This window comes from Desulfofundulus salinus (assembly GCF_003627965.1).
In the GTDB taxonomy this organism is placed as follows: domain Bacteria; phylum Bacillota; class Desulfotomaculia; order Desulfotomaculales; family Desulfovirgulaceae; genus Desulfofundulus; species Desulfofundulus salinus.
Window position 1 is genome coordinate 995952 of the sequence record NZ_RBWE01000001.1, and the last position, 44536, is coordinate 1040487.

Annotated in this window: 59 protein-coding genes and 1 pseudogene; 58 read left to right on the top strand and 2 right to left on the bottom strand. The window is 56.0% G+C overall.

All coding sequences use genetic code 11. The features are described from left to right. Positions 1 to 32 precede the first annotated feature (32 nt). Positions 33 to 1612: pseudogene (locus D7024_RS15640) on the bottom strand (IS1634 family transposase). Positions 1613 to 1711: 99 nt separating this feature from the next. Further along, entirely contained in the window at positions 1712 to 2188 is a 477-nt protein-coding gene (locus D7024_RS05125; protein ID WP_121450820.1) for a site-2 protease family protein, read from the bottom strand. Between the two features lie 472 nt (positions 2189 to 2660). Between D7024_RS05125 and D7024_RS14730 the strand changes: the two genes are divergently transcribed. The 58 genes from D7024_RS14730 (at position 2661) to D7024_RS05405 (ending at position 44199) form a co-directional block, all read left to right on the top strand. Next, entirely contained in the window at positions 2661 to 2804 is a 144-nt protein-coding gene (locus D7024_RS14730; protein ID WP_165859276.1) for a hypothetical protein, read from the top strand. A gap of 111 nt (positions 2805 to 2915) precedes the next feature. Next, entirely contained in the window at positions 2916 to 3218 is a 303-nt protein-coding gene (locus D7024_RS05135; protein ID WP_121450822.1) for a type II toxin-antitoxin system Phd/YefM family antitoxin, read from the top strand. Beyond that, positions 3215 to 3676 (top strand): type II toxin-antitoxin system VapC family toxin, encoded by a 462-nt coding sequence (locus D7024_RS05140; RefSeq protein WP_121450823.1) that lies wholly within the window; start codon positions 3215 to 3217, stop codon positions 3674 to 3676. The genes D7024_RS05135 and D7024_RS05140 overlap by 4 nt, the downstream gene beginning before the upstream one ends. Before the next feature lie 91 nt (positions 3677 to 3767). Beyond that, positions 3768 to 4718, top strand: a complete 951-nt coding sequence (locus tag D7024_RS05145; protein ID WP_121450824.1) for a copper amine oxidase N-terminal domain-containing protein — start codon at positions 3768 to 3770, stop codon at positions 4716 to 4718. Positions 4719 to 4886: 168 nt separating this feature from the next. Then, entirely contained in the window at positions 4887 to 10316 is a 5430-nt protein-coding gene (locus tag D7024_RS05150; RefSeq protein WP_243113826.1) for a PKD domain-containing protein, read from the top strand. Positions 10317 to 10372: 56 nt separating this feature from the next. Then, on the top strand, positions 10373 to 10819 hold the full coding sequence (locus tag D7024_RS05155; RefSeq protein ID WP_121450826.1) for a TadE/TadG family type IV pilus assembly protein: 447 nt from the start codon (positions 10373 to 10375) through the stop codon (positions 10817 to 10819). A gap of 37 nt (positions 10820 to 10856) precedes the next feature. Beyond that, positions 10857 to 11240, top strand: coding sequence for a TadE/TadG family type IV pilus assembly protein (locus D7024_RS05160; protein ID WP_165859278.1), 384 nt, complete (start codon positions 10857 to 10859; stop codon positions 11238 to 11240). Next, positions 11237 to 11929, top strand: coding sequence for a pilus assembly protein TadG-related protein (locus D7024_RS05165; RefSeq protein ID WP_121450828.1), 693 nt, complete (start codon positions 11237 to 11239; stop codon positions 11927 to 11929). Before D7024_RS05160 ends, D7024_RS05165 begins: the two co-directional genes overlap by 4 nt. A gap of 24 nt (positions 11930 to 11953) precedes the next feature. Next, positions 11954 to 12667, top strand: a complete 714-nt coding sequence (locus tag D7024_RS05170; protein ID WP_121450829.1) for a hypothetical protein — start codon at positions 11954 to 11956, stop codon at positions 12665 to 12667. Next, positions 12664 to 13428: a GGDEF domain-containing protein gene (locus D7024_RS05175; RefSeq protein ID WP_121450830.1), complete on the top strand. Its 765-nt coding sequence runs from the start codon at positions 12664 to 12666 to the stop codon at positions 13426 to 13428. The genes D7024_RS05170 and D7024_RS05175 overlap by 4 nt, the downstream gene beginning before the upstream one ends. A gap of 18 nt (positions 13429 to 13446) precedes the next feature. Continuing rightward, positions 13447 to 14166, top strand: coding sequence for an SAF domain-containing protein (locus tag D7024_RS05180; RefSeq protein WP_121450831.1), 720 nt, complete (start codon positions 13447 to 13449; stop codon positions 14164 to 14166). Positions 14167 to 14178: 12 nt separating this feature from the next. Beyond that, positions 14179 to 15420: a TadA family conjugal transfer-associated ATPase gene (locus D7024_RS05185; protein WP_121450832.1), complete on the top strand. Its 1242-nt coding sequence runs from the start codon at positions 14179 to 14181 to the stop codon at positions 15418 to 15420. Continuing rightward, positions 15396 to 16289 (top strand): type II secretion system F family protein, encoded by an 894-nt coding sequence (locus tag D7024_RS05190; RefSeq protein WP_121450833.1) that lies wholly within the window; start codon positions 15396 to 15398, stop codon positions 16287 to 16289. The genes D7024_RS05185 and D7024_RS05190 overlap by 25 nt, the downstream gene beginning before the upstream one ends. Next, on the top strand, positions 16286 to 17074 hold the full coding sequence (locus tag D7024_RS05195; protein ID WP_121450834.1) for a type II secretion system F family protein: 789 nt from the start codon (positions 16286 to 16288) through the stop codon (positions 17072 to 17074). Before D7024_RS05190 ends, D7024_RS05195 begins: the two co-directional genes overlap by 4 nt. Positions 17075 to 17210: 136 nt before the next feature. After that, positions 17211 to 17408, top strand: a complete 198-nt coding sequence (locus D7024_RS05200; protein WP_121450835.1) for a Flp family type IVb pilin — start codon at positions 17211 to 17213, stop codon at positions 17406 to 17408. A 55-nt stretch (positions 17409 to 17463) separates the two neighbouring features. After that, complete coding sequence (locus D7024_RS14735; protein WP_165859279.1) at positions 17464 to 17634, top strand: hypothetical protein; 171 nt, start codon at positions 17464 to 17466, stop codon at positions 17632 to 17634. After that, positions 17631 to 18113: a TadE/TadG family type IV pilus assembly protein gene (locus D7024_RS05210; RefSeq protein ID WP_121450837.1), complete on the top strand. Its 483-nt coding sequence runs from the start codon at positions 17631 to 17633 to the stop codon at positions 18111 to 18113. The genes D7024_RS14735 and D7024_RS05210 overlap by 4 nt, the downstream gene beginning before the upstream one ends. After that, positions 18110 to 18655, top strand: a complete 546-nt coding sequence (locus D7024_RS05215; RefSeq protein ID WP_121450838.1) for a hypothetical protein — start codon at positions 18110 to 18112, stop codon at positions 18653 to 18655. Before D7024_RS05210 ends, D7024_RS05215 begins: the two co-directional genes overlap by 4 nt. Positions 18656 to 18716: 61 nt before the next feature. After that, positions 18717 to 19403: a hypothetical protein gene (locus D7024_RS05220; RefSeq protein WP_121450839.1), complete on the top strand. Its 687-nt coding sequence runs from the start codon at positions 18717 to 18719 to the stop codon at positions 19401 to 19403. A gap of 51 nt (positions 19404 to 19454) precedes the next feature. Further along, complete coding sequence (locus D7024_RS05225; protein ID WP_121450840.1) at positions 19455 to 19934, top strand: P-loop NTPase family protein; 480 nt, start codon at positions 19455 to 19457, stop codon at positions 19932 to 19934. A gap of 186 nt (positions 19935 to 20120) precedes the next feature. Continuing rightward, complete coding sequence (locus D7024_RS05230; RefSeq protein WP_243113701.1) at positions 20121 to 20696, top strand: HD-GYP domain-containing protein; 576 nt, start codon at positions 20121 to 20123, stop codon at positions 20694 to 20696. 111 nt (positions 20697 to 20807) lie between these two features. Beyond that, the gene (locus D7024_RS05235) at positions 20808 to 21785 is read left to right on the top strand and encodes a ParM/StbA family protein (protein ID WP_121450842.1); all 978 of its coding nucleotides are present in this window, start codon (positions 20808 to 20810) and stop codon (positions 21783 to 21785) included. Positions 21786 to 21947: 162 nt separating this feature from the next. Continuing rightward, positions 21948 to 22211, top strand: coding sequence for a hypothetical protein (locus D7024_RS05240; protein WP_121450843.1), 264 nt, complete (start codon positions 21948 to 21950; stop codon positions 22209 to 22211). A gap of 14 nt (positions 22212 to 22225) precedes the next feature. Continuing rightward, positions 22226 to 22579, top strand: a complete 354-nt coding sequence (locus tag D7024_RS05245; protein WP_121450844.1) for a hypothetical protein — start codon at positions 22226 to 22228, stop codon at positions 22577 to 22579. Further along, positions 22464 to 23039 (top strand): LNS2 domain-containing protein, encoded by a 576-nt coding sequence (locus D7024_RS05250; protein WP_125185625.1) that lies wholly within the window; start codon positions 22464 to 22466, stop codon positions 23037 to 23039. The genes D7024_RS05245 and D7024_RS05250 overlap by 116 nt, the downstream gene beginning before the upstream one ends. A gap of 4 nt (positions 23040 to 23043) precedes the next feature. Further along, complete coding sequence (locus D7024_RS05255; protein ID WP_121450846.1) at positions 23044 to 25434, top strand: DNA topoisomerase 3; 2391 nt, start codon at positions 23044 to 23046, stop codon at positions 25432 to 25434. Between the two features lie 3 nt (positions 25435 to 25437). Beyond that, positions 25438 to 26295 carry a S1 RNA-binding domain-containing protein gene (locus D7024_RS05260; RefSeq protein ID WP_121450847.1) on the top strand — a complete coding sequence of 286 codons (858 nt, stop codon included), beginning with the start codon at positions 25438 to 25440 and terminating at the stop codon, positions 26293 to 26295. Next, positions 26252 to 26914, top strand: a complete 663-nt coding sequence (locus D7024_RS14740; protein ID WP_165859280.1) for a hypothetical protein — start codon at positions 26252 to 26254, stop codon at positions 26912 to 26914. The genes D7024_RS05260 and D7024_RS14740 overlap by 44 nt, the downstream gene beginning before the upstream one ends. 927 nt (positions 26915 to 27841) lie before the next feature. After that, positions 27842 to 28186, top strand: coding sequence for a DUF4258 domain-containing protein (locus D7024_RS05275; RefSeq protein ID WP_121450849.1), 345 nt, complete (start codon positions 27842 to 27844; stop codon positions 28184 to 28186). A gap of 16 nt (positions 28187 to 28202) precedes the next feature. Further along, entirely contained in the window at positions 28203 to 28481 is a 279-nt protein-coding gene (locus tag D7024_RS05280) for a YgiT-type zinc finger protein (RefSeq protein ID WP_165859281.1), read from the top strand. A gap of 104 nt (positions 28482 to 28585) precedes the next feature. Beyond that, entirely contained in the window at positions 28586 to 29167 is a 582-nt protein-coding gene (locus D7024_RS05285; protein ID WP_121450851.1) for a hypothetical protein, read from the top strand. Beyond that, a complete protein-coding gene (locus tag D7024_RS05290; RefSeq protein WP_243113702.1) occupies positions 29157 to 29471 on the top strand; it encodes a hypothetical protein in 315 nt (104 codons plus the stop codon). The genes D7024_RS05285 and D7024_RS05290 overlap by 11 nt, the downstream gene beginning before the upstream one ends. A 47-nt stretch (positions 29472 to 29518) precedes the next feature. Beyond that, positions 29519 to 29767, top strand: coding sequence for a hypothetical protein (locus tag D7024_RS05295; RefSeq protein WP_121452475.1), 249 nt, complete (start codon positions 29519 to 29521; stop codon positions 29765 to 29767). Positions 29768 to 29829: 62 nt separating this feature from the next. Further along, the gene (locus D7024_RS15555) at positions 29830 to 29988 is read left to right on the top strand and encodes a type II toxin-antitoxin system RelE family toxin (protein ID WP_353928498.1); all 159 of its coding nucleotides are present in this window, start codon (positions 29830 to 29832) and stop codon (positions 29986 to 29988) included. A gap of 204 nt (positions 29989 to 30192) precedes the next feature. Next, the gene (locus tag D7024_RS14745; protein ID WP_165859282.1) at positions 30193 to 30333 is read left to right on the top strand and encodes a hypothetical protein; all 141 of its coding nucleotides are present in this window, start codon (positions 30193 to 30195) and stop codon (positions 30331 to 30333) included. Positions 30334 to 30427: 94 nt separating this feature from the next. After that, complete coding sequence (locus tag D7024_RS05300; protein ID WP_121450852.1) at positions 30428 to 30607, top strand: hypothetical protein; 180 nt, start codon at positions 30428 to 30430, stop codon at positions 30605 to 30607. Between the two features lie 78 nt (positions 30608 to 30685). Next, positions 30686 to 30919, top strand: coding sequence for a hypothetical protein (locus D7024_RS05305; protein WP_121450853.1), 234 nt, complete (start codon positions 30686 to 30688; stop codon positions 30917 to 30919). Further along, entirely contained in the window at positions 30912 to 31106 is a 195-nt protein-coding gene (locus D7024_RS05310; RefSeq protein WP_121450854.1) for a hypothetical protein, read from the top strand. Before D7024_RS05305 ends, D7024_RS05310 begins: the two co-directional genes overlap by 8 nt. 44 nt (positions 31107 to 31150) lie before the next feature. Then, a complete protein-coding gene (locus tag D7024_RS05315) occupies positions 31151 to 32200 on the top strand; it encodes an ArdC-like ssDNA-binding domain-containing protein (protein WP_341466948.1) in 1050 nt (349 codons plus the stop codon). A 76-nt stretch (positions 32201 to 32276) separates the two neighbouring features. Next, on the top strand, positions 32277 to 32717 hold the full coding sequence (locus D7024_RS05320) for a JAB domain-containing protein (protein WP_121450855.1): 441 nt from the start codon (positions 32277 to 32279) through the stop codon (positions 32715 to 32717). A gap of 18 nt (positions 32718 to 32735) precedes the next feature. Continuing rightward, positions 32736 to 33740, top strand: a complete 1005-nt coding sequence (locus D7024_RS05325; protein ID WP_121450856.1) for a toprim domain-containing protein — start codon at positions 32736 to 32738, stop codon at positions 33738 to 33740. A 17-nt stretch (positions 33741 to 33757) separates the two neighbouring features. Further along, a complete protein-coding gene (locus D7024_RS05330) occupies positions 33758 to 34108 on the top strand; it encodes a hypothetical protein (protein WP_121450857.1) in 351 nt (116 codons plus the stop codon). Positions 34109 to 34124: 16 nt separating this feature from the next. After that, complete coding sequence (locus D7024_RS05335; RefSeq protein ID WP_072868161.1) at positions 34125 to 34481, top strand: hypothetical protein; 357 nt, start codon at positions 34125 to 34127, stop codon at positions 34479 to 34481. Next, positions 34478 to 34792 carry a hypothetical protein gene (locus tag D7024_RS05340; RefSeq protein ID WP_121450858.1) on the top strand — a complete coding sequence of 105 codons (315 nt, stop codon included), beginning with the start codon at positions 34478 to 34480 and terminating at the stop codon, positions 34790 to 34792. The genes D7024_RS05335 and D7024_RS05340 overlap by 4 nt, the downstream gene beginning before the upstream one ends. Positions 34793 to 35653: 861 nt before the next feature. Beyond that, positions 35654 to 36100 (top strand): phage integrase N-terminal domain-containing protein, encoded by a 447-nt coding sequence (locus D7024_RS05350; RefSeq protein ID WP_121450860.1) that lies wholly within the window; start codon positions 35654 to 35656, stop codon positions 36098 to 36100. Beyond that, complete coding sequence (locus tag D7024_RS05355) at positions 36012 to 36962, top strand: tyrosine-type recombinase/integrase (protein WP_121450861.1); 951 nt, start codon at positions 36012 to 36014, stop codon at positions 36960 to 36962. Before D7024_RS05350 ends, D7024_RS05355 begins: the two co-directional genes overlap by 89 nt. Positions 36963 to 36985: 23 nt before the next feature. Continuing rightward, complete coding sequence (locus tag D7024_RS14580; RefSeq protein ID WP_125185627.1) at positions 36986 to 37189, top strand: hypothetical protein; 204 nt, start codon at positions 36986 to 36988, stop codon at positions 37187 to 37189. 106 nt (positions 37190 to 37295) lie between these two features. Beyond that, on the top strand, positions 37296 to 37469 hold the full coding sequence (locus tag D7024_RS14750) for a hypothetical protein (RefSeq protein WP_165859283.1): 174 nt from the start codon (positions 37296 to 37298) through the stop codon (positions 37467 to 37469). 302 nt (positions 37470 to 37771) lie between these two features. Continuing rightward, positions 37772 to 37942: a site-specific integrase gene (locus tag D7024_RS15560; RefSeq protein WP_353961298.1), complete on the top strand. Its 171-nt coding sequence runs from the start codon at positions 37772 to 37774 to the stop codon at positions 37940 to 37942. 81 nt (positions 37943 to 38023) lie between these two features. Continuing rightward, positions 38024 to 38251: a tyrosine-type recombinase/integrase gene (locus tag D7024_RS15565; RefSeq protein WP_353961299.1), complete on the top strand. Its 228-nt coding sequence runs from the start codon at positions 38024 to 38026 to the stop codon at positions 38249 to 38251. Beyond that, positions 38229 to 38534 (top strand): tyrosine-type recombinase/integrase, encoded by a 306-nt coding sequence (locus tag D7024_RS15570; RefSeq protein WP_121450864.1) that lies wholly within the window; start codon positions 38229 to 38231, stop codon positions 38532 to 38534. Before D7024_RS15565 ends, D7024_RS15570 begins: the two co-directional genes overlap by 23 nt. A gap of 52 nt (positions 38535 to 38586) precedes the next feature. Next, a protein-coding gene (locus D7024_RS05375; protein ID WP_494337206.1) for an IS3 family transposase occupies positions 38587 to 39712 on the top strand; the annotation gives its coding sequence in 2 pieces (ribosomal slippage) (positions 38587 to 38867 and positions 38866 to 39712; 1128 coding nt in all). Between the two features lie 223 nt (positions 39713 to 39935). After that, complete coding sequence (locus tag D7024_RS05380; RefSeq protein ID WP_121450866.1) at positions 39936 to 40127, top strand: AbrB/MazE/SpoVT family DNA-binding domain-containing protein; 192 nt, start codon at positions 39936 to 39938, stop codon at positions 40125 to 40127. A 15-nt stretch (positions 40128 to 40142) separates the two neighbouring features. Further along, positions 40143 to 41357: a DNA cytosine methyltransferase gene (locus D7024_RS05385; protein WP_121450867.1), complete on the top strand. Its 1215-nt coding sequence runs from the start codon at positions 40143 to 40145 to the stop codon at positions 41355 to 41357. After that, on the top strand, positions 41354 to 42343 hold the full coding sequence (locus D7024_RS05390; RefSeq protein ID WP_165859284.1) for a DUF4928 family protein: 990 nt from the start codon (positions 41354 to 41356) through the stop codon (positions 42341 to 42343). The genes D7024_RS05385 and D7024_RS05390 overlap by 4 nt, the downstream gene beginning before the upstream one ends. Continuing rightward, positions 42336 to 42752, top strand: a complete 417-nt coding sequence (locus tag D7024_RS05395) for a very short patch repair endonuclease (protein WP_121450869.1) — start codon at positions 42336 to 42338, stop codon at positions 42750 to 42752. The genes D7024_RS05390 and D7024_RS05395 overlap by 8 nt, the downstream gene beginning before the upstream one ends. A 14-nt stretch (positions 42753 to 42766) precedes the next feature. Further along, positions 42767 to 43801, top strand: coding sequence for an S-layer homology domain-containing protein (locus tag D7024_RS05400; RefSeq protein WP_165859285.1), 1035 nt, complete (start codon positions 42767 to 42769; stop codon positions 43799 to 43801). Between the two features lie 29 nt (positions 43802 to 43830). Continuing rightward, positions 43831 to 44199 carry a nucleotidyltransferase domain-containing protein gene (locus tag D7024_RS05405; RefSeq protein ID WP_243113704.1) on the top strand — a complete coding sequence of 123 codons (369 nt, stop codon included), beginning with the start codon at positions 43831 to 43833 and terminating at the stop codon, positions 44197 to 44199. Positions 44200 to 44536: the final 337 nt, after the last annotated feature.

Genomic DNA, 44536 nt, shown 5'->3' on the forward strand with positions numbered 1-44536 from the left:
CCACAACATTTTACCTTATTGTGGTAGATATGCTAATTAATGATTGTTACATGATTTGGAACTCCTATTCCCAATGCTTTAAAAGCTTGAAAAGCATTTCCTGGTAATTCAGTTCGGCACAAGTATCTTATGCCTTCCAGGGTTAACTCGACAGCTTTTAGATTTTTTAAATCCCTCATGAGATACAAGTATTCAACCTGGCTGCCGGCCAGCTTGAGATACCGGTAAAAAGCCGATTCCAACACCAGCGCCAGAAAACAAACCATGACATGTGCCCTTACCCGGCGGTCTTTCCAGTGGTAGATTGGCCTTAAATCAAGGGTGGATTTTAATTCCCGAAAGGCCCTTTCCACCCGCCAGAGTTCTTTGTATGCCAGGGCTGCCTCTGCAGTGTCCAGTTGGGAGTTGGTCCTGAGAACATACTTACCGTCATAACGGGCATCTTCTTCCAGAGCCTTCTGATCCACGGCAACATTGGCGCCTGATATTTTCAGAAACCTGCTGTAGCCACTGTTTGACAGCATTGATTTAAGACCTTTTTCGTTAAGCTGTTTTTCCAATTTCTTGACAATCTCTTCCCGGGCTTTTCGGTCGTGTTCAGCCTCCATTGGGTTATAGCAGATAATGTAACGATTGGCATCATGCCAGACTTCTTTTACTTTCAAGTTCTCGGCCACTTCTTTGTAACGGCCGCCCGTTTTCAACACTTCCGCAACCGCCTGCATCCGGCGCATTTTTACGCCGACGATATATTCGATATGTTCTCTATCCAACTCATCCAGAAGTGTTGGGCTAACCATTCCCCGGTCGGCTACGAAGATTACCCGCCGGAGCAGAAACCGTGTTCGGGTATCATGGATGACCTTCTTGAGGTCTCGATGTCGGCAGTATTACCGGAAAAAACCTGGTGAGCCACCGGTATTCCTTCCCGGGTCATAAGCACTCCTACAATAATCTGCACCCGGTCGGAGCGGTGGTCTTTGGAATACCCGTATTCCGCCAGACCTTCGGGACCATTTCCAGTGAAGTAGGTGGAGGTGGTGTCCCAGAAAACCAGATCCAGTTCCAGGTTAAATAGATTTTTCGTTTGCTCAAATAACTCCAGTTCAATGGTTTCCTTATGTAAGATGAGAAAGTCCAGTGCCCGGTAAAAATGGTGTAACTCCAGTTCCTTAAAGGCGGGCCGGTAGATCTCGTTGACCCATTCGTTGACCGCCCGCTTGGACAATGGATCACTGATACGGTTTAGGACCATGGCGTATATGGCTTCATCAAGAGGACTGGTTATTTCTGTTTTATCAAGAAGGTTTTTGATAATGGCAGCCAGCCCCAGCTTTTCCCACAGGTGCCGGAAGATCAGCTCAGTACCCCATTCTTTTGCCTCTAAAACCATAAGCCTGGCGGCTTCAGCTTGGACCCACCTCTTTTTGGAGAATTTAGCCAGGCTTTCAATAAAACGGTCGAGGCTACCCGACTGGGCATCTTCAATGCGGCCCAGGTTAGCAACAACTTTCTGGCGTACTTTACCGTTTTCGCGAACACCTTCAACTATTTGCAAGTACGTCCTTTTAGTGCCATCTTTATTGGCGAAGGTTTTAGTCCTGACAAACATAGCATAATCATTATAACATGGCAATATTGGATATTCAAAGACAGTAAATGGTATACGTGGCACAACATTTTTTGATATTCCCAATATACATCCTTGATTTTACTGGGTTTTCAAGAGTTGATGAAGCCTAAAACCCGCTTTTACTGTCAAAGTTGAGGTAAAAGCGGAAATCGGGATCATATTAGTCACGAACGAATTGAGGTTGGCGAAAGAAAAACCCAACAGAACTATTTTGCAAACACCGGCAGCGTGGCCGGCAAAAAAATAGAATATCCCGAAAAAGACAGCATTTGCCACTGGTCCTCCAATAAAGGGAAGGAACAGCCGTGGACCGAATGGAGAAGGCATTTCTGGCTCTGTGAATCTTGTACAGTTTCCACCATCGGGGAACAAACGAAACCTGAATACTGCATCTCTTACTTTGATGGAAAAAAGAATCCGGCCACTTCCCACATTAACCCTGGTGACAGGAATTCCCAGGGAGAAGTACACACAAGCATGGCCAATTTCGTGCAAAAAGATCGCAAGGTAATGGCCCATCAACATGGAAACGATAAATGCCAGTATTTCCACCACTTAATTAATCAACTCCCTGTGGAAAAACTGCGCTTCGGAACAAAGCTGTTAATTATTATCAGTTCTCCCGTTTGGCTCATCCACCTGCTCTTTGACAAAAGGGACTTAAGGATAATCGACACTGTGAAATACAGAGGTTGTTAGGATTGAATTTGTCAATCTTAACATTGTGGAGATTGCGGAAAGAGATAAAGAAAAGTCCCTGGAGTTATTGCGAAAAATAGCAGCTCATAAAAAGGTGTTGAACTGGATGTCCCCTGGTTACGGGGACGAAGTGTATGAAGGGAAAATCCGGGCAATTAAGAACAACCCGGGTAAGTTAGAGCGGGAAGGTTTGTAGTCCTCCCGCTTAACTTTTTTCTGGACGAAAATCTCGGGGGGTGGGTGTATGACAGTCGTTATGATCTTCCTAACCGCTCTGTGTGGGGTGTATTTAAGCTGGGTAGCTGTACTGTGGTTAAAAGGGTTTCTTATGCCAGGCGCACATCCGGGAATCATAGTCCTGATACTGGTTTACGGCTATGTTTTGTGGAACGCCAAAGAAGAATTGTGGGAAGGGAAGGAACCCTTCTGGTTCAACCTGCTCGTTCCCCGGAACAGCATTTTGCTGCTTTGAATATCGGGAAGTTTTTCATGCGGGCACCCGGAAATGGAAAGAAATTCTTGCGGGCAGGTGATGTTGCATGGTATAATATTAACAGCAATGCAGTTGAAGGGAATGATAGCAATGCATATAGTCAATATAACAGATATCCGGCAAAACGCCAGCAAAATAATTACCCGGGTGGTTGAATCCGGTGAACCAGCAGTGGTTCTGCAAAGGTCAAAGCCAGTCGTTTATATTGTTGGGGCTTCCGCTTATGAAGAAATGCTGAGAAAACTTGAGGCGGCAGAAAATTTGTTCCGGGTGGCCGAAACGAAAAACACCCTGCAGGAAATCACCAGGCTGAGGGAAAAAATGGCCCGGAGGGGCAAGCAGCAGGACTCTGTACCCCTTATCCGGGAGTTGCGGGAGGGCAGGGTACGTTGAGCCGCTACGTATGCCTGGACAGCAGCGTACTGATCAAGCTCCTCACCTGGGAAGAAGGGAGTGATGCCGCAGCGTTCCTGATGGAACGCATTATTGAATCCGGACGGACAATAGTATTGCCCGCTTTTGCCTGGGCCGAGGTGGGCAGTGTATTGCGCCAGAAAGCCAGGAGAAAAGAAATAACCCCGGAGGAAGCGGAAGAAGCCTGGCGCATGTTCGGCCGGTTGAAGATAATAACCTACCTGGAAAATGAGAGGGTGTCGGCTGCGGCCTGGGACATCGCCGTAAAAGAAAACCTCCCCACGCTTTACGACGCCGCATACCTGGCGGTGGCAGAGATAGCCGCACAACAATCCGAGGGGGGTGTTTGTGAGTTCTGGACCGCCGATGAAAGGCTGGTGAACACGCTGGGCGGAAGGAAGAAATATGTGAGGTTGCTCCGGGGCGTCCAGCCGTAATGGGAAGGAAAGAGAGGAGCATGATTACCGGCTTCAGTTGACCAGTTAGTCGATCATCGTTAACCTGTCAAATACATAAAGGAGGTTACCTATGAAAATCAAGCGGATGTGGAAAAAGGGCCTGTTAATACTTACCGTAGCTGCTCTGGCACTCACGCTGTTTGCCACCGTGGGGTGGACGGGGGATGAAGACGTGGAGTATATGCGGTGGAACGGTCCGCCCGTTGATAGTCTCACCCCTGTCAAGTACCGTATGGGCAGCAAGATAGTCATAATGGAATTTCCCGACATTGAAAAATATGCATGGAATCTTGGGGCAGGAATGGGTGAAAGATACCCGTCGCTAGAAGTTGTTGAGATCGACGGGGTGCCCTGGCAGGACTCGCCCTATGCGGAAGTAATCAAGGAGAACCTGACGTATTACGGTGAAACCGGCAGTTATTTCGCCCGCCATCCCGAGCTGATGGAGATTGTCCTTGACAAGCGATTCAACGGCAAGGGAGCGGAGGTCTGGAAGCTTTTCAGCCAGGGCAAATCCGTAGCCGAGATCAAGCAGATACTGCTGGGCGGCAGTGAAAAGAAACAGCCCGGAACCGGGCCTTCGAATGAGAAGCCTTCCCCGGAAGAACTGCCCCCGCCGGAACCCGGGGAAATCTCCGTGGTGCTTTATCTCAACCAGAAGGACTATTCCGTTGCCCGCGAAGGTACCTGGCACAGGGCCAGCCTGGACGCGGCACCGGTTTTCAGCAACGGGAGGACCCTGGTGCCCCTGCGCGGGGTGATGGAGCAGTTCGGTGCGGATGTGAAATGGCTGCCCGAAAGCAAGCAAATCAAGGTGCAGCTCGGGGACAGGGAAGTGGTGCTGACCCTCGGCTCCACCGAAGCCCTGATCAACGGACAGGCGGCAAAACTTGACGTACCGGCGAAGGTGGTTAACGGCAGGACCCTCATCCCCCTGCGCTTCGTCTCGGAACAGATCGGCATGGATGTGGTCTGGGAAGCAAAAACGCAGAGCATCACCATAAAGCAAAAACAAAAGTAAAAGAGCAGCTACAACCGGCAACCCTGCCCGGATCGGGCAGGGTTCATATATTTTTTGGAGGCGGCTGCCGGTAAAGAGAAGGGAGGGATGGGACAAAAACAGCCGGCTGAATTTATCCGGGATCCCTGGCGAAAAAATCAAGCATGGAAAAGAGGTGATCTTTTGTATATGAGGAAAGGGAGGCAGCGCGTAACGGCGCTGGTAATCCTGGTGGCGTTCCTGTTAACCCTGTACCCGGCGGGGCCGCCCGCCTACGGCTGGTCCGACTCCGGTCTACCATGTAAGAAGGGAACAGTAGTGAACATTACTAATTTTACTGTGCCCATGTCCAACTACATCGGTGTCTGGGACGTCCAGATCAGCGGGGCCGTGAGCGGGTCCGGTAAAACAGCATACTTCAACTCTTTTGACAACGGGGGCGGCTTGGGCTACAACTTCGTATCCAGCAGCAGCTACACCACCGCCGCGCAGGAGCTGAACGGCAACCCGTCGTTCGTCACCAGCAGGATCGGCTCCTACGAGTCGACGATCAGCTGGGGTTCCGGCTCCCAAAAGCGGACCTACATCCGCCGCTTTGCCGAGTTGTGCGGTGCTGTGGTTACGGGCTTCAGCCAGGGCGTCGTGTACGTAATGACCACCCCGTACCCCAGCGCCCGGATCAGTCCCCCCTCCACCGCCAAAGCCGGGGAGCAGGTGAAAATCGCCATCAGCGGCACGTCATTCGTCCACTCCAGCAACCAGTACCAGTCAATCACCTACAAATTCTACGTTGACTCCGGCCTGGTGGACAGCGGTTCGGGAACCAAGAGCTTTTCCAAGCAGGTATCGCACACCTTCCCGACCGCCAAAACCTACACGCTGAAGCTTGAAGTGACGGACGGGGTTGGGCGCACCACCACGACAACCGAAACAATCAGCGTCCAGGCCGGGGCAAAGCCGCCTGCGCCTCCGCCGGGGGGGAACATGCCGCCGGTGGCCGATTTCGAGCTGCCACCCAGCGCGGAAGTCAATGAGCCGGTAAACGTGCGGGACCGTTCGGTGGACTACGACGGTACCATCACCAGGTGGGAATGGAGCGTCAGCCCCTCCTCTTATACCGGCACGCTCGGCAACACGGGCGGCACACTGAAGTTTACCCAGAAGGGCACGTACACCGTGAAGCTGACCGTAACGGACAACAAAGGGGCGAAGGGCGAGTGCACCAAATATATCGCCATCGGTGAATCCCTGCCGCCTCCACCTCCGCCGGAACCGCCGGAACCGGAGAACAAACCCCCGGTAGCGCGCTTCTCCATGCCGTCCGAGTGCGGCCCGGGACAGACCGTTAACGTCACCAACCGGTCCTACGACCCCGACGGGTACATTGTGGAAGTGAAATGGCGTATAAGTCCCTCCACGGACGTGGAAGAAAACCTGGGCGATGACGGTGGGACCCTGGTGTTCCACAAACTCGGGACGTACACGGTCAAACTGACCGTTACCGATGACAGGGGCGACAGTGACTCCACGGAGGAAGAAATAGAAGTCGTCAACCAGCCGCCCAGGGCCAGGATCGTCGTCCCGGATAAAATCGTTCAGGGCGATGACGTAACCATCCGCAGCGCCTCCCGCGACCCGGACGGGGAGATCGTCAAGCTCACCTGGTCCGTGACCCCGGCTGAAAACGTGGTCGGGGAACTGGAAGGGGAGGAAAGCACGGTATACTTCGATAAGGAAGGGCAGTACAAAATTGCCCTGACCGTCGAGGACAACTGGGGGGCCACGGACACCGATGAAGTTACGGTGACCGTGGAACCGGCGATCCCGCAGGCTTTCTTTACGGATGACGGCGCCTACAAGCAGAACCGCAGGATTGTCCTCACCGAAGCGGGGCAGTCTTCGGCCAGGTACCCCATCATCAAAGAACAGGACGAGTGGGAGATCCTCCCGGCGGGCAACGGCGCGACATCCGAGGCCATCAGGGTAAAAGACGTATCGCCGGACAAAAAAGAGGTGCTGTTCAAGACACCCGGTACCTACAAGGTCAGGTTGCGGGTGACCAACACCGCCGGTCACACCTCCGAATGGTATGAGCGGACGCTGGACATCCGGCCGGATGAGCCGCCCGTGGCGGACTTCGTGGTACAGCAGGCTTACCTGCGCGACCCCGCCATCGGGAAGAAGGCCACCGTCGAGGTCAGGGACACGTCCTACTCCCCGGACGGAGATATAATTGCCCACCGGACCTGGAAGTACCGTTACGACAGCAACAACGACGGGAACTTCGAGGACGAGCAGTGGGTGGTGTTCAGCGACGGCAACGAGATGTCCCCCAGCTTCCAAACCGACCAGGTCGGCAAGTACCAGATCGAGTTGGAAGTGACGGAGGGATTTGGTGAGGACACCCTTACGGAGTTTGTATCGGCGGAAGACTATCTAAAGGCCGATACGTCCTCCAAACCCCTGGATGAGAAAAAGACCGAAGTCATCAATATCCGCCCGTCCGTAGGGTTTGACGTGCTGCGGAAGAAGAAGGCGGATATCATTTTTACGGTAGGCAACACCGCAGGGACCGGGTTTGACGCAGCCATCGTACAGTACCTGGACGGTCTGATCAACCAGTATTTGAAACCGGAGCTTGAGGCAAATTCAGTAGATTACAATATTAGCTCTGTTCAAACCAGTACTATTACTACGCAAACAAACTTTCCGTGGGTTGTGTACAATCTTTACGGAACCGGTTTTGGAAGCGGAGACGGTCAGTTCCTTGTTGACGGCACCAGTTACAGGTACAGGGGGTATGGAGCGGAGGCACCAATTGACCACCTGTACTATGACGACGGTCAGGTGAACGCGCAAAGGGAGTTTACGTTCAATATTGACATGACAGGGTACAATGCCTGCGCAACAATCATCCCGGGGTTTATATTTGGAGCCAACGACAAAAACGGTTTCAGCGGCTACATCGCCCTGATGTGGCACGATAAAGTAGGCGTATACCGTTTTTCTGGAAGTGATCACACCGTCCTGACCACTAACGGTGCAGGACAAATTGCAGCAACCAGAAGCCCTTCTTCGTTTGGAGGAACGCAGGTTGCATATATCAGCACCCGCGACACTTCATTACAGAAAAGTTTCAAGATGGTTTATAAAGCCCCAACCCTGGAAATCTACGATGGCGGAGTACTTCTGGCAAAAGTTGATTGCCCTCAAGCAACGGGCAATGGTTATGGTGTTGCGGCGGCAAACAGCGCACACGGTTGTGGCGCAAGAAGTTACATTCGTTTCGAGAATTTTAAATTAGAAACCAGCAGCGTAAAAACCCTTGATGAAGTTTTGAAAAACTCGTCCCTCTGGCGGGACGACGCCGCTCATTTCCTGGTCAACATCAGTGCCGCAACATACCCGGAATTCAACGACCCGGTAAAAGCAGCCTACATTTATTCCCGGCTGCTGAACGACCGGGTTGACTTTTCCGTGCTGGGCAGTACCGCCAACCAGGCGCAGGCCATGAACATAATCGCCCGTAACGACGGGCAGGGGACGTTCATCCTGAACAGCAACCGGAATACGGCCATGCAGCAGTTGACGAGCTATATCATCAACAAACTGAACAGCCTTTACCCGCCGGTGGAAAACTACGTTCTGCTGAACGAAGAAGTCTACTACAAAACCTACTACAACGACCCCGAAGAAGACCCCAAGATGGCCGAGCGGTGGAAGTACAGCCACGACCCGAACTATTTCGAGAACAGCCTTGGCCTGGCCCCGTTCCACGAGCAGTGGCTGCCCGCACCGGTATACCGGTTTGATAAGGTAGGCGAGTTCGTCACGACGTTCCAGGCGCGGGACAACCCCAAGGATGACGACCGCTTCGACGAATACCGCCTGTGGTCGTACATGCCGGCGGAGAGCCTGCACCTGTACGTGCACAGGAGACCGGTGGCCATGTTCGGGGTCAGTTTGACGCCCGTGGGGAGTGGAACGCAGCAGTATACCATAACGGAGGATTTTGAGGATACCAGTTACAACTTCAGCTTCAGCGGCGACTGGGTAAGAAGCACAAATCAGCGACATGGCGGTTCCTACTCGTTTAAAAGCAATAGCATAGGCCACAGTCAAACGACAAGCACCCAGTTCAATGTCACAATACCATCCGGCGCAACGGACGGGCGCATATCGTTCTGGCACCTGGTGAAGTCGGAGGCCAATTATGATTTCCTCAGAATTTACATTGACGGTAACAGAGTCGTCAACCGCTCAGGGGATGGTAGCTGGCAGTACTACGAACAGGCTTTGTCCCCGGGTGAGCATACAGTAAAATTCGAGTACACCAAGGACGGCAGTGTAAGCAGCTACGATGACAGCGCCTATGTCGATGATATAGTGGTTTCGTACAAGCAGAACACCGTATCCTACTACACAACCAGCTTTACCAGCGACGCCTACGACCTGGACCACATATCACTGCCCAACAAGGGGATTGTCGAACACAGGTGGTTCTGGCGGCCCGCCACCAGCCCGACCTGGAACAGCGGCAGGCCCACAACGCTGGCTAAAGACAACGATTACCTGATCAAATACGAGGTCAAGGACATGGAGGGCGTGTGGTCATTCCCCGTAATCAAGCTCGTCAGCACGCGGAACGTGAACATGGCCCCGGTGGCCCAGTTCACGGTCAAGCCGAACCCGGCAGTGGTCAACAAAACGGTGACCATCACCGATATGTCCTACGACCCCAATGGTGATCCAATCACCCAGCGGCAGTGGCGCGTCAGGCCGCCCGGAGGTGCCTGGAGCAGCCCAACGAGCACGCCTCCGACGAGGTTCGGTACCGTGGGCGAGTGGACAATCGAGCTGAAAGTCAGCGACGGCTCGTTATGGTCCGAACCGTTCTACCAGACGGTGCAGGTCATCCCGGACAACACGCCGCCCGTGGCCCGGTTCACGGTGCAGCCGAACCCGGTCTATGACTGCGACCCGGTAACCTACACCGACACGTCGTACGACCCGGACGGCGACCCCATCGTAGCCCGCGAGTGGCGCATCAGGAAGGACGGCGGGGCGTGGCAATACTTCACCAACCCGCCCACCGTGTTTGAAAATGTGGGTGGGGCCGGAGTCTACGACATCGAGCTGAGGGTGCAGGACCAGCCCAGACTGCCCCAGCTGGAGCCCAAATGGTCCGACTGGTACCGGCAGACACTGACCGTGCTGGACAGCTTCAGGGTTATAGGGAGCATAGAACCCAACCCCGGGGAAAGGGGCAGAAATGTCACCATAAGGGCGTCGGCGGTAAGGATCTCGAACGGACAGCCGGTGGAAATCGACAGCATGAAGGTGATCATCCCCCTGCCGCAGAATCCCGACGGCAGTGCCGCCCTGCCGCCCGGTGGCTCATCCCACGAAGCCTGGATGACCTACAACCCCGCGGACAAAACCTGGTCCTACACCTACACGATACCTGAGCGCACGGTGCACGGCCGCTGGCCGGACGACGGCACCTACCTGGTCAAGGTGGTCGGGTACCGCAACGGTACGGCCAGGGAAGACGTGATGCTGTTAGAGATAAAAGGACACATCCAGAGAAGGTTGATCATCAGGACGCTGTCCTGGTAGCAGTGCCTGGCAAAACCCCCTCTCCTCCGAGAGGGGGCTCTTTTTTTCAGGGGGTGATGCTTATACGGGAAGAAAATATTCTCTCGCCTGGCCGCGACCGGCAGGGTTCGGTGGTGGTTGAGTTCGGCCTTGTCGCGACGGTATTCATTGCCCTGATCATCTTCCTGCTCGTTCTGGGCCTCTGGCTGTACAACAGCTCGGTGGCCGCCCAGGCCGCGCGCCTGGCCGCCCACCACCTGGCCGTGACCGGGGATGCCCGGGAGTCCCGCGACCAGGCCTTACGGCACCTCAGAACGGCCTCCATAGCAGCGGAGGGCACGGACGTGATGGTCTGGAGGGACGGGGATGAGGCCCGGGCGCAGGCGAACCTGTCCATGAAAAACTTTTACCCGGGCCTGCCCAAACTGCTCGGCGGGGACAAGTGGAACGGCCCCATAAAGATTCAGCGGAAAGAGGGGTGTGTCATTGAGTACAGGTTCAGGAATCCCTCCGAATTCAACTGACTGTGGCCGCAAACGGTTTCACGGGGATACAAAAGGGGTGATCCTGGTAGAATTTGCCGTCGCGTCCCTGGTGCTGATCATTCTGTTCCTGGGGGTGATGACTCTCTGGGGCGTGCTGAACGACTACGCCAATATAAACAAGGTATGCCGCGAGGCTGCCCGGGAAGCGGTTCTCACCGGGAGTGAGTACGCCGGTTACCGGAAAGCCCTGGAAGCGGCCTGGGTGTGGGGCTTCAAGCCCGAGCGGCTGACGGTGGAATTCTACCCGGACAGCGGGGGTAACAGGCGGCTGGTGACCTGCGTGGCAACCTACCGGGCGCCCCTTTTCTCCCGGAACTTTCCAGCCCTGGCCGGTAAAGGCGGTCTTGACGAGGTGACCTTGAGAAGCGAGGCCACATTCGGGTGGTGGGACTTCTCATGATCCGCAACCTGTTGAGTGACGAACGGGGGAGCATACTGCCCGTAGTGGCCATGGTGGTGGCCGTAGCTTTCACCCTGGCGGCCATCGCCCTTGACTTCGCCCGGTACAAGGCGGCCTCGGAGAAACTCCAGACGGCGGACGACGCGGCCGCCCTGGCCGCGGCCATGACCGCCGACCGCTACGTTACCCTGGAGATAGACATGGGCGAGTACACCACCTGCTGCGGGGATGAAGAATGCGACCCCTGCTGCAGGTCCTGCGGCACGACCGTGGTCTCGGGCCTGGAAAGGGATCTCATCGACAACGGCGGCTGGGAGAAATACTGCTGCGACTGCGGCGGGTGCTCCTACACCATACTGGACCGCTGGGTGGAGTTCAGGGGATCCAAAGCCTTTACCGCCGCCGAGACCATGTTCGAGCTCAACCGCCCGGCGGAGATGGACGCCGCACAAGGGGGTGACGCGAGGATAACCGGGATAACCGTCTACGACGACAGGCACAGCCCGTACTACCCGTCCGTGGTCGTCAGGACTTTCGGCCGGGTGAAGACCCTGGCGCTGAACTTCCTGGACAGGTTTGCGCCGGGCAACTTCGATTACCTGTCCGCAAACCGGTGCGGCCAGGGGGGGACGTTTTACTACGACCTCAACGGAAGGTGGCACCGGGCGGCTGAAGATGCATGCAATTAATCACCGAAAGAAAGGGTGGTGCCCTTGCAGGGGTTGATCAGCGGGAGCTTTTTCGTGGCGGCCTCAATTTTTCTCGCCGTCAGGGGCTCCCCGGACGTGGTGACCGCCGGGGCCGTCCTGGGGAGCGCCCTGTGCGCCGGGTTCGTCTCGTCGAAACAGCACCTGAAGGCCGTGCTCCTCGGAACTGTCCTGGTGGCGGTTTCCCTGGTCCTGCAGTCAATTGCCGGCCGCTGTACCACATGCATTCAGGCGGACATGCTCCTGGCCGCCGGGGTGGTGACCTCATCCGTAGCGGCGGGAGGGCACAGGTTCCGGGTGGTGAGCGGGGTGCTGGCGGCGGTTCTGGTTGCCGCCCTGATGTTCTGGGGCCCGGCACCCGGGCAGGGCGGCTTCAGTCAGGAAACGTTCGGCAGGTACATCGCGGTCGAACAGGGCGGGAAAACCGTCAAACTCGATACGGCCCTTAAACCCGTCCTGCTATTTTCCCCGGAGTGTCCCGCCTGCCGGGATGCTTTGAAGCAGTTGATCGGCAGGGACCCGGCGGGGAAGGGATGGCAGCCCGTAATCGCGCAGGGCGACCCGGCTGAAGCGGAACGCACACTCAAAGGCATGGGCTACACCGGGGAAATTTCCCTCTTCCGGTGGAGGGGTCCCGGTACCCGTCATGGTCTGGACGGAGGACGGCAGGACCTGGAGCACCCACAGCGTGCGGGAAATGCTGGAGGTGGTGCCCGTTGAGCCTTGAGGTGTGCAGCCTGATCAACTTCTCGTCGGCCCTGGCCGCATCCGCACTGGCCGCCGCCGGCCGGCCGTCGCTGGCGGTGCTGTTCCTGGTCGTCCTGGCCCTGGCCAACGGCGGTTTCTACCTCTTCCTGAAGAAGGACCCGGTGCGAATCAGGGAAATCGCCTCCCTGGCGGAAGAAGCGGAGACCATGAAACGGCGGCTGGTGGAAATGGAATCGGCGCAGTGGACCAGGGCGGCGCGGGTTGCAGGGCAGACCGCGCCCCTGGTTTTCTCGTCGGCCAGCGACAAACTTACCGGGGCCGCTACCCGCAGGAGATTTGAGGTATGCTTGAACTCCATGATGGCCTCCACGAGGCCTTTTTCGGTGTTGTTCCTGGACATCGATTATTCTAAGAAGGTCAACGACACCTACGGGCATCGGGCCGGGGACGACGTGCTGCGGGGATTCGCCCGCACGGTGTCCCGTTGCCTGCGGCCGGAAGACCTGCTGGCCCGTTACGGCGGCGAAGAGTTTGTAGTCCTTTGCCGGTCGGACCCGGCCGGTGCGGGTAAAGTGGCGGAACGGATACGCGAAGCAGTGGCCGCCCGGCCCTTTGAGACCTGTGCCGGGCCGGTGGCGGTGACCTGCAGCGTCGGGGTCGCCGGGCGCACGCAGCAGGACAGCATGGAAACCCTGCTGGAACGCGCCGACAGGGCGCTGTACGCCGCCAAAAACAGTGGCCGCAACAAAGTGGTAATAGCTGGAGAAAACTGAACAGGGAGGGAATGTTGGATGCCTGAACTGCCGAAGCTCAGTCTCAAAAAGAAGAACACTTCCTTCTGGGTGGCCGTGCTGCTGAGCCTGGCCGCCGCCTTCTCGCTCTACGCTACCTTTCACCTGGTCTACCGTCCCGTCGGAGTGGTAATGGTGGCCAGAGAAGTTCGACCGGGGGAACAGATCCGGAAAGACGCACTCAGGGAGGGCACGGTATTCGCCGGCGACCTCGCCCCCGGAGCCGTCAGGTCGCTTGATGCGGCTGTAGGGAAATATGCCGCCTCGTCGTTGTATCCCGGGGAACAGCTCATCGCGGACCGGCTGGTGCAGGACCCGGATAAGGCGACGGGGGCTTTCAGCTACCTCCAGCCCGACGAGACATACGTCGGCTTCAATTCGGAAGAAGCCCGCTGGCCCAGGGGCATTAAAGAAGGGGACACCGTCACGGCGGTAGCCGTGATGGACACCGGGGCGCGGATCGTCGGCACGAGGCTCAAGGTCATCGGTACCGACAAACCCGTTCCCGTGCTGGGGCAGGTGCAGGTGATGAAGCAGGCCGTACCGGACAACGCTTCCACCATCACCATCGCCGTGCCGCGCAACCTGGTTGCCGAGCTGTTGTACGCGAAAGCCCGGGCGAAGGCTTTCTATCTCCTGCCGGAACATCCCAAACTGGTATTCCGGGAAGAGGGGGAAACCGTTTCGGCTGAAAGCAAACCCGGGCCGCAGAAACAGTAGGGGGGATGCCGGTTGGAATTTCACGACCTTCTCAAGCGGGTCAGGTACCGCGTGGTGAAAAAATGCGGGGATTTGTTCCTGCAGGACCGTGAAGACCGTACCAGGCAGGAGGAAGTGATCAGGAAAGAGGTCAGGGAGCTGGTGGGGCGGGAGGATACCGGCCTGGAGAAGGAGGTCATCTCCTACCTCATCGGCCTCGGGCCGGTGGAACGGTTCCTGGAGGAACCGGACGTGAACGAGATAATGATCAACAAAAGGAACGAAATCTGGATCGAACGCGCCGGGAGCAAAATGGAGCGGGTGGACGTGGAGTTCGAGAGCGATGAGGAGCTGCTGACGTTCGTCCACCGCATAGTGCACCGGTGCGGCCGCCGGGTGAACTTCAACAAGCCCCTGGTGGACGCCCGGCTGCCCGACGGGTCGCGGGTGAACGCGGTGGTGCCGCCTTCGGCGCCCAACCCGGTGGTCACCATCAGGAGGTTCGTGGTCAAGTATTTCTCCGAGGAAGACCTGATCGCCCAGGGGTACATGAACCGGGAGATGGCCGATTTCTTCCGGTACGCCGTCCGGGGCAGGCTGAACATCATCGTGTGCGGGGCCACCGGTTCCGGCAAGACGACTTTCCTGCGCCTCCTGGCCAGCCACATTCCGGAGAATGAAAGGCTCATTGTCATTGAAGACACCCGGGAACTGGCCCTGGACCACCCTCATGTGGTGTCCCTCGAGGCTTGCGAGAAGGCCAGCATATACGAACTGATGGTCAACGCCCTGCGCATGAGGCCCAGCCGGATCATCCTGGGTGAGGTGCGTGGTGCCGAGGCCTTCGAGCTCCTCCAGGCCATGGGCACGGGTCACGAGGGGAGCCTCACGTCGCTGCACACCAATTTCGGCAAAATGGAAGCCATACACCGGCTGGTCAGGGCCATGATCCGGGTGGGCGGCATGACCGCCGAAGACCTGATCGCCCAGATTTCGGAGACGGTGGACATGACCGTGTTCATCAAGAAGTTTCCCGACGGCAGGCGGAGGATCACCCACGTCACCGAGGTGCGGAGCGAAAACGGCCGGCCCGTGTTCAACGACATCTACCGGTACGACTACGCGGGCGCGAAACACGTGGCCGTGGGGAGGCTGAGCGACGAACTGCTGGAGCGCATGCGGGAAAATCTCCTGGGCGAGCCCCTTCCCGCCATCGCCCCCTTCGGGAAAAAGCAGGAAGGGGGGAAAACATGCCTGTCATTGCATGCGCTTTGATGGCAATAGCGTTTCTGGCCTGGTATGTGGCGCTTAAAAAAGAAAACCCGGTTGCTTCCGGGGTGAGGGGCCTGCTGGCCCGGGCGGAAGCCGAAAGTGAGGCCATATTCCTTATTCCCGGGGGAAAGAAGGACACCGGCTGGAAGCTGCACCGGCTGGGGGTGAAGATTGGCTACCGCACTTTTCTCCTCCTGGCCGGCACGGCGGGAGCCTTCCTGGCGGTGGTGTCCCTTGTCGCCCTCAAAAACCCGTTCCTGGCGGTTGTGTCCTTCGTCCTGACCCTGGCCTTCGCCCACGGCCAGGTTGACGTGCTGTACCGGAAACGCAAAGCGGTGATCGACGAACAGGCCGAGGTCGCCCTGCAGATGCTGGCCGGGCTTTACCAGGTTACCGGGGATCTGGTGGACTCTCTCAAAAAGGTGAGCCAGGGCACCGCCTCCCCCCTGAAGGAAGAGCTCCAGCAGGTGGTGGCGGAGTACAACGCCGGTAAAGACCTGGGAACCGCCCTGAAAGACTTTGCGGAGCGGGCCGACAACCGGGACATAGAGCTGTTCGTCCAGGGGGTGTCCCTGTCGGAACACTACGGTACCGACACGTCGCAGGTGATCAAGCACATTGCCGAGACCATCCGCAACCGCCTGCTCCTGCGGGACGAACTGAAGGCGGAGACGAGAGGCCAGAGCATGACCATCAACCTGTTTTTACTCCTGGTACCCCTGGCGGCGGCAGGTATCTGGATATTCTCCCCCACCTCCAGGGAAGTGCTCATGAACAGCCTGGCCGGGAAGGTGGTTTTGACAGCGGTGGCTGTTGTCGAGTACGTGGCGTGGTACCTCACCCGCAGGAAAGGGGTGGTGGAAGAACTATGATGGTTCTTTCCTGTGTGCTGGTTTTCATGGCGCTGCTGGCCTGGCTGGTGAGGCGGTTTGCAGGTTTCCCCGGGACGCTGGAAGTCTTCAAAGGGCTCGGCTCCCTGGCGGCATCCCCGCAAAAACTCAAAGAACTCGGAGTCAGGCTGGAAGCGCTGAACATAAAAGTGTCGCCGGAACTGTTCACGGCCTCCAGGTTTGCGGGGGCCCTGGTCCTGGCCGCCGCCGGGGGAGTGGTCATCTGGAAGTCCCCCTTCGCCGGTGCGGGGCTCCTGCTCCTGGCCTTCCCGGCCTATAAATTCCCCGAATGGCAGCTCGCCAAACTGGAGAAGGCCCGGAAGGAAGAAATCAGCCGGGAATTCCCGCTCATGGTGGACATGGTCAGGATATACGCCCGGGCTGCGGACCTCTACCAGGCGCTCAAGATCGTGCCCTATGCTTTAAAGGGAGAGTTGGCCAAACAGATGCATGTTTTGAGCGCGGAGCTTGAAATCGCCCCCATGGCCGAGGCGCTGGAAAACTTCGCCCACCGCTGCGGGCTCCGCCAGGTGCAGGACTTCGTGGGCGTGGTCCTCCAGGGGATACGCTCCGGCATGGACGTGGACGAGATACTGCAGCGTTACTCCAGCATGGCCTACGAGCGCAGGGTGACCGAAATAAAGAGAAAGATAAAGACACAGCCGCTGATCCTCTCTGTCCTGCCCGGGCTGTTGATGTTCAGCCTGATCGTCCTCTGGGTGCTTCCCATGTACACAAACATCATCAACAAGCTCAAAGCTTTCTGAGCAAACCCGCCTTGCGGCGGGTTCTTTTTTTCGGGGGGCATTTCGCGGGGGAAGGAGGGTTGAGGGTGTGTTCGACGCAGCTCCCCCGGCGATTTTTTCAAAACCAGACCAATCACATTGAGGAGGTTAATGGATTATGAAAAACTTCATCAAGCGCTTTTTATCCGACGAGAGGGGTAACGCTTTCATCGAGAACGGCCTGTGGATCATCGTGGTGGTCCTGCTGGTGGCCGGCGCCGGGTACGCCCTGGCCAACCAGGGTATCAAGTCCAAGTTCGACCAGATTCAGAATCAGGTTACCAGCACTCCGGTGCCCAACATCAGCGGCCAATAACAGCAAAAGGGGGGAGGGACGGGGGTGCTTCCCCTGTCCCGGCAGTATGTTCGGTTTGCTCAAGCGCATATGGCATGACGAGAGGGGGAGTCACTTTCTCGAGGTCGCCCTGTATATAATCCTGTTCACCCTGGCCGTGGCACCTTTTGTTTCGGGCCTGGCGGGTGAAATCGGGGCGAAAATGCAGGAAATGAGGGATAAGATCGGGCAGGTGGGCGGCCCGTGAGTTTCCGGAAAGATTCCCGGGGTTCCGTCAGCATCGAAGCCCTGTTCATCGTTGCCGTCCTGCTGATGCTGTTCTTTTTCATCGTCGAAATGGGCTTCTTGATGTACGACTGGGCGGTGGTAAACCATGCCGCCAGCGCGGCGGCGGTGGAGGCGGCCATGAACGGCCGCTTCTCCGCCGACATCCGCCAGGCCACGGCGGAACATATAAGGAAAATGACCACGGAAGGCAGTACGATGGGTATAGACGCTTTAGAGACGTCGCTGCCGGGGAGTGTCAACCCGGGGACCATATACGTCTACGGCACGGATCCAAATTCGAACGTCCAGCGGGGTGGGAAGATTGCCGTTGGGGTGGCATACCCCTTCCGGTTCAAAACGTTCCTTTTCGACGCCCTGGGCCGGTGGCTCATCGGGGAAAACCAGATAGTCCTGAAAGCCGGGATGACGGCGGCCAGCGAGGTGTATTTCGAGCAATGATCTTGTCGTCGAGAATCGGGCGGGACCGGAAAGGCTTTGCTTCCGTCACCTTTCTGGTCCTGCTGCTGGCCATTATGGCGGTGGGTTCTCTCCTGGCGGATGTGGCCCAACTGTACGCGGTGAAAATAGCCGCAAGACACTATCTCAACCTCTCACTGCGGGCGGCGGCGGGCCAGCTGAGTCTGGACGACCTGAAGGACAACCGGATAGTCATAGACGAACCGGCGGCCCGGGACAGGTTTTACGAGGTACTGCGGGCGAACTTCAAACTTGACGGAACCAACCATCCTTTGCCCGGTTCCCTGGTGGACGGCCCTGTGGAGGTATGTTATTTCAGGGTGGTCAACAGCGACATGCTTCCCTTCTCCTACACTTACGGCAGCTATTCCGAAACCATCACACGCCCGGCGGTGACCGGGATAATCAGGTTTCCGGTAAAGGTCAGTTTCTGGGGGAGGATTGTCAGCTCGGGAGTGCCGGACAGTACGGACATGTACGTGCACTCGACCGTTGCGCCGGAACTGATTGCGGAACATTTATAGGGCCGGGTGCCTTGCCCGGCTTCTTTATTTTGAGTCAAAAAAATGAAAGGAGGATAATCTTTTGCGCCGAGTTTTGATTTTCCTGGTGTTGCTGCTTCTACTTACCGCTCCTGCCCATGCTGAGATCCGGGTGGTGGGACAAGATGATTTGCCAGTCACTGTCGCTGGTTACCGGGTGTTGGACGTGCAGGATGAGCGGGAACTTGCCTGCGTGGAGTCGGTAGTCTGCGAGATCTACCACCTCCAGTCGGTGCTGCCAATCCTTGAAGAAAAGGACTGGTCGGTGTACGTGGTGCGGAAGAGGTGCAATGGACCTGCTGACGCAGCAACGGGGTCTAGCAGTGAAATTGCCGGGCTGGCCGTTCCGGGGAAAGCCTTCATATTTGCCAGCGGAGCGAACGCGAAATACCTTCGGGTTGTGGAAGAGAGCGACGTCGGAACGCTGGTTTTTGGAGTGCCTGCCTCCTCTTATCTTTCGGCTTACGCGACAGCTCACGAACTGGGGCACCTGGTACGGTTCGGGTATCTGTCCGAAGCCGATTTGCAGGAATACGTAAGGTTGCGCGGGCTGAAAGAGACGCAAAAGAAGAATCGGTACGATAACCCGGAGGAACTTTTCGCCGAGGACTTCCGCTGGCTCTTCGGCTCGGAGGCGGCTAACCGGGTGGAGTACAGGCCGTCTTATCCGAAACCGGGGGAGATAGAGCGGGAGTGGATCTTCAGGAAACTTACCGCTGGGTATCCGTAAAGCTTTCTTCTTTTTTTGAAACCACGATGAGAAAAAAAGGAGATGGACAGAGTGGAAGTCGAGAATTTACTGAAAGAGCTTTGCAGCACGAAAGCGAAAGTCAAATTTTCTGGTGCAACTGATACTGGTATGACCACCTGTCTTCGGACAATACGTTCAGCCGCGAACGAAAAAGTTATTTTTTTAGAAGACGACGGTGAGTTGTTCCTGCAAGAGGAACTAAACCATGATTCACCAGGCAAAACAATAGACATTGAGGAAATCTTATCTACGCTTAGAACTGTAAACGCCGGACATCCCGGCAGCATGATTATTGATGGGCAGAAAATAAATACTCGCAACCAGACAAGCAGGTTGACACTGTGTGATTTGGAAGAAAAATGTCAGCCGCCGAAAAAATTTTCACTAATCACCAGGCAAGAACTGGTGGAACGGTTGTTGCGGGATGTGCCTGCATCAAAACGAACATTGTCCAAAGTATTTGAAACTACCTTACAATGCCAGCCAAACTGCCTGCCAATTTTCGATTGAACGTTTTGCCCGGATTTTCCGAGCTTTTTTTTGTAAGGGGGGGGATTGTCCATCAGTGCCGGGCCCTTCTTTTTCGGGGTTGGCAGGCCTTTTCCTTTTGTGACAAATTTCTGATCAAGAAAGGTGGTCTTGCACGTGCACGCACTCATTCTCCACCGCCCGGGCTTGCCCGGGTGGCTGTCTGAAATGCTCAAATGCCAGGGGCCGAACAGGCTGGCTATGGAAATGCTTGCCTGGCACGAGACGCTGTATTATCACGCCATCGCCACGGCGGTGTGCGCCGAAGCTGTAGGCCGTGCGCTGGGCTTGCAGGAAAAAGAGCTGGAATGGCTCACCCAGGCGGCTTTCTTCCATGACTGCGGCAAGATTACCTGGCCTTCAGCGCTGGTAAGTAAAACCCGTTTGAGCGACGACGACCGGAAGCTGGTTAACGCCCATCCTATAGCGGGGGAATATTACCTGCGGGAATACTGGCCTGACGTGCCGGATCCAGTGTGCCGTATCGTTAGAGAACACCACGAGAGGCCGGACGGCTCCGGTTACCCGAACGGGCTGAGAAACGGGGATATACACCCGCTGTCGGTGATAGTTGCAGCGGTGGAAGTCTATACGGCGCTCTTGGAGCACCGGCCCTACCGGGACAAAAGTTTCACCCGGGCTGAAGCCCTGGCGGAGCTAGAAAGGCAGGGTTTTCCGGGGGAGGTGGTCCGGGTGCTGGCGGGCATAAGTAAGGTGGCGGTGGGGAAGGCAGTGGGGAAATAGATAATACTAGTGTTTTATACTAGTGTTATCGGTGTGGTAAAACGGGTGCTTTGAGAAATAGCGCGTTTAACGCGCTTTTTTTGTGACCATTTACCGAAAGGAGCTGGTTTTATGATAGCTATCGACGTGGGTTACAGCCATACCAAGGCCGTGTCTCCAGACCAACGGGTGCTCATTCCCTCCGTCGTAGCTTCGCACCGCGAACTGCCGCTGGCTGAACTGTCCCGTAACGGCTCCGGCCACGTGGTTGAAATTCGCAGATTGAACGGCGATACCAGCGATACCAAAAAGTATTTCGTGGGCGAACTGGCCCTGCGGGAAGGCCAGGGGGCAACGTTTACCCTGGACCGGGAGAAATACAAACATCCCAACCACGACATCCTCGTACTGGCAGCCGCCCGGCTTCTGGAGGCCCGGGAGGGAGCTACCCTGGTGGTAGGGCTCCCCGTGGCTTACTACCGCCTGCAGAGGGACGAACTTCGCAGGCACCTGGAGGCCCTGAATGCGATGGTGTCCGTAGATGGTGGGCCTCTCACCCGGCTCTCTTTCGGGAAGGTGGTGGTATACCCCCAGGGGGCCGGAGCGCTGCTGACGGCTTCCGACCTGCCGGATAACAGTCTGGTGTGCCTCGTAGACGTAGGCTACAAAACCACGGACTACGTGCTGGCCAGGGTGGCCGGTGGAAGAGTCGGCCCCGAAGGCGGCGGTTCTGTTGAGTACGGCGTCTTCCAGATGTATGAAGCTGTGGCAGCCGCCTTCGGGTCCACGACAGGGGCTCCTCTGGACATGAGCGTGGCAGCAGCCGTAGTCGCTCAGGGCAGGGTAACGTTCCGGGGCAGAGAGCTGGACCTGACGGCAGCGGTGAAGGCGGCCCGCGTCAATACCGCCCTGGCCATAGCCGACCGCGTGCTGGCGGCCCTGGGGCAAAAAGGGGACTTCGTGGCGAAGTTCTACCTGGCCGGCGGTGGGGCGAAAGCGCTACCGGAGCTGACGGATATGTTCCCGGCGGCTGAGGTCCTGCCGGACCCGCAGTGGGCCAACGCGGAAGGATTTTTGAGGGTTGTAACCGGAACCCTCAAAAGCGCGTAAAATCCGGCTTTGAGGGCAATTTTTCGCTTCAGGTACCGGTACTCCTTTGTGGCGCTGATCGTCGCGGTCATTAAGTGCCGGAACCGGAGCGGGAAAAAGGGGTCTGAAGCCGCATGACGCCTGGAAAAGAAGGTACCGGTACTCTTACAGGAGTGGTTCGTCGTGGCGAGGAATAAGACAAAGTATAAGCGGCTGGAATTGCGGCTGCCGGCTGACCACCCGCTGTTCAACTATCCTCCCGGCCAGCGGGCGGCCAGGGCGAGGGAACTCATCGACACGGCCATCCGTCTTGAAGAGCGGCTGTCGGAGATAGAGTGCCAACTGGCCGGGATTGCGCAAAAACTCACCGGTGGAGCGTGTACCAGCACCCGGAAAGTTCCCCAAAAGACCCTGGAGTTTGATGTGGAAGCATTTATGAACCTTTGAGCGAGGTGGTTTTCATGTTCGAACCCGCATACACCCGATTGGCGCGGGCAGTCGTTCTCCAGGCCGTTAAAGACGCTGTAAACCCGGTGAGGTGCGGCTCCCGCGATTATTCCGTCAGGAACATCAAAGCCGACGCCCGGAAATTCATCCGGAAAGCGGTACTGGAGGACGGCTACGAGCATGGTATATTCGAGCTGGCGGGCGTGGACCCCCGGCGGGTCCTGGCCCACCTGGAAGAAAGGATGAAGACACATGTGGATAGCGGTAGACGTGGACAACACCGTGGCAAATACGAACCTGGAGCTGGTGCGCAGGTTCAGCGTGCCGCTGAACAAATACCCGGCGCCGCTACCGCCGGGGTTTTTTAGTACCCAGGAAGGCCTGAAACTTTTGCAACGGGCAGAGCCGTTCCCCCGCGCAGCCGAGACGCTGAAGACCCTGGCGGACCTCGGCTACCGCATCGCCTACATCAGCTCCCGCCCCGGGGATGCCCTTTTTCTCACCGTGCGCTGGCTGCAGAAACACGGTTTCCCTGCGGACCAGGTGCTGTGCGGCCTGGACAGGCAGGGGAAGGCGGAGGTGGCCACGAAAGAACTGCAGGCCGTGGCAGTCTTTGAAGACGACCCGGTGCTCGCAGCGGCCCTGCTCAACAAGGTACCGGCGCTTTGGCTCAAAGACTGGCCGTACAACAGGAAGCTGCCCGCCGGGAAAGGCGCGAGATGGAACGCCGACAGGGTGATCAGGTTCAGGGCCTGGAGCGAGGTGGAAAAGGCGGTGGTCACCAGCAACCCGGACCTTGCGGCCCTGATCGGCAAAAAGGGGGAATAGCGTTTTGCGCAAGCTGGTTATAGCCGAGAAACCGTCCGTCGCCCGCGATATTGCCTCCGCCCTGGGGAAATTCGCGCAAAAAGACGGCTACCTGGAGAACGACCGTCTGGTCATCTCCTGGGCTCTGGGCCACCTCCTGGAGCTGGCCGACGCGCACGAATACGACCCGGCCCTCGTCAAGTGGACTCTTGAACCGTTACCCATTATCCCGGAGGAGTTCAAACTGCATCCAATCAGGAGTGGTGCGAAGCAACTCAAAATCCTGAAACAACTGCTCAATTCAGCGGACGTGGCGGAAGTAATCAACGCCTGTGACGCGGGGCGGGAGGGAGAACTGATCTTCCGCCGCATATACGAGTGGTGCGGCTGCAGGAAGCCAATTAAACGCCTGTGGCTTTCGGAGGCCACCCCCTCCGCAATCCGGGAGGCCTTCAAAAAACTCCGTGACGGCCGCGAACTGGATAACCTGGCCGCGGCGGCCAGGGCCCGGGCCGAAGCCGACTGGATCGTGGGGATCAACGCCACCCGGGCGTTTTCGGTGAAACACAAAACCCTGCTCTCCGTCGGCAGGGTGCAGACGCCCACCCTGGCCCTGGTGGTGCGCCGGGAAAGGGAAATCCGGGATTTCAAGCCGGAGACTTACTGGGAGGTCCGGGCCACCTTCCGGAAAAGCGGCGGGGCCACCTACCGGGGCAGGTGGTTCAGGGGTGGCGAGAGCCGCATCAAAGAAAAATCACGGGCGGAGGAACTGGTACGGGCCGCCCTGGCCGCCGGTTCCGGCAGGGTGACACAGGTTGAAAAACGCACCAAAACGGAAGCCCCGCCCCTGCTCTTCAACCTGAACGACCTGCAGAAAGAAGCCAACCGGAAATACGGAATGACGGCCCAGAAGGTCCTGGACACGGCCCAGGCCCTCTACGAAAAACACAAACTGATCACCTATCCCAGGACGGACAGCCGCCATTTAACGGAGGCACTGGCGCGGGACACCCTGCAAAAGCGCCTGGCCGCCCTGGAAAAATGCCCGGAATACGCGGAACTGGTCCGCCGTATAAGGCCGGGGATGATGCCGGGCAAACGTCACATCGACGACGCCGGAGTCACGGACCACCACGCCATCATCCCCACGGACGTGACTCCGGACCCGACGGCCCTCAACCCCGCGGAGCGACATGTATATGATCTGGTGGTCCGGAGGTTCCTGGCCATGTTTTACCCCCCGGCAGTCTACGACGAAACCGCCGTGGTCACCGAAGTCGGTGGCGAGACTTTCAAATCCGGAGGCCGGGTCGAGATCGAGCCGGGCTGGAAAGCGGTATACGGGCCGGAAGAAAAGGAGGAAAAGGATGGGAAAGATGAAGACGGAGAATCACAACCGCTCCCGCCCCTGGCCGAAGGCGAGACGGTCGCTGTCGAAGAAGCGGGGGCCGTCGAGCGGCAGACGAAACCCCCGAAACGGTACACCGAAGCTACTCTTTTGGCGGCCATGGAAAATGCCGGCCGCCTGGTGGACGACAGGGAAATGGCCGAAACCCTCAAAGCCGCCGGCGGCATCGGCACCCCCGCCACCAGGGCGGCAATCATCGAAACGCTGATCAAGCGGGGATACATCGAGCGCCGCAAGAAAACCCTGGTGCCCACCCCGCGGGGCGAAGCCCTGGTAGACCTGGTGCCGGAAAAACTGAAATCGGTGGAACTCACCGCTCAATGGGAAGACGGGCTGCGGCGTATAGAGGAGGGGCTGGATGATGCCCGGTTGTGGCTGGTTGGCCTCAAAAACTTCACGGTGGAGGTGGTGGCCATGGCAAAAGAACAGGAAGCGAACGGCGCGGTACACCAGAAGGAGGTGATGGGCAAGTGCCCTCTGTGCGGCCGTGACGTGCTGGAGTTTGCCAGATCATACGGCTGCAGCGGGTACAGAGACGGATGTAACTTTGCCATCTGGAAAGAAACCGCCGGAAAGAAGATTACGGCCAAACAGGCACAGGAGTTACTCCAAAAAGGCAGAACCGGCGTAATTAAGGGCTTCAAATCCAAAGCCGGCAAGAGTTTCGACGCCATATTGACCCTGGGGGAAGACGGCAAAGTCAACTTCGAATTTGCCGACCATGCAGGCCAGGCCCTGGGCAAATGTCCCCTCTGCGGCAAGGATGTCATCGAGGGGAAGAAGGGCTACGGCTGCGCGGGATGGAAGGAGGGTTGTAAATTCGTTATCTGGAAGGAGATCGCCGGGAAAAAGATTGCGGCCAACCTGGCAAAAGAACTGCTCCAGAAGGGCAGGACCGGCGTTATCAAGGGCTTTAAGTCCAGGGCCGGCAAGGACTTCGAAGCCGCCCTGGTCCTGGGAGAAGGCGGCAAAATAGAATTCGAGTTTAAAAACCGACAGGAGGGATAGGACATGCGTTTTGCGCCGGAAGGAACCAATTACAGGGATATAGATCCCTGGGACGCTCTTTACACGGCAAGGGACAAGGAACAAACCTTGAACGTAACCATAGTCAACGTAAGGTCAATTAACGGCCAGGGTTACACCTGGGAGGTCAGCTTTGGAGAGCAGGAAGACTTGTTCGGTATCGTTGGGTTAATTCCCGAATCGGAAAGCGGACTTCCGGAAGGCACATCAATGAACTGGTTCAAGCATCAAGTTGTGGCGGCGAAAATCAAGGGAATCGACCGAAAAAACAGCATAGTCGCCCTTACCAGAAAAGAGGTCGTGGAAGAAAATCTGCGCCGTATGATTGAACAGTTGGAAGAATCGGAGCAACTGCTTGCGCTGGTCAGGGCGTCCTCTCCGAGTGGCATTGTTGTGGACATCGGTGGTGGCGTATTAGTCAGGATACCCCGGAGAGAAATAAAGTTGTCCCGGGCAGTACCCGTTGAAGTACAGTATCCCCCGGGACAATTCGTAAAAGTGCAAGTGACCGGAATCGACAAAGCGGCAAAGAAAATCGACGTTTCAATGATAGACCCGTGGCAACCCGGAGAATATGTCCGTGGCGAGATGGTAACCGGGAAAATAATTCAAATTAAAGATAATATCGCCTTCGTTCAAACGAAACCCGGTTTGGTCGGTATCGCCCCATACCCTAAGAGCGAACAGGTAAAGATTGGGGAAACCGTGAAATACCAGGTGCAGAGGTACGATCCGGACAACAGAGTGCTCCACCTGGTGCGCTGGGACGAAGAAAGAATCCGGGGAAGGAGGCGGCAACGTGCAAGAAAACGCAGGGAACGGGCCTCCGAGCAAAGGTATTAATTACGCAAAAGGGATTGCCCTGGGCATGCCTCAATACAAGCGGGGGGACAACGAATCCATAGATTATACCGGTAGAGCCTTCGAACTAATGGAAATGCTGGCTGAAGCCACGGCAATGACTACCGGCGCGGCGGCCACCGCGTTGTCCTGTCACCGTAAAGTAGCTGGTTCGGCGTTCAACAGCCTGTGGTGGGCTGGAATGGTCCGATGGGTCAACGTATTTGCCGAAATAGGGCAATTCAAGGGGCAGTTCCGTCTCTGGCTTCCGGCCGACGGCAGGCCGCCGAAGGACGCACAGGAAGCCTGCCGCCTGGCTGCGCTGGGGCTTTTCTATGCTCTGGCCAGGAACGAAGTGCCCGGTTTTAAATGGCAGGTGGTTAGGAACGGGAAAAGCGTTGTTATGGCAGAAATGCGTTTTACCGTTGCTGATAATGCAACTCAATGGATCATTGACGCTCCCCGCCGGGAGGAAAACCCTGTTCCGAATGCCGACGTATATATTTTCCCGACCCTCCGGGAAGGAAAAATCCTCACCCCGCCGGGCAAAATGTACACCGCGGACGAACTGCTCTTTGCGCCGGGTGAACTGCGCCGGAAAATTTTTCAGAAAACCACTTGACAGCCACATGGTAACCTGCTAACCTTTGGGTTAAGGATATAGACACAAGTTTTAAACTTCTTGCCTATCAGGACGCCTTTCTCTTGATACGGGTGGAAGCCCCGGAGTGGTCGCCAGCGATGAGCGGGCGAATTCACTGGCAAGAAGTGCTCCGGGAAAAATTCCTCGCGATGAGCAGGGTGTACTCTCGGGGCAGGTGCGTCACGGCGATGAGCAGACGTACCGGACCTGCGTCACGGCGATGAGCAGACGTAGGCGGCGGGACCCAGCCGTAAGGAATGGGCAAAACGGTACGACTGCACGGCGATGAGCGGCAGGGTACCTTGCCTGGCCGGAGCTGTATCCGGCCCCTGGGGTGAGTGGCATTAGGTCACAGCGGTAGGAAGGTGGACTCTTCCGAAGGCAACCGTAGTAACCCCTTGTAACCGAAACGTCCCAAGCGCTATAGGCCGGAGGTTGCCCCCCTCTATTAGCGTTGAAAGTTGGATGAGAGGTATGGCCGACCTCGACATGAAATGGGCTAACCGCCGCAGACCGGGAAGGCCCGACCCAGCGGCGCTACAAGCGGTGAGGAGTGGTCGTCCTCAAATCAATGGGCGGTGTCGCGTTAGCGGCCCAGGAGTTCCAAATACTGGGACGTACGCGAGATAAGTACGCCACCGGTCGGCATACGGAAGAAGGCAGCGGTTTTGGCCGGTTTGAAAAGGAACTGCTGCGCATTGATATGCACGCCTCATTAGCGTGCGCAAGAAACGGAATATTAGCAGCAAAGAAAGACACTTTGGCGGACGAAAGCAAGAAGCAGTTGCTTGCTCTGTTAAAGTGTTTTTCTGTTTTTTGCAAGCCCTCCGCGGGCGTTGGAAACGGGCGCCCGCGGGAGAAAAACCCGGGCGCTTCAATTTCGAGAGAAAGGAGGCAGCCCGGGAAATGTATGACGGCAAAGAACGATGGCGGGAAGAAATGATCCGCATTCGCCGTGCCCGTATCCGGTTTTCCAGGCATTGCCGGAAGCGGATCAAAGCAAGAGGTATAACGGTGGAAGAAGTGTATAACGTTATAAAGAACGGAGAGATCATCCAGGGCCATGCGCCGGGAATGTACGGAAGCAATCCGGATCCTGTGAGAGTGGTTATGGGTCGTGGGAACGGTGGTCGGATCCTCCATCTGGTCGTGGCGCTTCACGGGAAAACCGTAATACTGGTTACAGCCTACGAACCGGATCCGGATGTCTGGGAAGACGATCACCGGACTCTCAAATCGCCCCGGAAATAAAAGGAGATGCGATATCATGGAGAAGCTTGAGTTGGTCGGCATTTGTGCCGGGTGCTACTACGAGAACGCCGAACTTCGGTTTAAAGAAAAAACGCTGGTAAAAGATGGCGCAGCGCTTTGTCTCAAAAGAATCCCCTATTACTACTGCCCGCGCTGCGGAGAGGAAACTTACGATCTCGATGTCGAAGTTTTTGTGGAACGGGCAATAAAGAGGTTTACGGAAGGAAACGGAAAAGGCGAAACCATCGACGTTGGTAACCTGTTCCGCGTTCCTTCCGAGTCGGCAGTACAGTAAGGGATGCGAGTGTAAAGAGAAATTAAGGGCCGCCGGCCTGCAAAACCAATCATCATTTCCAGGGAGGTGATTGGGCGCGGGCCGCAGGCCCGTAGCCCGGAAGCATGAAAGAAATGCTGGTCAAGCTGGTTAAGGAAGTTAACGAAATGCCTACGGTAATACGCGACATAATGGCCGCCAGGACGGACCTGGAAAAGAAACTTTCCCAAGGCGGGGACGAAGAAGCCCTCCGGGCCGTCAGGGACAACCTGGCGCACACCGACCGGGAACTGGAGTGGCTGCGTTCCCGCCAGACGGCCGCCGTAGCGACCATCAACCTGCTGTCGGCGCTCATCGGCGCGGGCAGAGCGGATGACGCGCAGGCGATGCTGGCGGCGCTGGGAGAAAATAAGCAGGAACGGGCGCAAAAGTCCGAAAGCAAACCCGAAAAGGAAAACAAAGAAAAGACAAAAGATCAGGAAGAGCTGAAGATCGGCACGTTCACCATCAAGGAAGCCAAACCCGGCAAGAATGAAAGCACCATTTGGGCTATTGCGGTTACAGCCGATAACGCGGAGTATAAGATCTGCGCCAAAAATGGCACCGGCAAGGCCCTGATGGAAGCCGCCGGCAAGCAGGCGAAAGTCAAGTACCGCCCCTTAAGCGGTGACAGGCTGTTCGCCGTGAGCGTGGAGATTGTCGGATAACCGCCGGGGTGATAAACTGGAGGTGAAGGCGGTGATAACCGTGGGAACCATGAAAGAAACAGCGGCTGCAACTGAGCCGCCGGAACTACCTCCGCACTGGTTTCTCTACCTGGTGGAGAGAATGGACCGGATGGAGAACAACCTGCGGAGCGAATTCCGGGAAGAGTTTGGTGGCGTTAAGCAAGAAATTAACGGTTTAAGACAAGAACTGCACGGCATCTACCGCTGGTCAATCGGTCTTCTGATGACCATGCTGCTGGGATTCGGCGGCATTATCGTCACGCTGGCGGTGACCTTGCGGTAGCCGAGTGTAAGGGAGAGCCGATGATAAATGAAAGAGGAGTGGTGAAGATGGTCTCTCCGAGATATAATGATCTCGGGGTGATTACCATGGCTATTGCGAGGGAGTATGTCAAGGCCCTTATAGACCGGTTGAGCGATGAACAGGTGCAGGCATTGTGGGTTATTCTTAACTCCATGGCCTGGCCAACTGAAAAGGTTTCACCGGAAGAAGCGGCTGAAATCGAAGAATCGTTTGCCGAAATAGATGCCGGTAAAGGCATAAAAGCCGAAGATGTCTGGAGGGAACTCGGTGTATGATATAATCTTTTCCCCCAAGGCTATTCGGCAACTCAAGTCTGGCGATTGAAAGAAACCTGCGGGTGTTTCCACCCCAAGGTGATGTTCTTAAGCTGGAATACGCGGATAATCGCTTTAGGCTTCGGGTGGGTGACTGGCGTGTGACCTTCCGGTATCGGTTTGAAAACCAGGAGGTTCATATTGCCGAGGTAGTCCATCGGAGCAAAGCATACCGCAGGTAAGAAGATTGGAATACGGCCGTCAAGGCCAGAAAGAGGACGGAAAACGGGACATTCATGTTCCGACCGTCCTCTTTTGCTTTATTAAGGAAAACTTAATCACTCAGGCGGCCCGGCCCGCCTAACTCACTTCAGATAAGGAGGTGAGATGGGGGCGGGTCGCCGGGGGCCTGCCCCGAAAACATGGGCAGAGCAGGGACGTACCAGTTGCTGGACTTAGTTATAGAAAGGCTCATGGAGCTGGAGAAAGACTTGGCTGAGGAGCTGGCCGCCGGTTACCCCTTCCGGGACAGCCTGGATGAGTTGATAATCAGGCTGGTCGACTGGCGGGACAGCTTTCGGGAGTAAAAGATATCGGGCCTCCCGGCCCAGACCGTTCTCAAGAAAGGAGAAATGGGGCGAGACGTAACGCCCGCCCCATAAGAGGAAGGGGGAAGATAAAATGTCCCTTGCAGAAAGGCGATCTCCCTCCGACCCGGCACCAGACTGGGTCGATCAGACTTACGGGCAGAGAGTGTCTAGCGCACTTATGACCCTTAAACTTTTCGGTTTCCTGAGTGAAGAGGAGGCAGTTATTATAGCTGCCAAAATTGATGAATGGATTGCGAAGAATACAAAGTAAGCTAACTGGGCCTTCCGGCCCAAACCATTTCCAGAAAGGAGGGAATGGGGCGGGCCGGAAGGGTCCGCCCTGGAGAGAATGAAATTTGAGAGGGTTAAGCCGGGGGTGCTGTTCCGCACCCCATGGCACAAGGACCGCCTGTTCTATAAAGTCCCACACCCCCAGCCCTGGGAAGACGCTGGTCCCTGCCACGCCTGCGGCACCATTGCCGTATGGAACGCACGGGCCGTCGAAACTGACCACCTGGTGCACTTTTGCCGGAATGAGGAAGTCATCCCGGTGAAAGTAGAAGGGGGAAGGGAAAATGACTAAAGAGTACCTACAGGGCGACGACGCGCAGTGGCTTCTCAAAGAGGGATACTGCGAAGTTTGCCTGCGCCCGGCAGAGGAATGGGCTAGGCCAGACCGTTTCGGGGGTTGCCTGGTCCACGGCGATTACGACAGCCGGGGCAATCTGGTAGGCTTCCTTTGCCCGGACTGCGCAGAGGCGGAAAGGTAAACTAACCGGGCCACCGGCCCAAACCATTTCCGAGAAAGGAGGGAATGGGGCGGGCCGGTACCCCGCCCCGGATCATGAAAGAAGAAAGATTGCGCGAAGCGCTTGAAAAGCTGCTGTCAATGTTCAAAAGTGGCAACCTGCCGCCGGCGGTGGCCCGGACGATGATCCGGCGCCAGGCGGGTGATGAAAGGCCGTCTGACAAATGGAGCCTGGGCAACCGCCTGCTGATGTACCTGGCCGGGACCGAGGACGCCAGGGGTTTCAGACAGTGGGAAGAAGTAGGGCGGCACGTTAAAAAGGGCGCGAAAGCGTTCCATATCCTCGCTCCGCTGACCAAAACCAGGAAGGTCAAAATACGGGATCCCGAAAGGGGCGAGGAGCGGGAAGAAGAACGCCCTGTGATTGTGGGTTTCCGGTTTATACCGGTGTTCCGTCTGGAAGATACGGAGGGTAAACCCCTGCCGGAGATAAACTACATGCCTCCCGAGTTGCCTCCCCTGTTCGACGTGGCGGCAAGGCTGGGGATCAAAGTTAGATACAGCCCTGGAGACGGCAGCTATTACGGCAGTTTCCAGCCCGGACTTAAAAGGATCAACCTGCACACTCACGACGTCAAAACGTATTTCCACGAGTTGGCGCACGCGGTGCATAACACCATCCGCCCGCTGGTGGGAGGCCAGGATCCGGTGCAGGAAGTGGTCGCCGAGACAGTGGCCTGTACCCTCTGCGAGATCTACGGCTATACCGGATATGCCTGGCACGGGTGGCAGTACATCAAAGCCTGCGCCGGCGGCGAGCCGAAACAGGCGCTCAAACTCGTAATGAAAGTGCTCTGCGAGGTCGAGGAAGTGCTGGAAAGGATCTGGGAAGCCGCCAACCCGGAAGAGAGGGGGGTGTGCGGCTTGACATACCGGATCTGGGAGGCACAAAACGCAGGTGAAGATACCACCTACCTGGTGGCAATGTCCGCCATGCGGGAGATTTCCCTGCGCGAGGAAATTGCCCGTGGCGAGAGGTTGATACGGCTGCTGCGCCTGGTGGCGGAGACGGAAGATCGGAACCGGGCACGGCGGATGGCAGACTGCGAGATTTAGAACTTCAGGCGGCCCGGCCCGCCCAATCACCTGAAAAGGAGGTGAAAGGGGCGGCGCCGGCGGCCGCCCCGGGAGCATGAAGAAACGGGTAAATATCGTTTCGGTGAAACTTGTCAAGGAAGCGGGTATATTTTACGCAGCCCGCAGAATAACCAGACCGGAGGATGTGGCCGATCTGGTTCGTGACTTTCTGGAAGACGCCGATCGGGAGATCTTCCTGGTTATATGCCTTAATGCCAAAAACGAACCGACGGCAATCCATACGATAGCGGTAGGTACGCTGAACAGCGTCCAGGTCCACCCCCGGGAGGTCTTTAAAGCGGCAATCCTGGCCAACAGTTACCACATAATCCTGGTTCACAATCACCCGAGCGGTGACCCGAAACCTTCCGATGAGGATATGGCTATCACAAGAAACCTGGCCGAGGCCGGGAGAATAGTCGGCATCCCGGTGCTGGATCACATCATCATCGGCGACGGAAAGTTTGCAAGCCTGAAAACAAAGGGATTGATTTAAGCAGAGGGGGGATCGGGGGTGCAGGCGGAACACCGTTACCCCGAGGAAAAATTCATTCCGGTGAAACCCTGGCGCCCCTGCCCCATCTGCGGCAAGGGCGACTGGTGCGGTTTCAACAGCTTCATCGCCAGCTGCATGCGGGTGCGCGAGGGCTCATTCAAGGAAGTAATCCTGAGCAACGGCCAGGTAGCCTACCTCCACTGGCTGGAACCGGGCATGGTAAACCTGCCGGCGTTCATGAAAGATGATTCAATAACCGCGGCGCAAACCGCGCCGGTGGAAGTGCGGGACCGGGTGTACCGTGACTTCCTGCGACTCCTTTACCTTCACCCGCGCCACAGAGAGGACCTGCTCCGGCGCGGGCTGACTGAATGGGAGATCAGAAGGAACGGCTACCGGTCGGTCCCCGAAACCGAAGCCCCATGGTCGGTCTGCAGGCGCCTGATCCGAATGGGCCATGACCTGGCCGGCATCCCCGGGTTTTACAAGGTCCGGGGGCCGCGAGGCGGCACCTACTGGACCTTCGACCGTCAGCCGGGATACTTCATCCCGGTGCGGGACGAAAAGGGCCGGATTCAGACCCTGCAGCGCCGCATGGACGACGCCCGGGGCGGGAAATATAAGCTGTTCAGCGGTCACAAGAGCCGGGGCGGTTGCTCCTGCGGCACCCCTGCCCACGTGACCAGGCCCGCAAAAGTCGAAGACCGGCGGATATGGATCACCGAAGGCCCGTTGAAAGCGGACATCGCCTGCAAGTACCTGGGCGCCGTCGTGGTGGGCGCATTAAGCGCCGCCACTTGGCGGCCGGCTATACCGGCTATCCTGGCTCTTGAAGCAAAAGAAGTCATAATCGCCTTCGACCGGGACGTGGAAAGTAACCCGGAAGTGGCACGAGCATACTTGACCCTGAAAGTGGAACTGAAAAAGCACGGCCTGGCGGTTAGCCGGGCAGTGTGGAGCGATAAAAAAGGCATTGACGATGCCCTGGCGGCCGGTATGGAAGTGCGGGTCGTCCGGGCATAAGAAAGGAGATGGGTCGAATGTCAAGAGTCATCAAAAGGGTTCCGGCTGAATATGTTACCGAACAAATCGGTGGCGGGGTTATATGCCCCAAATGCGGAGCCGGTAACTGGAAAAGGACCACTCCCGAGAAGTGCCCCATTTGCGGAACGATGGAAGTGCCGGATCCTGTCAGGTACATCAAAAGGCGAATTCCGGGCTATGTGGAAGTGCGGTGCGACTGCGGTGAAACCGTCATCTGCGACGGTTTCACCAACACCTGCGACCGCTGCGGAAGGGATTACAACTGGAACGGTACCCTGCTGGCCCCGCGCAGTCAGTGGGGTGAAGAAACCGGGGAAACGGAAGGGGATATAATCCTGGGAGTTTAAGGGGGTTAAATTACGAATGATGGAAGTACAGGCATCTTTACATGATAACAGATGGCCGGTAAAAATACACCCGCTCAGAGCACCAGGTAACTACGTGATTACGGGGCGGGGTACGGAGATGTGGATTGCCGTCCGGCCGTCCGGTGGTATCGGCGGAGGTAGTCATTTAATAGCGGTTATCAACTTCAACCGGTGCGGCTGCCTGGATGCCGACAAGTGGTCTGCGGCGGACGTGCAGCAGTACATCGGAATCGAGAACCCGGTGGATGCAGCCACCCTCGCCGCTGCGCTGGATGTGATTTTAGGGCGAAAACAAGAGAACGGGGTGGCCGGCACGACCTGGAAAAAACCATACGGGAGGTATAAATGGTGAAAATGATACAACTCGAAGAAGCTCTCAAAGACCACTACGCCCGCCGGGCTGCAAGGGCAATCGAGGCGGAGGACGCGGATGCTCTTGCCAGGGTAATACCGCGCCACGTCATCTATGAGAAACCCGGGATGGCCCTTGAGATTCTGGGCAGGGCGGTAAATGTAGCAAGCTGTGAGACCTACAGGTGGGTACAGCAATGGCTCCGCAATTCCGACAACGACTGCCTGCGGGCCAGGGGAGACAAACGATGGCAAGTGATGATCCTGCTGGAGGCCGTTTGCAAGAAGAGTAGCGTTGCGGAAGCGGTGTAGATATAGATCAGCTCCGGATGGCGAGGAGGCGGGAAGAAGAAACATAATTTTCCGCCTTAATGCTCAGCTCAGGAGCTTTGTTTCTGAAACGCCACATGCGCTGAATGGCGCTGTGCAGGCAGACACTCCCGGGACTGAGAACGTGGTTGAGGGGTGCCGGCCGCAGGGACGGCACCTGCTCCAACCTTAATCAACCAACGGAGGTAGGACGCCGGCTTGCAGCCGGCTCCTTCCCCGCCGCAAATTAGCGGCGTTGCCGGATCCCCGGTTATGACGCGATTGATCGCTGACTAACCACTCCATATGGAGTATGGGGTCCACACCATGGGCCCTGGCGGCACCTGCCGCCCCCATAAGTAGGGTAACGGGGCCTCAGTGAATGCTTAACAAGCTCATAAAGGCGTGCGAGGCGGGCTTTGAAAGCCGGCCGTCGGGAGCACGCAGACAACAAAACAGGCACCACCCCCGGGGCGGTTGCCCCGCAGCGGACGGGGCAAGGGCCCCGGGGGTGCAAGCCCGGGCGCAGCCCGCCGGGCAAACCGCGGAGCGGCAGGCAACGGGCGTAAGCCCGCACGGCGAAGCCGCAACCGGGCGCAAGCCCGCACCGCGAAGCGCAAAAACGGGCGGAAGCCCGTCTCAGGTCACCGGAGCGAAAGCGGAGGGGGCACTGAGACGGGCGCAGCCCGCGACGGCGAAGCCGCAAAAAATAAGGCCCGAAGGGTAATCTGCAAGAGGTTTCCACCGGTGCAAACCTATGTGATGAGGATCCGGGGGTGATGAACCTCTAGGGAGTTTTTGTCTTTTTTGCAGTGACGGCGAAGCCGTAAAAACAAAAGGAAAATACAGATCAGGGGGGATAAAATGCTACGGGTTTCCTGGGAAGATACCGGAAATCCCATCCTCGACCGCCTAGGGCGGCAGTTCGTGGAAAGGGTAGCCCGGTATGCAAGGGGTGGCTCTTATGAGAAGCGCCTGGAGCGGTTTCGCAAGTACGTAAAATTTCTTTGCTTCTTGGCAGAACGTTTTGCGCCGGAAGACATACGAAACATACGACCCCGCCATGTTGCAGCGTTCGCCAGACACTTAAAAGAACAGGGGAGGAGCGGACGAACTATACTTTATTATTTTTCCATCATCCGCTGGTGGCACCGGCAGATCCCATGGCGAAAGTATGAAATGCCCGAGAATAAGGTGCTTCTGGAACTGGAGGCGAGGCTCGATGACAAACGATTCTGTGAAGAAATCAAAAACAACTGCCGGCGCAAAAAGTTCCGAAGGGGTATACAGAAATCTCTCGGCTCAGCTTGAAAAAATCTGGCGTGAGGCGGTAAAAGACACGACCCACGCGATGTCCAAAAAATCTCATTTCCGGTACCGGGAGAGCATGAAGAACTTCCTTTGGTTCTGCTCGGAAAAATTTCGTTTGCAGAAGATCGCCAACATCGGCGAAAAGCACCTGCGGGCATACGTGGAATACCGCCGCCAGGAAGGCATATCAGAAAAGACGCTGAAAAACGATCTGGCGGCGGTGCGGTTTTTCCACCGCTTCACCGGTTCGCGCAATGAACTGCCGGATAACCGGGCGCTGGGGCTCGAAAAGACTCCGGCCGGCGGCAAAGATAGGGCCTGGACGGAAGAAGAATACCGGCGGATGCTGGAGAAGGCCGAAAAACTGGGCCGTGCGGACGTGGTGATGGCCATGAAGCTGGCCCGCCACGCGGGGCTCAGGATCCACGAGTGTACCAGGCTCACGGTGGGCCACGTCCGGGACGCCCTGAAGGATGGAAAACTGGAGGTCAAAGGGAAAGGGGGCCGGGTGCGCCGAATCCCGCTACGACTGGAGTTAAAGGTGGAACTGGAGCGGTTCCTGGAAGAGCGCGGGGGGACCAGGGGGGAGAAGATCTTCGTCGTGCCGGGCGAAAAGACGCACAGAGTCATCAAAAGCATCCAGAAATTCATCGAGCGGCACCGGGAAGAAATCACCGACCGGCCGATTACCTTTCACGGATTGCGTCACGCATACGCCAGGGAGGAGCTGGCCTGCCGGTTGGAGCATCCGGAGAAATACGGCCTCCACAGGGTAAGTCCGGAAAGGGCGGCAAAACTGGAGGTGGCGGAGCTTCTGGGCCACGGCAGGCCGGAAGTGACCAGTGTTTATACGGGGAAGTGACTCCAAAAGAGTTCGTCAATTGGGTGGAAATTGACGTGCGAACAGGCAAACCTTTGCCCAATCAACGTGATTTGCTAGGTAAGACATATTCTGACCCGCATGGCAATGTTATTGAGGTTGTAGATGTTTGCAGCCTCTTTCCTACGACGCACGTTGTTGTCGAGAAAAAAGCCACTGGCGAACGCTGGAGCGTGGCGGCTGAATGTATACGGGAAATTGTGGGCTAATGCTAATGCAATACTGAAAAAAGTGTAGGTTTTTATTCGATTTTTTGATTGACTTTTGCTGGCTTAAGAAAATTGAAGTAGAAAAAGAAAGAAGGAGGTTAAAATAATGAAAGTTAAAGTAGAAATTATTATGGAGGTGCCCCACTGGTTTACTGAAGACGATATAGAGAAAGATGTGATACAAGATTTTGTAAGAGACGGTTACAATCTTGCCGAAGAAGATATTTTATCGATTATTGCGATTGACCCAATCAAAGAGTTACCGCTTGAGGTTGATTAATGTGTGAATAAAAAATGTCGTGTAATACTCATTATCCGACGTTTTGGCCTTGGATTTTGCGGATAATGAGCGGCTTTCTAAGGTCGTAAGTTAACTAAAAAATGTCGGATAAGTAGAAACAGCAGTCGGCGCTATCAACCCGGCTGCTATTTTATTGCTTTTTCTTTAGAATTGAGTTTGGGAGGGCTGAAAATGAATGAGATTCTAAATGCTTTTGGGCAGTATCTTCGCGGAGAAAAAGATGCTAGTTCCGCCACGGTTCGTGCTATCTAAACGACCTGAAAAAGTTTTTCCGATGGTATCTGGAAACGACCGGGGAGACTCCCAAATTTGATGCTATCGGGCCATTGGATATTGCTGAGTTTAAACGTTATATGCAGAATCGGGGCCAAAAACCTGCTACTATCAACCGGGCATTAGCTTGTCTTTCTACTTTCTTTACCTGGGCGGTAGAGCAAGGTCACGCCGCTTAAAATCCTGCCGGCGGCGTGAAACCGGTGCCGGAAGTGAGACCTGCTCCAAAGGTACTTGGGCGGCGCGAGCAGTTGGCGCTCATGCGGGCAGTCCAAAAAGGCGGGCGGGTACGGGATATAGCCATAGTCACACTTCTTCTCCACGCCGGTTTGAGGGTATCGGAAGTATGCGCTCTTACCCTCGATGATATAGTCCTCGGAGAGCGAATAGGAAAAGTGATAATCCGTCTGAGGGAAGGCGGTAAGCGGCGCGAGGTCCCGCTTAACGCAAACAGCGAGAAAGGCAATAAAGGATTGGCTCGGGGTTAGAGGTGAAGCCCCCGGTCCCTTATTTACCAGCCAAAAAGGCGGTTTCTTGTCTGCCCGGGCAGTTGAATGCCTGCTTGCAAAATACGCATACGACGCTCATTTAGAAAAGGCAACTCCTCACGTGCTTAGGCATACTTTCTGCAAGTCTCTTATTGATGCCGGCGAAAGCCTGGACCGGGTAGCAGTTTTGGCCGGCCATTCCAATCTCAACACTACCGCCCGTTATACAAGACCTAACGATGACGACTTACAACGAGCAGTGGACCGTTTAGCATGGGAATAATATAATGGACCCAGAAATTTAGACACGAAAAATGGGGGTCCTAAGCGTCAGAATGGGTACTAGGAAACAATATCCAGCCGAGATTAAGGCTAAAATCGTACTGGAAATTCTCAAGGAAGAAAAATCCATTGCCCAAATCGCTTCTGAATATGGCATCCACCCCTCTGTCTTAAACCGGTGGAAAAATACGGCAGTAGAGAAACTGCCTTCCCTCTTTACCGATGAAACGAAAAGCATAGAGAACATGAAATCAGAATACGAGAAGAAAATCCAAGACCTCTACGCAGAAGTCGGTCGTTTAACCACTGAGCTGACCTGGCTTAAAAAAAAGAGTGGCCTCTGAGCTTAGCCGAGATGAACGCCTAGGTTTGGTGGAATGGGGCCATCCAGAACTATCTATCAAAAAGCAGGCGGAGCTTTTAAGCCTAAACCGCTCTAGCTTATACTATCACCCAGTGCCCCTTTCCCCAGAAGAAATAGCCATAAAGCACCGCATCGACGAAATATACACCGAGTTTCCCTTTTACGGTTCCAGGCGCATTACGGCCCAGCTTCGAAGGGAGGGATTCTTAGTCAACCGCAAAGCCGTCCAGCGCCACATGCGGGAAATGGGTATAGCCGCCATCTATCCCAAGTCCAACTTAAGCAGAAGAAACCATGAGCATCGAGTATATCCCTACTTGCTGCGAGGCCTTCCCATTACTTATCCCAACCAGGTCTGGGGTATAGACATCACCTACATCCGGTTAGTCAGGGGATGGATGTACCTGGTGGCCATCATGGACTGGTACTCCCGCTTTGTGGTAAGCTGGGCCTTAGACCAGTGCTTGGAGACAGCCTTTGTATTAGTGGCGGTAAAAGAAGCCATGGCTAAAGCCAAGCCGGAGATAATGAATAGTGACCAGGGAGCCCAGTTTACCGACCCGGACTACATAAAGCTCCTAGAAGGAGCGGGTATAAGGATCAGCATGGACGGCAAAGGCCGGGCTACTGACAACATTTTCACCGAACGCCTCTGGCGAAGCCTTAAATACGAAGAAGTTTATCTCAACGAATATCAAAGTCCCCGGGAAGCCAGGCAGGGTATCTCTCGATATCTAGAGTTTTACAACTACCGCCGACCTCACCAATCCTTAAAATACAGGACGCCGGCAGAAGTCTACTATGGAAAGGACTAAGACATATTATGCCAAATCTGGAATCTGAAAAATTTGTCTATAACCTATTTCATACCACTATTCACCAAATTGAGCTTATCTTTCCACGCTTAAAATTTTAAAAATCGTGTCTTGACAAAGGGGTCCACCTTATAACTCCTTTTCGGCAGGATTTCTTTCTTTTGTGTCGAATTGGTTAATATGCCCAGATTCTTAGATTCTTAGGTGTTAGGCGGTGATTGTCTTGACCAAGAAACTCTATACGCCAAAGGTAGGCCCCAAAGGTTTGATGACCCTGCCCAAGCAAATAAGAACGGCCCTTGGAATTGAAGAAGGAGACAGAGTGCTTCTCAAGGTCGAGCCGGGCGGCAAGGTCGTGTTGGAAAAGGCTCTCATCTTTTCCGCGAATGATGGCGCGTCTAATTCGGAGCGCTAAGACAGGAGGACAAGCATGGCAGTAATCGGACCTTTAACCTTCTACGAGTTTTTCGCGGGCGCTGGTTTGGTCAGGCTAGGCCTGGGAGAAGCGTGGCGCTGCGTGTGGGCTAATGACATTGACCCCAAAAAAGCTGAAGTATATATCCATAACTTCGGGCCGGACGAGCTTACGGTTTGCGACGTGGCGGAAGTAGACCCTTCGTCTCTGCCGTCAAAAGCGGACATGGCCTGGGCCTCCTTTCCCTGTCAGGACCTTTCTTTGGCCGGGTGGCGGCGTGGCATGTCGGCTGAGCGAAGCGGAACGTTCTGGGCCTTTTGGCGCATCATGCGCGACTTGCATGACCGGGGCGACATGCCGCCGATGGTAGTCTTAGAAAACGTGGTAGGACTGCTTTATGACGATGACTTCCCCGGTCTTTGCGAGGCGTTGGCCGCGTTGGACCTGCAATTTGGCGCTCTGGTCATAGACGCGAAGCATTTTCTCCCCCAGTCAAGGCCGAGGGTGTTCATCGTAGGCGTTAAAGCGGACATTGACGTGGAACCGTTCCTAACTCAAACCACGGAAGGAAGCCCTTGGACCCCTAAAGCGTTGCTTGCCGCGCACGCCAAATTATCCCCATCGCTTCGCGGGCTTTGGCGCTGGTGGAAGCTGCCGGCCCCTTCGTTTCCGGTCCCTTCTTTGGCGGATTTGATTGAAGAAAACCCTTCGGTAGATTGGAATACCCAGGAAGAGACCCAAAAGCTTCTCGAAATAATGAGCCCTTCCAACCGGCAAAAGATAGAAAAAGCGCTTTCCTCCGGAGGCCGATGGGTGGGGACGCTGTATAAACGGACCCGAAACGGCGTTCAGCGGGCTGAAGCGCGTTTTGACGGCATCGCTGGCTGCTTGCGGACCCCTCAGGGGGGGTCAAGCCGGCAGACGGTTTTGATTGTGGACAAGGGAGAGGTCAAATCGCGCTTGCTTTCGCCGAGAGAGGCCGCCCGGCTGATGGGAGCGCCGGACACGTTTTGGCTGCCAGACAGATACAACGACGCGTATAGGGCTATGGGGGACGCGGTCGCGGTGCCGGTGGTGTCCTGGCTTTCGCGACAGTTGCTTATCCCCTTGGCGTTGACGGCCCAGACCGCTTCAAGGCAACAAAGCCCAAGAAAAGGCGACAGATGGTCTATTCGCTATCGTTTGACGGCAGAACGGCTTGCTTCAGAGTGGAGGTCGGCGCGGCAATGAACAAAGAAGAGCTGTTTGAGGAAGTTCTGCGGGAACTGATCGCTTGGTATGACCAACAACGTCCCGGCCCTGGCCGCGAACCGGAAAGATACGTGGTTTGCGCCGGCCTGGCCGTTTTGGAAAGGATGAAGGCATCTTACCCTCTCAGGCAGGAGGATTACATCACGCCTAAAAACCAGGTCCGGACAAGCGGGCCTCTAATCAGAGAGATTTTGGCGCGTTTCGGAGAAACGAGAAATTACGCCTCCGAAGGCGGGCGCACCACCAGGGGGACCCGCACGGCGGCGGATTCGCTGGTCGAGAGGCTTAACAACTGCGCTTGCCGCGACCAACTCGCCGCCCTGGACCCCAATGACCGCGGCGACATAGTTCACGGCCTGCAAGGGTGGCTTGCGGAAAAGGTCAAGGAATACTTCAATCAGCAGCGGCTTGAAGTTGAGGTCGATTTGTCAAAACCAGGCCCGCAAATAGTCGGAGACATACTCGCGGCGGCAGCCGAAAGGAAGATGGCGGGAGCGGTGGCGCAGCACCTGGTGGGAGCTAAACTGGCTTTACGGTATCCTCACCTTGTGATAGAAAATTACTCCTACACCACCGCCGACCAGCAGCTAAACCGCCCTGGAGACTTCGTGGTCGGGGACACGGTTTTTCATGTGACCGTAGCGCCAATGCCCGCTGTCTTGGAAAAATGCGCAAGCAATTTGCGCAACGGGTATCGGCCCCTTCTTCTGACGCCGGAAAGCAGACTGGCTGCCGCCCGCCAAATGGCGGAAAGCCTTGGGATTGAAAAATCCACGGGCATCTTTCCTTTAGAGTCTTTCGTGGGGCAGAACGTCGAAGAGATGGCCGAATTCGGCAAAGAAAAGCTGGCAGAGCAAATGCGGAATCTTCTTCTGAAGTATAATGAGCGCGTAGCGGAAGCGGAGACCAACCGGGCTTTGCTGATAGACGTTCCTGCTAATCTCGGAGGAAACTCTGATGACTGATAAAGTGGACGCGGAAACGCGCAGCCGCATCATGGCTCGCGTTAGGGGCAAAGACACGAAGCCGGAGCTGGCGGTCCGCAAAGCCCTTCACGCTGCGGGATTCAGGTTCCGGTTGCACCGAAAAGACCTGCCGGGCAATCCGGACATAACGCTCCCGCGATACCGGACAGCGGTGTTCGTTCACGGCTGTTTTTGGCATGGACACGACTGCGCCCGCTTCAGGATGCCCTCCAGCAATGTCGCTTATTGGCGGCGAAAGATTGAACGCAACAAAGAGAGAGACGCTGCGGTTTTGGAGGAGCTTCAGCGAATGGGATGGCGGGCGTGGGTCGTTTGGACCTGTGAAATTGAAAAAGGAGTGCGCGAACTGATACGGTTTTTGGAGGATATAAAAAAAGACCTTGACTAGCTGGGAGGATGACTATGGTAAAACAAAAACTCATGATGGTGTTGGCGGTTCTTCTTTTGGTTTTGGTCACTGCTGCGCCGGCTTTTGCCGGAGGGCTGTTCCCGGACCTGGACGGTCACTGGGCCGCTGACCAGAGCTATTTGATGTATGACCTTGGCGTGTTTGGCGGCTACCCGGACGGCACTTTCAAGCCGAACAACAACATAACCTGGGCGGAGTTCATCGCCATTGTAGTGCGGGCCTTCGACCTTCCCAGCGCTCCGGCGAATACCGTCCTGCCTTACGAAGATGTCAAATCGGGTGACTGGTTCTACGACCCGGTGGCTCGGGCCTACGCCGCCGGAATTCTGAAGGGATACGGCAGCAAGCTGGAGCCCAATAAAGCCATTACCCGGGGCGAGATTGCCAGGATAGTGGTCCTCAACATCGGGGAAAACGGCGCTCCCTTGAATAAGGTGGCCCAAAACTTCTCTGATGTCCCCTCCGGCCACCTCCTGGCCGAATACGTCAGCAAGGCGTCTGTTCTGGGCATAATCGGCGGCTATCCCGACGGCACCTTCGGCCCCAGCAAAACCGCTACCCGGGCGGAAGCGGCGGTAATGGTCAACCGAGCCATGGAAGCTGAAGCGGCTGAAAAGGTCCTTCCTGCAGAAGAAACATTGAAGGCTGCTATCGAGGGATATGCCGACCGCTGGGCTTATGTTCAGTTTACCTTTGCCAGAGACAAAATAAATGATTATCTCAAAGATTATGCGCTGCCCTCAGTTATCAAATGGTACAGGGATACCATGCAACCTGATGAACCCATTCCCGGCGTATACGGAAGGTTGGAGCCCGGAACTCTGCAGATTAAGGTACTAAACCGCTCCCGCACTCTGGCTAAAGTAGAAGCCCATTATGAGGTAGGCGTAAGAATCCGGAGGGCTTCGGATGGCGCTGAAGCAGAGGTCATGGCAATAAAAGTAGATGAAGTATTGCTAATGAAGCTCAGCGGCGGGAAATGGAAAGTCGGCGTGGTATACGACCAAAAAGCGACTAAAATTCGATAACAACACCATCAGACCAACAGGCTGGTTTTTTGACTACAGTTCAAGCCCCGGCAGGTAATAATTTCGTGCCTATTAATAAACGAGCTGAAGAGATCGTTAAATCATACGCGAAAGCCCTCAGGAAAAAAGATGTTCCGGTGAAAGTAATAATTTTATTCGGTTCCCAGGCAAGGGGAACCAGCGTTCCGGGATCCGATATTGACGTACTTGTGGTGACGGAAAGGCTTGACAAAAAGATCCGCGATACGATTGTAGATGAAGCCTTTGAAATCAGCCTGAGAGAAGACATTCCGGTGATAGCTCTGGCGTGCGATATTCAAGAATTCGATTCTCCCTCATTTAAAGTTAATCCCTTTTACCGCAACGTTACTCAAGAGGGGGTAATTTCCCATGGATAATAATGATTTCAAAGAAAGAGTTTGCACGCACGAAAATGGAAAAGGCCTGGGACAACTGGGGTGATGAGAGATATTCATTTCTCTGAGATTGAAGATTTGAAGATCGAAAATTTGAAGAAATAAACCCGGTTTCGCCGGGTTTTCCCTTTTTTGGGTCCGGTTTATCCGGGCCTTTTTCTTTTTTGGACAATTGAAAAAGAGGTGGTTTTTATGAGATGGTCGTTATCCCGGGTGAAGGAGGAGGTTTATTCAGCTTTTAGACACATGCCCGCGTTGGCTAGAGGGGGAATTATGGCTGGAACTTCAGCGCTGGCCCTTGGTGGCCTCTATCTCCTCG

Coding starts and splice junctions, on each gene's coding strand:
- D7024_RS14730 (WP_165859276.1), top strand. CDS start 2,661: ATGCCAGGCGCACATCCGGGAATCATAGTCCTGATACTGGTTTACGGC.
- D7024_RS05135 (WP_121450822.1), top strand. CDS start 2,916: ATGCATATAGTCAATATAACAGATATCCGGCAAAACGCCAGCAAAATA.
- D7024_RS05145 (WP_121450824.1), top strand. CDS start 3,768: ATGAAAATCAAGCGGATGTGGAAAAAGGGCCTGTTAATACTTACCGTA.
- D7024_RS05150 (WP_243113826.1), top strand. CDS start 4,887: ATGAGGAAAGGGAGGCAGCGCGTAACGGCGCTGGTAATCCTGGTGGCG.
- D7024_RS05155 (WP_121450826.1), top strand. CDS start 10,373: ATGCTTATACGGGAAGAAAATATTCTCTCGCCTGGCCGCGACCGGCAG.
- D7024_RS05165 (WP_121450828.1), top strand. CDS start 11,237: ATGATCCGCAACCTGTTGAGTGACGAACGGGGGAGCATACTGCCCGTA.
- D7024_RS05180 (WP_121450831.1), top strand. CDS start 13,447: ATGCCTGAACTGCCGAAGCTCAGTCTCAAAAAGAAGAACACTTCCTTC.
- D7024_RS05190 (WP_121450833.1), top strand. CDS start 15,396: ATGCCTGTCATTGCATGCGCTTTGATGGCAATAGCGTTTCTGGCCTGG.
- D7024_RS05195 (WP_121450834.1), top strand. CDS start 16,286: ATGATGGTTCTTTCCTGTGTGCTGGTTTTCATGGCGCTGCTGGCCTGG.
- D7024_RS05200 (WP_121450835.1), top strand. CDS start 17,211: ATGAAAAACTTCATCAAGCGCTTTTTATCCGACGAGAGGGGTAACGCT.
- D7024_RS05215 (WP_121450838.1), top strand. CDS start 18,110: ATGATCTTGTCGTCGAGAATCGGGCGGGACCGGAAAGGCTTTGCTTCC.
- D7024_RS05230 (WP_243113701.1), top strand. CDS start 20,121: ATGCTCAAATGCCAGGGGCCGAACAGGCTGGCTATGGAAATGCTTGCC.
- D7024_RS05235 (WP_121450842.1), top strand. CDS start 20,808: ATGATAGCTATCGACGTGGGTTACAGCCATACCAAGGCCGTGTCTCCA.
- D7024_RS05245 (WP_121450844.1), top strand. CDS start 22,226: ATGTTCGAACCCGCATACACCCGATTGGCGCGGGCAGTCGTTCTCCAG.
- D7024_RS05250 (WP_125185625.1), top strand. CDS start 22,464: ATGTGGATAGCGGTAGACGTGGACAACACCGTGGCAAATACGAACCTG.
- D7024_RS05260 (WP_121450847.1), top strand. CDS start 25,438: ATGCGTTTTGCGCCGGAAGGAACCAATTACAGGGATATAGATCCCTGG.
- D7024_RS05275 (WP_121450849.1), top strand. CDS start 27,842: ATGTATGACGGCAAAGAACGATGGCGGGAAGAAATGATCCGCATTCGC.
- D7024_RS05280 (WP_165859281.1), top strand. CDS start 28,203: ATGGAGAAGCTTGAGTTGGTCGGCATTTGTGCCGGGTGCTACTACGAG.
- D7024_RS05285 (WP_121450851.1), top strand. CDS start 28,586: ATGAAAGAAATGCTGGTCAAGCTGGTTAAGGAAGTTAACGAAATGCCT.
- D7024_RS05295 (WP_121452475.1), top strand. CDS start 29,519: ATGGTCTCTCCGAGATATAATGATCTCGGGGTGATTACCATGGCTATT.
- D7024_RS05300 (WP_121450852.1), top strand. CDS start 30,428: ATGTCCCTTGCAGAAAGGCGATCTCCCTCCGACCCGGCACCAGACTGG.
- D7024_RS05305 (WP_121450853.1), top strand. CDS start 30,686: ATGAAATTTGAGAGGGTTAAGCCGGGGGTGCTGTTCCGCACCCCATGG.
- D7024_RS05310 (WP_121450854.1), top strand. CDS start 30,912: ATGACTAAAGAGTACCTACAGGGCGACGACGCGCAGTGGCTTCTCAAA.
- D7024_RS05315 (WP_341466948.1), top strand. CDS start 31,151: ATGGGGCGGGCCGGTACCCCGCCCCGGATCATGAAAGAAGAAAGATTG.
- D7024_RS05320 (WP_121450855.1), top strand. CDS start 32,277: ATGAAGAAACGGGTAAATATCGTTTCGGTGAAACTTGTCAAGGAAGCG.
- D7024_RS05330 (WP_121450857.1), top strand. CDS start 33,758: ATGTCAAGAGTCATCAAAAGGGTTCCGGCTGAATATGTTACCGAACAA.
- D7024_RS05335 (WP_072868161.1), top strand. CDS start 34,125: ATGATGGAAGTACAGGCATCTTTACATGATAACAGATGGCCGGTAAAA.
- D7024_RS05350 (WP_121450860.1), top strand. CDS start 35,654: ATGCTACGGGTTTCCTGGGAAGATACCGGAAATCCCATCCTCGACCGC.
- D7024_RS05355 (WP_121450861.1), top strand. CDS start 36,012: ATGACAAACGATTCTGTGAAGAAATCAAAAACAACTGCCGGCGCAAAA.
- D7024_RS14750 (WP_165859283.1), top strand. CDS start 37,296: ATGAAAGTTAAAGTAGAAATTATTATGGAGGTGCCCCACTGGTTTACT.
- D7024_RS15565 (WP_353961299.1), top strand. CDS start 38,024: ATGCGGGCAGTCCAAAAAGGCGGGCGGGTACGGGATATAGCCATAGTC.
- D7024_RS05385 (WP_121450867.1), top strand. CDS start 40,143: ATGGCAGTAATCGGACCTTTAACCTTCTACGAGTTTTTCGCGGGCGCT.
- D7024_RS05390 (WP_165859284.1), top strand. CDS start 41,354: ATGAACAAAGAAGAGCTGTTTGAGGAAGTTCTGCGGGAACTGATCGCT.
- D7024_RS05395 (WP_121450869.1), top strand. CDS start 42,336: ATGACTGATAAAGTGGACGCGGAAACGCGCAGCCGCATCATGGCTCGC.
- D7024_RS05400 (WP_165859285.1), top strand. CDS start 42,767: ATGGTAAAACAAAAACTCATGATGGTGTTGGCGGTTCTTCTTTTGGTT.